Origin of the sequence: Arthrobacter sp. NPDC089319 (assembly GCF_040684925.1) — a bacterium.
Taxonomy (GTDB): domain Bacteria; phylum Actinomycetota; class Actinomycetes; order Actinomycetales; family Micrococcaceae; genus Crystallibacter.
Genome location: NZ_JBFBGZ010000005.1, coordinates 1 through 56159, shown reverse-complemented (window position 1 = coordinate 56159; position 56159 = coordinate 1). Strand labels below are relative to the sequence as shown.

Sequence of the window (56159 nt, the reverse complement as noted above, 5' to 3'; positions counted from 1 at the left end):
GCGCGACCAACGCGTCGTGGGCCTCGTTAGCATCCGTACCTGGCGGTATCCGGAGGTTGAGCCGAGCGGCCGCCCGCGGCACGATCGCGGCCGAAGAGCCCGTCACTGGAGGGCAGTCGATGCCCAGCACCGTCACGGCGGGCCGCGCCCACAGCATGTCCGAGACCGTTCCGTCGCCGAGCAGTTCCACCCCGTCGAGCACGCCGGCGTCGGTGCGGAACTGCTCGGACGGATATGGCTCGCCCTGCCATGAACGGGTCGCGTCGAGCCCCGCGATCGTCGTGTTGCCCTTCCTGTCGCGGAGGTCGGCGAGCATCTCGACGAGAGCGGCCAGCGCGTCGGGCGCCGGTCCGCCGAACATGCCCGAATGCACCTCGGAGGCGAGTGCCTGCACGGTGACGACGACGTTCGCCATGCCGCGCAGGCTGACGGTTGCCGCGGGTCGCCCGACCGCCGCATTTCCGGTGTCGCAAACCAGGATTGTGTCCGCGCGCAGGACATCGGGGTTGGCTTCCACGAACGATTCAAGGCCTCCGGTGCCCTGTTCCTCGGAACCTTCAACGACGAGTTTCAGGTTCACCGGTATGTCGTCTCCGAGCGCTCTCAGCGCCAGCAGGTGCATCACAATGTTGCCTTTGCAGTCTGCTGCCCCGCGTCCGTACCAGCGGCCGTCAACCTCGGTAAGCTCGAACGGCGGCGTGCGCCACGCGGACTCATCGAGCGGCGGTTGCACATCATAGTGCGCGTAGAGCAACACCGTCGGGGCGGCCGGGTCTGCGGCGATGCGCCGCCCGACGACGGCGTGGCTCCCGTCCGGGGTGAGTTCAAGACGCGCATCGGCGAAGCCGAGCGCGGTGAATCTGTCGCGCACCCACTCCGCCGTCCTCATGCATTCCTCGGGCGGGAACTGGCGCGGGTCGGCTACGGACTGCATGGCCACAAGCTCCGAGAGCTCCGCACGCACGGTTGCCATGAGTTCGCTGATCCGGACGCGCAGGTCCATGGTCATCCGTTCGCCGAGTCGGTCGTTTCGAGGCTGTCGACGAACTGCTGGAACTCCTTCAGTTCATCGGGGCAATAGACCTTGATGATCGCTAACTGCCCGCGGAAGAGGGCGTTGTCCACCAAGACCGGGCGGATCCCGGGCCCGCTTGCACCGTTCGTGAGCAGTGCGTAGAGCGTCGAGCGGCTGAGTGCCCGGTTGGGATTGGCACATACGGAGCCGCCGTCGTCGCCGAGCACACGGGCCACGACCTCCGGCGCGGGCGCAGCTGTCGCGCCGGCGTCTTTGAGTACCTGAACGAGTTCGGTGGCCTTCTCCTCGGCCCGCTGACTCTCGCGTGCGGCGCTGAACGCAACCACAGCCCACACGGCGAGGATGACAAGGACCACCGTCACCACCACGTAGATCACCGATCGTTGGCGTGGACTCTGCTGCTCGGTTACAGTACTCATGCCGCGGCCTCCTCCGACTCGCTGGCTGCGTCCGGCGACTTCCAGGACGGCTTCCGGAACCGGTAGAACAGCCACGGTATGAGCAGCCCTAGGCCAAGCGCGCCGCCGCCGACGATCACGAAGTAGATCCACGGGTTGCCGCCGCCGAACTGCGACGGCGGAATGAACCCGACGAGCAGCGCGGCGAGCGATGCCGCGAAGCCGACGCCGCACAAACCGACGAGCATCGGGGCGCGGTATCCGCGGGGGTGGTCCGGGTGGCTGCGCCGCAGTCGCACGGCCGCCACGAACATGAGCAGGTACATAATCAGGTAGACCTGCGTGGTGATCACGGAGAAGATCCAGTAGGCGCTCGATACGCTGGGGATGAGCGCGTAGCCAAGAGCGATCACCGTGGTCACGACCCCCTGCGTCACCAGCAGGTTCTGCTGCACGCCGTTCTTGTTCAGCTTCTGCAGGAACGGGGGAAGATACCCCTCCTGCCGAGAGATGAGCAGCAGGCCCTTCGAAGGCCCGGCAAGCCAGGTCAGCATACCGCCGAGCGAGGCAGCTACCAGCGCGATGCCGATGATCGGGGTGAGCCATTGCCAGCTGAACACGGCGAGCACCGCGTCGAACGCCTGCATGACGCCCGCGGTGAGCGAGAGCTGATCGGCCGGAACGATCCAGCTGATGGCCAGGGCCGGCAGGATGAAGATCAGCAGCACCAAGCCCATCGCCAGGAAGATCGCTTTCGGGAACTCCTTATCGGGCTGGCGCAGCGACGACACATGCACCGCGTTCATCTCCATGCCGCTGTAGGACAGGAAGTTGTTGACGATGAGCACCAGACTGGCGAGACCGGCCCACTCCGGGAAGAAGTTGGCGGCCGTCATGGGCGCCGCCGACGGGTTCCCTTGGCCGAGGAAGACGGCGCCGAGGAGCACCAGCAGGGTTCCGGGAATCAGCGTTCCGATGATCAGGCCAGCACCGGCAAGACCGGCGACGCCCTTGGTGCCCCGGGAGGATATGAGTACGCCCGACCAGTAGCAGACCATGATCACCAGCGCGGTCCAGGGGCCGCTGCTCGCGAGGTCGGGGTTGATCACGTAGGCGAGCGTCGAAGCGACGAACCCGAGAAGCGTCGGATAGTAGAAGATCGTCATGGCGAACTGACACCAAACGGCAAGGAAGCCCATGGGCTTCGAAATGCCTGTTGCCACCCAGTTGTACACGCCGCCCTTCCACCCCGACGCCAGTTCCGCCGAGACCAGCGAGGTCGGCAGCAGGAAGACGATCGCCGGCACAAGGTACAGGAAAACCGCAGCCAGCCCATACACCGCCATGGTCGGCGACGGCCTCAGACTCGCCACCGAAGCGGTGGTCATGAGTGCCAGCGCCACCCACGAGATATAGGCGACGGCGGGAGGGTTGGTGCCGCGCGTGCCCGAAGCGCCGGCACGGCCGGCGGAGGAGTCGGCGGTGCTCATCAAGACCTCCTCGGCCGGGGCATCGCTGTCCGCAGCCTTGCGATCGCGTGGGACGGTTTGTGCATGGCGTCCACCTCCGGGTAAACCACGTCGACGCTGCCCCACGCTCACTCGCCTGTACCAGCGGTGACGTCGAGGTACCGATCTGATGCTCTGGATCGTCCCAGAGCCTCCGCCTATCCGGCATCGCCCGAGCAGGGTGATCTCTGCTGCAAGGGAATACCGGCGGAAGGAGACATGGGCTTCGCTCCGGTTGGCCGCCGACCCCCTTAACTCGCCGATGTTGCCTTTTGGGCGGTCCTCGGCGGCGCCACGTCCGCGCTCCGCCCGCCACGGGTCAATGTAGCTGCTCACCCCACTGCGGGTTCTCACCCAATACGGATGATGCTCTACCGAGCGCTCGTGGTCGACTCATGGGGTCAACCCGTTCGGAAGCACCGGGGCGCAAGCTTCAGCCATGATGGGAGTGGCCACGGATGCGGAGGAACGGCAAAGTCAGAGATCGCGGCGCAGCAATGCGGTCATCTGGCTGGGACCGGGCAGTTTCCCCCCGTCTTCGGCCGGCAGATCGGTCGCCGCGCACCGGTCGGCCTGGTGGTCATGGCGCTGCTCACGATCTTTATGGTCATCGCGCTTGATCTGAACAGCATCGCCTCGCTCGGCGGCGCGGTGGCGCTCCTGATCTTCTCGACGATCACGGCAGCCCATTTCAAGACCTACCGGGAAACGCATGCGAGCTTGATTGTGCTCATCGTCGCGGTCGTTGCAGCGTTGGGCACCCTCGTGGTCTTCGCCCTGACCACCTTGGCTGACGAGCCGAAGACCGCGATCGCCTTTGTGGTCATCCTCGCCGCGGCGCTCCTGCTGGAATTCATCTGGAAGAGCGTCAGAAACCGCGGCAGACCGCGTTCCGCATCAAGCGGCCAGCCAGGGTCCCGCTAGTTCTCCGGCGTCGAGGCGCAAGGGCCGCGGTCAGGCCAGCTCGCCGAGTTTGGCCTTCCAGAAGGCCCGCCAGTGATCGAGCTGCTCGACCGACTCCAGCCGTTCGTGCTGTAGGCCGACGGAAGCCTTTCCTGCGGCCTTCTCGTAGATGTGCACATTGACCCGGGAGCCGTCCGCCAAGCCGCAGCGCCAGTAACGCCACTTTGCGGAGTCGCTCAACTCGGGTCCGCGGGTGACCGCTATGCCCGAGAATTCCTCCGCTCCGCCGATCACGGCAATCCACTGATCCCGCGCCTGGTCCATGCTGCCGCGTGCCGTCTTGCTCACCGAGGTCTGGAACTCGCCGTCGCAGTCCTGGCCGGGCTGGCGCCGGCCGATCTGCTGTTCGAAGGCAATGGTCGCCGATTGCGCCCACCAGCCCTCGGCCAAACCGGACTCGTTCAAGGCCAGGGCAATGTCCTTGTGGCTCAGCGTTGTGGCGCCGATGCCGGCCAGGAACTGCTCAACCGTGGACCAGCTGACGCCGATGCCGTTTTCGATCGCCTCGATGTTGATGTTGCGGACCACTGACCCTCCCTGACGTGAACGGTTGCCCGGCCGGTGCGCTCGGCTGAGCGCACCGGCCGGATCGGGCTGAACCTCTGACCGTCATTTCACCATGGGCAGGGGCGCAATACTATGGATGGCGGAATTCGTTGAAGTCAGTCGCCGGCGGCCAGCAGCAGGGCCCGCAGCTCGCGGCGCTCGCGCTGCTTCTCCGGATCGGGCAGTGGCACGGCCGCCAAGAGCCGCTGGGTGTACAGTTCCTGCGGGTTGCGCAGAATCTCGTCCCGGGTGCCCTGCTCAACGATCCGGCCGTGCCGCATGACGCAGATGCGGTCGGCCAGCACGTCGATGACGGCCAAGTCGTGCGTGACGAACAGGCAGGCGAAGCCCAGTTCCTGCTGCAGGTTCTGGAACAGCTCCAGCACCGTGGCCTGGACTGACACGTCCAGTGCGGACGTGGGTTCGTCCGCCACCATCAGCTTGGGCTCCAGCGACAGAGCCCGGGCGATGCCAACGCGCTGCTTCTGGCCGCCGGAGAGTTCGTGCGGATAGCGGTTGCGGTAGGCCCGCGGCAGCTCCACCTGGTCCAGCAGCGCCTCAATCCTCCGCTGCAGCGTGGCACCCTTGGCCACGCCGGCAAGGTACATGGGTTCGCCAATGCTTTCGCCAATCGGCAGCCGGGGGTTCAGCGAGGATGACGGGTCCTGGAACACCATGCCCACCTGACGGCGCAGCGCGTGCAGCTGCTTGGGCCGTGCACCGGCGATTTCCTGCCCGACCACGCGCAACGAGCCCTCCGCGACGGGCAGCAGCCCGACGGCGGCGCGCCCGATGGTGGTTTTGCCCGAGCCGGACTCCCCCACCAGACCAACAACCTGGCCCGGGTAGATGGACAGGTTGGCGCCTTCCACGGCGCGGAAAGCCGGAACGCGCCCTTGCTTGGGGTATTCGATCGCCACATCGGCCAGCTCAAGCACGGCTTCGCCCCTGGCCACGTCATGGAGCGACTGTGCCAGGGCTTCGGCATTCTCGCGTTCGCGCCGTTGCAGCTCGGTCTCGTTGATGCTGAGTGAGGCGCCGGTCGCCGCGGCCAGGGCCGCTGTGATGTCCACTTCGGCGTCGTTTTCCGAGCCTCCGCCCAGGTGCGGCACGGCGGCCAGCAGAGCCTGTGTGTATTCATGCTGCGGATTGTTGAAAATCTCCACGGCGGTTCCGGTCTCCACGATCCGGCCGCGCCGCATCACGGCGATCTTGTCCGCCAGGTCGGCCACCACACCCATGTCGTGCGTGATCAGCACAATGGCGCTGTCCAGCTTGTTGCGCAGGTTGCGCATCAGATCCAGGATTTCGGCCTGGACGGTGACGTCCAGCGCGGTGGTGGGCTCATCGGCGATCAGCAGCTTGGGATCGCAGGACAGCGACTGGGCGATCATGGCGCGCTGCCGCTGGCCACCGGAAAGCTGGTGCGGGTAGGACCGGAAGGCCTTTTCCGGGTCGGGCAGCTCGACCAGTTCCAGCATCCGCAGCGCCCGCTGTTTGGCGTCCTCCGGCGAGATGGCATTGTGCAGCCGCAGCGTTTCCACGATCTGGAACCCGATGGTGTACACGGGGTTCATCGCCGTCATGGGCTCCTGGAAAATCACTGCAACATCGTTGCCGCGGACTTGCCGGAGCTTGGCGCTGCTCAGGCCCAGGATTTCCCGACCGTTGAGCCTGACGCTCCCCGTCGCACGGCTGTTGGACGGCAACAGGCCCAGCAGCGCCATGGAACTGGCGCTCTTGCCGGAACCGGATTCGCCCACGATGGCGAGGACTTCGCCTGCCTTGACGTCGTAGGTGAGGTTGATCGCGGCAGGCACCCATTCCTTGTCCACGCCGAAATCGACGCTGAGGTTGGTCACCTCCAGGACGGGTGCTGAGCTGCGAGCCGTCTCCACGCTTCCTACCGGCAGAGTCGGATCGATGATTTCAGTCATAGCTGGTCTTTCCCTTCCAACCTGTCGCAGTTGGTTGATGCTAGTGGAGAACTGGTGGCCAGTCCTGAAACTATGGGGGCATGACAACGTCTGCTGCTGCCAGTTCCACGATCTTCCGTCCGCGCTCCGCAATCTGGTTCACCGGAGTCGTCTGGGCGATCGTGGCAATCAGCCTGGCGTCCTCGGTGCTGACGCACGGGACGGACAGCCTGCTCGGCGCCTGGCCGCTGCTGACGATCGCTTACGTGACGTGGTGGCTGGCCTGGTACCCCGCGGTGGTTATCGGCGACCACGGGGTGGTGCTGCGCAACCCGGTCCGGACCGTCTCCGTGCCCTGGAACGCCCTGGTGACCGTTGACACCAAGTACGCACTGACCCTGGTGACCCCTCGCGGCAAGTACAGCTCGTGGGCCGCACCCGCTCCCGGAATGTTCGGTGTCCACCGTGCCCGCACCGATCACGTCCAAGGGCTTCCGGAGACCACCTACGGCCCGGCGCAGTCGATCCGCCCGGGCGATCTGGCGAACTCGGATTCCGGCGCAGCAGCCTACCAGGTCCGGAAACGCTGGGCGGAGCTTCTGGCCGCGGACAGGATCAGCATCGGCGAGGCGGACCGCGTCCCGGTGAGCCGTAAGCCGAATTGGGTTTTGCTTGCCGCCGGAACCGCGCTGGTGGTTCTCAGTGCGGTGACGCTGGCCAACTGAGCCTGGCCGCGTCCGGCCGGGGAGACGTCGGGTACGCATCTTAGACGCCCGTCGTCTGGGTGGTTCCGGTCTCAGGGTGGGCGGAAACCGCCGCGGCCTTCGCTCTCTTGGCATTGAACTTCTTCTGCCGGGGGTCGAAGGCATCGCGCAGCCCATCGCCGATGAAGTTGATGCAGAGGCAGATCGCCACGATGAACAGGCCAGGCCACCAAAACAGCCACGGACGGGTTTGGAACGCTTCCTGGTTCTGGCTGATCAGCGAGCCCAGCGACACATCCGGCGCCTTAACCCCCATCCCGATGTAGGACAGGCTGGTCTCCAGCAGGATCGCCGCAGACATGCTCAGGGTCACCGAGACGATGATGACGCCCACGGCGTTCGGCAGGATGTGCTTGAAGATAATGCGGGCGTTGGACGCGCCAGCGATCCGTGCAGCGTCGACGAATTCCCGCTCACGCAGGGACAGGAATTCGGCGCGCACCAAGCGTGCCAGTCCGGTCCAGACCACGGCGCCCACGAACAGGCCGAGGAAGTATGGCTGGACATCCGCGCCTACGGCGCGACCAGCCACCTGGCCCATCACGGCCGCAATGATGATCAGCGGGATCACGATCACGACGTCGGTCAACCGCATCAGCACGGTCTCAATCCAGCCGCGGAAGTAGCCCGACATTGCACCGATCACAACACCGATGGCCCCGCCTACCAAGCCGATGAGGAACATGACCGCCACCGAGATCTGGACCCCGCGCATGGTCTGGGCAAAAGTGTCACGGCCCAACCGGTCCTGGCCGAACGGGTGCTCGCCCAGGCCCAAGGGGAACAGTTGCAGGGTGGGCCGGCCGCCATTGACCAAGTCGTTGACGCCGTTGTGCGTGTATTTCCACCATCCGGGCAGCCCGAACATTCCGCTCGATGAATAGGCGATCAGCAGGATCAGGGCGAAAACCACCAGGCTGATCACGGCGGCGGTGTTGCCGAGGAAGCGCCGACGGACAATCTGGCCCTGGCTGAGGCCTGCTTTGTTCTCGTCAGTTGCGGCAACGGGTTTCGTTGACGTGGTGCTCATGCCTTTACCCTCACTCGCGGATCAAGCGCGGAGTAGACCAGATCCGCGACTAGGTTGAACACCAAGGCAAGAATGCCGGTGATCAGGAAAACGCCCATCACAGGATTGGGATCGACTCGGTCCAAGGACTGAATGAACAGCTGGCCCATACCGGCAAACGCGAACACCTGCTCGGTAATCACGGCACCGCCAATCAAACCGCCGATGTCGAAAGCAACAATCGTGGCGATGGGGATCAATGCGTTGCGGAAGGCGTGGCGCATGACCACTGTCCTTTCGCTCAAGCCCTTGGCCCTGGCCGTACGGATGTAGTCCATGTTCATGATTTCCAGCATGGACGAGCGTGCGTAGCGGCTGTAGGACGCCAACGAGATGAGCAGCAGGGCAACGGTTGGCAGCAGCAGGTGGGTGAAGGTATCCAGCCCGTGGACCCAGAAGTCCCCCTGCAGGTTCGGCGTCTCGGACCCGATGGTGGCGATGGGCCGCCCGTTGATTCTGCCGTTGTTGAAGTACGCGGGCCAGGCCTGCATGTATCGGTCCAGCAGGATGAGGCCGCCGACCAGGAAAGCGGTCATGGCGGCGGCGTTCATGTTCTGCCGCCGGTCGTAGCCGCCCATCAGCCAGCCCACGGCCAAGCCGACCAGGACGGTGGCAAGGGCCAGCAGGAAGATCATCAGCCCAGTGGCTTGCGCCAAGAGTTGTTGGATGGGGAAGTAAATGACGGTGCCGATGCCCACGGTGATCAGCGCGGCATAAAGGGCCCTGCGGTTCTTCAGGCCGGCAGCCAGCAAAGTGATGCCGAAGGCGATCGCAACGCCGCAGATAACAATGACGACCAAGCCAAGGCCCGGTGTCTTGAACCATTGGGTCACCGACAGGCCCCATACGACCGCGGCGGCCAGCAGGAAGCCGATGCCTGCCATCCCGAGTTTCCTCAGGTAAGTTCCCTTGGCACAGACGAACCACACCGCGGCACTGGCTACTCCGATGATCAGAATCGACGAAACCGGGATACTCGGATCCCGGAGAAAATTGTTGAACCCGATGGCACCGAATTCCTTCAGCAGCACGGCAACCCAAAAGACCGGAAGCGAAAAGAAGAGGAACGCCATGAAAGTCACGCCGTAGTCCAGCCCGCTGTATTGGCGCAGCGCCGTGACAATACCGAGTGAAACGCCGATGACGATGGCGAGTACCGCCGCAGCAGTCACCAGCAGAATCGTCATTCCCATGGCGCGGCCCAGAGCTTCGGTGACCGGTTGGCCGTTCAGCGCATAACCCAAATCGCACTGGCCGACGAAGGGAACAACGCACTTGGCCGCGCCGGCCAGCCAGCCGAAGTACCGGATCGGGGCGGGCGTCCCGAGGTCCAAGAGCGCGATCCGCTGCTGGATCAACTGCTCTTTATTGGGCGAATTACTTTCGCGCAGGTCGTGGAGGGGGTCACCTGACAGGGCTGTCAATTGGTAGACCAGGAAGGAGGCACCCAGGAGAATAAGCACGGCGGTAAAAAGCCGCCGCACAATGTAGGTCACCATAGCGTTTTTCAACCTCGCTGATGTGGTTCTGGAAGTCTTGTTGATCCCTCGGTGTCACAAATGAGCGTAATGCAGTCGAAGGCTGACGACTATTGGGAAAACCCAACTACTTGTGGCAGGAAATGGATCATAAAAGCTGCAAGACGTCGGGACCGAGGTATTCAGGGTCCCGACGCCTTGCACGCTCTTGCCTAGGATCAGGCTTGAAGGTTACTTAACCTTCCACTCCCAGAAGTTCCAGAAGACGCCTGTCTGGTTCGGCTGGTACTTCACACCCTCGATGCGGTCGCTGTTGTAGGCATCAAGGCCCACGGACTGGAACAGCGGGAGTCCGTAGAAGGAATCCCAGACATGCTTGTCGATCTGGGTGACGAGCTTGTCCTGTTCGGCCGAGTCGGTGGTCACGATCAGCTCGTCCATCAGCTTGTCGGCTGCCGGTTCCGAGAAGCCGTTGAAGTTGGAGCCGGCATCGGTCTTGAAGATCTGCGGTACGCCGGATACACCCACGCCAGGCGAGGTCCAGCCGAAGATCGTCGCGTCGTAGGTTCCGTTGCCCAGCGCAGCACCCCAGTCGGAGGCGCCCAAGCCGCCGTCGACAATCTTGAAGCCTGCCTTCTCAGCGGACTCCTGGATCAGCGCGTAGGCGTCGGCACGGTTGGGGTTGTCCTTGTTGTACATGATCCGGACTTCCGGCGTGGCGCCGGCAAGGAGCTCCTTGGCACCCTCAACGTCCGCTTCCTTGTAGTCCCCGGAGCCGTTGCTGGCCGCGGAGGCCTCGTAGGCATCCTGGGCCGGCACGAAGAACTGCGAGTCCAGCGGCGCGGCGTCGGCCTTGAGCGGCTTCACAATCCGGTCAACAATTGCTTGGCGGGGAATGACCTTCATGAAGGCTTCGCGGACGTTGTCGTCCTTGAACACACCGGTGTAGTTCAGGTCGATGTGGTCGTAGGCGAGCTGGTCCTCGACATCTACGGTGACGCCCTCGATGCCTTGCAGCAGTTCAACGGTGTCGGCCGAAGGCTGCGGGGCAATAATGTCCACCTCGCCGTTCTTCAGGGCGCTGACCTGGTCCGGGGCAGCACCGATGAAGCGGATGGTCACTTCATCAACGGCCGGCTGCGGTCCGAAGGTGTAGGACTCGTTGCGGACCAGGGTGATCGACTGATCCGGAGTGATCGAATCGACGACGAACGGACCGCTGGAGAGGTACAGCGACTCATCGGTCGGCAGCGACTTCGTGTCGAAGCCCGTGTTCCAGAAATCGGCGACGGCCTTCAGGTCCTTGTTCTCCTTGGCCGGCTCATCGGGGTTTCCTCGCTTCAGGCCCTGGATGATGTCGACGAGCGCCTGCTCATCGGCCAAGCCGGCCTTTTCGGCCAGAACGTGGGCCGGCAGGCCGATGCCGCCGTCATTGAGCCCGCCGAAAGCGATCTCCCAGTCGGCGAACGGCTTGGAGTACGTCAGGGTGATCGAACGGCCGTCATCGCCGACCTCGGGAATCTCGGTCAGACCCAGCCCGCTGGTGTCGCCGGCGAAGTCGAAGTAGCTCGTTCCGCTGGTGACGTTGCCTTCCTCGTCCGTCTTGGCGTCATTGGCGTAGCCCGATTCGACCAGCCAGTTCAGCAGCAGGTCGCCGGCGTCAACGGCATTGCCGTCCGACCACTTAGCGCCTTCGTTCACGGTGTACTTCACCACGAGCGGGTCATCCGAGACCTTCTCGTAGGTGCCGAATTCTTCGTTCCGTACCACCTTGAGCTGATTGTCAACGTAGTAGAAACCGCCGTGCGTCATGTAGGCGATCTTGCCGTTAATGTCGACATTGCCAGTGGCGGAATCCGAGTTGAATGAGCTGAAAGCGTTGGTCTCAGCGACGCTGATTGAACCGCCGGCTGCGGCCGCGGTGGACTCGCCCGTGCCTTCAGGGGAATTTCCGCCGCCCGAAGTCGCGCAGGCGCTCAGGGCCAGGGCTGCAACAGCCGCGACACCAATAGCTTTGGAAGTACGTCCGAAACGCATTCCGCCTCCTTGTTTCTGTCTCTGAAAGGTCCCCGGCAGTGCTGCAGAGGACGGACATACACCCCGTCGCCTGAAGTTCAACGAGCTTCCCGCCGAACGTGGCATGTCTCACACGCATTAGAGCGTAAACCGGAACCACCCGGGTTGGGTATAAAAACTTCGCTTCAGATCCGGTTGTTACCGAGATGCAACCTTAAAGCCTCGGCCCGTCTCCGCGGGAAACATGGCCGTCATCGTGACGCAACGCCGGAAATAGCCCGGAAACACAGGGGAAGAGGGCGCTCCGGCCCGCGACGTGGGGCCGGGAAGACAGTTGCCTGAGACAAACTTTAGTTATCGGCTGCTAACTGAACGCACCGGCTGCGACGGCCTTCGACCGGTTGCCTGCCGCCTATCCCGGGGCTGGACGGACGAGGGCGCGGTGGCCGGAGTCGAGGCGCCGGGTCCATCCCAGTCCGTCGAGGTGTTCGAGCAGCGGGACGGCAACGCGCCTGGTGGTACCCAAGCGTTGGCGTGCCTCACTGGTGGTAAAGGGCTGCGGCAGGCGGGCCAATTCACGCATCGCCATGGCCGGTGCGTGCGGAAGCAGGACCACGCCGCCGGCCAGCCGCAGCAGGCGGCCGCTTCGCTCGGCTGCCGCCAGTTCCCGGTCGCCTAGTCCCAGATCCTTCAGGTCGTGAGCCTCCGGCGCGGCGAATGGATGCGTGCTCAGGCCTCTTTCCACCGCGCGCACGGCCGCCTCTGCCGGGCCGAGGTCGCCGCGGGGTCCCGGGAGGCGGATGAATCCGCCGTCGTGCTCCAGACCTGATTCCCGCACCACCGTGTCCAAAAGTGCTTCGCCTTCGGGGCCCAGCAGCTCCCGGGCAGCCCCGCGGGACAGGCCGGCCGACAGCGGGTCCTTCTGCGCGAGTTCCTGGACCGCGAGGCGCAGCTGCCGCTGCCAGGCTTCGAAGACGGGCTGATGTACCCACCAGTCACCAAACGCCTGCACCTGGTCGGGGACCTTTCCGAGGGAAGCAACACCCATGCGCTGCAAGTGGCTTACGCGGACCGCACCGCGGCGGGCGACTTCGATCAGCGCGTCTCCCTCTGGAGGCATGACCGCGAGGCGTTGCGCCCGCTGAGCGCTGTCGCCGCGGCGTTTGAGGGCCGGAGGATCGACGTCAAGGACTTGCACTCCCGCCAACACCGAACGGCTGTCCGTTGTCCGGAGCACCAGGCGATCCCCGAGCTCAAGCGGCAGTCGCCGATCGAAGGCGAGCCGGGCATGATCGCCGTCGAACGGACGCAGCCGGCACGGCACGGCGGCGGTGCCGATATGCGCGATCAGTTCCCGCGGAACCTCGCCGAACGGCGTCCCCATGCTCCGGCGCACATCGATCGTGTCCACCATCGGCCAGCTGTCTTCAGAGACCAAGACGTCGCCGCGGTGCACGGACTCAGCGGGCACACCGGAGCGCAGGTTGACGGCCACCCGGTTGGTTGGACCGATAGAGGGAACCGCTTGATTGCGGCTGTGCAGGGCCCGCACCGACACCGTCCTGACGTCCCGATGGCCGTACATCCGCAAACGGTCTCCCTGGTTCAAGGTGCCCGCCGCAAGGGTCCCGGTGACCACGGTCCCGGCGCCGCTGATGCTGAACGAACGGTCAATCCAGAGGCGCACCCGGGCCATCGGGTCGGGACGCGGCAGGGATTCCAACATCTCGTCCAGGACACGGCGCAGTTCTTCGAGTCCGGTCCCGGCAACCGCGGAGACGGTGACCGCCGGTGCGTCGGACAGCGCGGTGCCGGCCAGCTCAGCACGCACCCGCGCAAGAACCTCGTCGGACCGGTCCGGCGCGCGGTCGCCGCGGGTCAGCACCACCACCCCATGGCTGATGCCAAAGGCGGCGATGGCGTCGCGGTGGTCGCTGGATTGCGCCTGCCACCCCTCGTCGACGGCGACAACGAAACACACCGCCGGGACGGGCCCGAGGCCAGCCAGCATGTTTCCGAGGAACCGCTCGTGGCCGGGAACATCCACGAACGCCACGTCCCTGCCGGATGGAAGCCGCGTCCAGGCGAAACCGAGGTCAATGGTCAGGCCCCGGCGCCTTTCTTCGGCCCAACGGTCGGTCTCCATTCCGGTGAGAGCCCGCACGAGGGTGCTCTTACCGTGGTCGACGTGTCCGGCGGTGGCCACCACGAACATCTCAGGAGCCTGCGGCTCTCGGCCCGCCATCAACGTGGGCAAGGGCAGCGCGGACGGCGGCAGCCAGCCGCTCGTCGTCGGCCTCTGGGACGCAGCGCAGGTCGATCAGACAGGCACCGCCATGGACCCGTGGCAACACCACCGGGTCCCCCGTGCGCAGCGGCCGGGCGACACGTTCGGAGAGTTGGACTGCCCAGCCCGGCAGCGGAACCCCGGGCGCTCCGCCGCCCCCGACCCTGCCGTCATGCTCGACCGCCCGGCCCCCGGTGGCGGCCGCCAAGCGTTCCGCGCGCTCCCGGAGCCGGGTGGGGTCGGCGTGCAGCGCGGCCGTCACCGGCGTCGGTCCGCCGCAGATGGTCGCTTCCAATGCGGCCAGCGTGAGCTTGTCCGCCCGCACCGCCCGCGCCAATGGATGGCGGGTCAGCCGGGCCATCGCCTCGGAACGGCCCAAGGCCAGTCCTGCCTGGGGGCCGCCCAAAAGTTTGTCCCCGCTGGCGATGACGACGTCGGCACCTGCGGCCAGCGCGCCCGAGATGTCCGGTTCCCCGGGCAGCATCGGGTCCGGTGCGAGCAGGCCGCTGCCGAGATCCACCACCAGGGGAACCCGATGTTCGTCGGCCAGGGCGCGCAGTTGGCCAATGCCGACGCCAGAGGTGAACCCGCTGACCCGGAAATTGCTGGGGTGCACCTTGAGCAGGCAGCCGGTTTGCGGGCCGATCGCCGCAGCGTAATCCGCCAGGTGCGTCCGGTTGGTGGTCCCTACTTCGCGCAAGCGGGCACCGGTCGATTCAATCAGTTCGGGAAGCCTGAACCCGGCCCCGATCTCCACGAGCTCACCGCGGCTGATCACCACTTCGCCGGCGCCGGCGAGCGCGGTGGTGGCCAGTACCAGGGCCGCCGCGCCGTTGTTCACCACCAGGGCTTCTTCGGCAGCCGGACAGGCCTCCAGCAAAGCTTGCCTTGCGCCGTCCCCGCGCCGTGATCGCCCGCCGCTGGGCAAGTCCATTTCGACGTCCACATAACCTGCCGCCGAGAGAAGAGCCTGCCGGGCGGAACCGGAGAGCGGAGCGCGTCCCAGATTCGTATGCACGATGACCCCGGTGGCGTTGAGTACGGGCCTGAGCGAGGAGGCTGCGCGGGATGCTACCGCGGACAAGAGCCTCGCTTCTACGTCGCCCGGGGCAAGGTCGCCGCGGCGCGCCTGTTCCTGAACGTCGCGCACCGTAGAACGGATCACGTCGTCGCCGAGCCGGCTGCGTGCGAGGCGAAGTTCCGGATGGGCGAGCAGTTGGTCGGTGCGCGGAATCTGCCGGCGCGGGTCGTTCTGGCCCACGGCCCCTCCTTCCCCGCGTCACCAACAACTGCAGCAGCTGGCGGAAGCGGACGGGAATCGAACCCGCCAGACCGAGGTACTCGGTCTCACCGGTTTTGAAGACCGGGGGGCCCACCAGGACCCGGACGCCTCCAAGTGCATGCTAACACCGGCCACCGCTCCTATGCTGGACCCATGAACGCGATCACCGGCGCGATGGAAGAACCTGCGGAAGCCGTCCGGCTCACAACGTACGCGCACGGCGGAGGCTGTGCTTGCAAGATTCCGCCCGGTGAACTCGAGGACGTGGTCCGCGGCCTGACCGGCCAGACCGACCCTGGAGTCCTCGTCGGGCTGGACGATGGCGACGATGCATCCGCCGTGCAGGTGGGCAAGGATCTTGCGGTGCTTTCGACGGCGGACTTCTTCACTCCCGTGGTGGATGATGCCTATGACTGGGGCCGGATCGCGGCGGCGAACGCCCTCTCGGATATCTATGCCATGGGCGGGCGTCCGATCAGCGCGATCAACCTGGTCGGTTGGCCCCGCGGCGTCCTGCCGATGGAACTACTGACCGAAGTGCTGCGAGGCGGGCTGGATGTGGCCTCGGAGGCAGCGTGTCCGGTGACCGGCGGGCACTCGGTCGACGACCCGGAACCGAAGTACGGGATGGCGGTGACCGGAATCGCCGCACCCGGACAGCTCCTGCGCAACGACGCCGCCGAGCCCGGGCTGCCGATCACGCTGACCAAGCCGATCGGCCTGGGCCTGCTGAACAACCGGCACAAGCAGACCGGTGAGGTCTTCGACGAGGCGATCGCCGTGATGACCCAGCTGAACCGGGATGCCGCAGACGCGGCGCTGCGCAGTGGGGTCCGCGCGGCAACCGACGTCACCGGGTTCGGCCTGCTCGGCCACCTCTACAAGATGTGCCGCGCGTCAAGCGTGGGGGCGGTGATCGACCGCGCTGCGGTGCCCCTCGTCGCCGGGGCACGGGAAGCGCTCCGGGATGGCTACATCTCCGGAGGCACCCGGCGCAACCTCGACTGGGTGCGCCCGCATCTGCGCACGGGAGTAGGCATCACCGAAGAGGACCTGCTGATGCTGGCCGATGCACAGACCTCCGGCGGCCTGCTCGTGGTCGGCGAGCTGCCCGGGCACCCCGTCATCGGGCAGACCGTTGCCGGCTCGGGGATCGACGTACGGTAGCCGTCCCGGCTCATCAGGCGGTCGTGATCGAATCGCCGACGACGCCGGCTTTCCGCCGCTCCGCGAGCCGCCTCTTCTGTGGTTCGATCGTGTACCGGGGGTCCTCGGTCGAACGGATACCGGCACGCAGAACTCCGAACCGGGTCAGCGCCGAGGCGCTCAGCAGCGCCATGCCGCAGGCCGCCGCCGCCGGCCGGTGCCGGCCGGCAGCCAGGACGCCGATGCCACCGGCCACGGCCAACCGCTGACTCCACGCAAGCATTCGCCCGGGAGCACCCTCACGAAGGGGTTCTGCGGCCACCGGGTCCATCCGGCTCTCCATCACCCGGAAGGCGATCACATCAGCGGCTACGCCCAGGACCGCGAGCGCGCGGGCTGGCCCCGCTTCGCGGACGGGCGTGGTGACCATGGCAAGACCGGCCGCGGCAAGGCTGGCGGAACCCACGAAGACGAAGGGCAGATCTTCGCGCGCCGCGTTCCACGTCGGGTTGGCGGTGTCCGACAACAGGACGGCGGTGTACGCGGAAAGCGGGGTCGCAAACAACGCCGCCTCCAACCCCGCCGGCCCCTCCATCGCGCGCAGCAGCCTGCGCAGCGGGCCCAGCGGGAGCCGTGATCCGGTTAGGCGGTCGATTTCGGATGCCGCCGAGATTCCCACACCGGTGCTGAACGCCGCGAGGATCCAGGAGCCAAGGCTCATCGGAGACGTGGGCTTGATGGTGCGCAGCATGTTGAGGAAGCGTTCCGGCCGGCCCAAATCGGCTACCAACGCGGCAGCACCAATCCCCACGGACGCAAGGGCGGCCAGCCGGCTGTTGCGGCACAGCACCGGCCGGCCCGTGAGCTGCCCACCGAGTCCCAGCAGCGCCGAGCCGCCGGCCACTCCGCCCAGAAAGAGGTAGGCGCCGATCGGGTCGCCCCACGGCGGCGGTTTGACCACTGGCCGGCCGTAGTAGGAGGCGAACTCCGGCTCCGGCACCATCGGCATTTCGCCTGAGCCATCCCCTGTTCCAGCGCGCCGGCGCTTGCCTCCGCGCCTGGACCGGCGTGGCGGTTCGGGCGGCCGGTAGTTGTCGAAGTCGGAGACGGTCAAGAGCGGCCTCCAGCCACGAAGGCCGCAGCGGCCGCCGCCAGCATGCCGGCCGCAGCGAGTCCCGCCCGCTTGAACATCCGAGGCAAGTCCGCGGTGGGAACGCGCGGGTCTGGCGGCAGACCGTACACCTCCGGCTCATCCAGCAGCAGGAACACGGAACCAGTGCCACCGACTCCATCGGCGTCGTTGGCCCCGTAGAGGCGCGCCTCGGTCAGTCCCTGTGCATGCAGTTCGGCAACCCGCTGTTTCGCAGTGCTCACCATCTCCTCGCGCTCGCCGTACTTGATCGACGTCGTCGGGCATGCCTGGGCACACGCCGGCGTCTGGCCATCAACCATCCGGTCGTAGCACAGGGTGCATTTCTGGGCGACGCCTACGTTGCGGGTCGGTGCCTGCTCCCCCGGGGTGAAGTCGCGCTGCCCCTTTACGCCCGCGGTTCCATCGCTGCGCCGCTCGATGACGCCGAACGGGCACCCGGCCACGCAGGTGCCGCACCCGTTGCAGACATCGTCCTGCACCACAACAGTGCCGTGCTCGGTGCGGAACAGCGCACCGGTCGGGCACACGTCGAGGCACCCGGCGTTGGTGCAGTGCTTGCACACATCGGAGGACATCAGCCACCTGAAGTCGGGCGTATCGGGGTGCCTCGTGTCGGGCGGCGTCGCATCCGGGACGGACGGCTTCCCCGCGGCACCGGAGTTTCCCGGCGGTCCGAGGCCCGGCATGCCGAGGCTGACGAGCGCCCGTCCGGAGGCGCGCGCCTGTTCGATGTGCTCGCGGTCCTGCTCGATGAAGGCGACATGGCGCCAGGTGTCGGCTCCCAGCGCGCCGGTGTTGTCATAGGAGGACTCGAGGAGTTCGTACTCCGAATCGTGGGGGTTGCGGTTCCATTCCTTGCAGGCCACTTCGCACGCTTTGCAGCCGATGCAGATCGAGGTGTCGGTGAAGAAGCCCTTGCGCGGGTGTCCCGTGTGCGGAATGTGTCCGGGAGCTTCGGTCAGCTTGTTCATTTAGCCTTCCCTCGTCGAGTCGTCGCCCAACGCGCGGTTGGGGTCGGTGACCTTGTCGCTGCCGGTCTCGGTCGTTACCCCGGCGCGGGCTTGATAGTCCGCAACCAAGGAGAGCAGTTCCGGTCCCTGCGGCCGCCGGCCCGGACGGATGTCGCATGATCCGGCCTTGGACTCCTGGATCTGCACATTCGGATCCAAGGTCACCCCCAGCAGGTCGTTGGCAGCGTCGCCGCTGACGACGGCGTCACCGCCGACTCCCCAGTGGTAAGGAAGCCCGATCTGGTGCATCGTGCGACCGCCCACCACCAACGGCCGCATCCGCTCGGTGACCAACACCTTGGCCTCAATGGCGGCCCGGGGGGAGATGATGGTTGCCCATCCGTAGGGTTCCAATCCACGTTCGGCCGCCAATTCCGGCGACACCTCGCAGAACATCTCCGGCTGAAGCTCGGAGAGGTACGGCAGCCACCGGCTCATCCCGCCGGCTGTGTGGTGTTCGGTCAAGCGGTACGTGGTGAAGACGTACGGGTAGATGTCCCACCCGGGTGTGCCCGCGCTGGGCGCACTGAGGTTGTCTTCGCGCGGATAGATCAGTCGCGCGGGGTTCTGCTGCTGCCGGTAGAGCGGGTTCGCCACCGGGGACTCCTGCGGCTCATAGTGCGTCGGCAGCGGGCCGTCCACCATGCCCTTCGGCGCGAACAGCCATCCCTTACCGTCGGCCTGCATGATGAACGGGTCATCCCCGGCCAGCGCGGCCGCGCCGCCCAGGGATAGATCCGGACGGCTCCCCGGAGCGCGGTCCACGGGGAAATCGGGGACGTCCTCGCCGGTCCACCGGTTCTGCTCCTGATCCCACCAGATGTACTTCTTGCGTTCGCTCCAGGGCTTGCCCTCGGGGTCCGCCGAGGCACGGTTGTAAAGGATGCGCCGGTTGGCCGGCCAGGCCCAGCCCCATTCGGCGGCGACCGGCCCTTGTTCCTGACCCGGCTTCCGGTCCGCGGCGTGGTTGATGCCGTCCGCGTAGACGCCGGTGTAGATCCAGCATCCGCCCGACGTCGAGCCGTCGGGCCGCATCTCGGTGTACGACGAAAGGGGCTGGCCTGCTTTGGGACCTGTGAGATGCCGGCCGTTGATCTCGGCGAGCACCGCCTCGCCGTCAGGTTCGCCATTCTCATCGGTGGGATAGTCCCAGGTCAGATCCAGCAGCGGCCGGTCCCGTTCATCGGTCGAATCCGCCAGCTTGGCCCGGAGCCGCTTGCCCAGCTCGTAGAAGAACTGCAGTTCGCTCTGGCAGTCCCCCGGCGGCCGGACCGCCTGGTGCCGCCATTGCAGCAGCCGCTGGGTCTGCGTGAAGGAGCCGGCCTTTTCCACATGGGTCGCGGCCGGCAAGAAGAAGACCTCGGTGCCGATGTCCTCGGTGCGCAGCTCGCCCGAGGCGATCTCCGGACCGTCCTTCCACCAGGTGGCCGACTCGATCAGGTTGAGGTCGCGCACCACCAGCCATTTCAGGTGGGACATGCCCAGGCGCTGCATCCTGCCGTTGGCGGACCCGATGGCGGGATTCTGGCCAAAGATGAAGTAGCCCTCCACCTCGTCATCGAGCATGCTCATCACGGTCTGGTACGTCCCGTGCGGGCCATTGATCCGGGGCAGGTAGCCGTAGCCCCAGTCCGAGTCTTCGTTGGCCGCGTCGCCCCACCAGGCCTTGAGCAAGCTGATGGTGTAGGCGTCCGCGTCTGCCCAGAAGCCCTTCTGCTCCGGGGACGCGATGCCTTCGCAGTATTCGCGCAGCGTCTCAATGCCGGCCTTCGGCATCGGGAGGTATCCGGGTAGCAGGTTGAACAGCGTGGGGATGTCGGTGGAACCTTGGATGCTGGCATGGCCGCGCAGCGCCATGATTCCACCGCCTGGCCGCCCCACGTTGCCCAACAACAGCTGCAGGATCGCCGCGGTCCGGATGAACTGAGCGCCCACCGTGTGCTGGGTCCAGCCGACGGCATACGCAAAGCAGGTGGTCCGGTCGCGGCCGGAGTTCTCCGTGACGGCCCGCGCGAGGTAGTCGAAATCCTCGAGGGAGAAGCCGCAGGCGTCCCGGACCATTTCCGGGGTGTAGCGCGAGTAATGGCGTTTCAGGATCTGGAACACCGTGCGCGGATGCTCAAGGGTCAGATCCTGCTCGAAATCCGGGCGCCCCAGGGGCGGGCCGCCGCTGCCGTATTGATCGCCGGCGGCCCGGGCGGCGGTATCGGCGCCATGTTCGTGTCCGAGTTCTGCCGCTTCTTCTGCCTCTGGCTTCCGCTCGTAAGCCCAGGAAGCCAGGTTGTAGTGGCCCGTCTCCGGATCGAATCCGGAGAACAGCCCTTCCAAGTCCTCGGTGTCACGGAAGTCTTCGCCCACCAGCGTTGCCGCGTTCGTATAGGCAAGAACGTATTCCTTGAACCACAGATCATTGCTGATCACATGGTTGATCAGGGCACCCAGAAGGACGATGTCCGATCCGGCGCGGATCGGGACGTGTTTGTCGGCCACCGCACTGGTCCGGGTGAACCGCGGATCCACGTGGATGATCTTCGCGCCGCGCGCCTTGGCCTCCGTCACCCACTGGTAGCCGACGGGATGGCACTCGGCCATGTTAGAGCCCTGGATAACAATGCAGTCGGCATTGGCCATGTCCTGGAGCGATTGCGTCGCTCCCCCGCGCCCAAAGGAGGTTCCCAAACTGGGAACCGTGGCGGAGTGTCAAATGCGTGCTTGGTTTTCGAGCTGAATGGCCCCCGCTGCGGTGAAGAGCTTCTTGATCAGATAGTTCTCTTCGTTGTCCAGGGTTGCCCCGCCCAGGCCCGCGATGCCCATGGTCCGCCGGAGCGGCCGGCCGTGCTCATCGTTTTGCTGCCAGTGGTTCCGGCGTGCGGCGAGGAACCTCTCGGCCACCATCTCGACGGCGGTGTCCAGGTCAAGGTGCTGCCAATCCTTGGCATGGGGCGCCCGATACAGCACCTGCGTCTGCCTGCTCGGTGCATTGACCAACTGCTCGCTGGCGGATCCCTTGGGGCAGAGCCGGCCCCGGGAGATCGGCGAATCCGGGTCGCCTTCAATCTGGACAACCTTCTCGTCCTTGACGAAAACACGCTGGCCGCATCCCACCGCACAGTAGGGGCACACGCTTTGCACCACGCGGTCAGCGGTGGACGTCCGGGGAGCGATGTCGCGGGTTCGTGGCGACGTGACAGCCTCGCCCCGCCCGAGTGAATCACTCGACCGGAGCTGCCGTACAACGGGCCACTCCAAGTAGCTGAACCGCGACATGCGCCCACCCTAACCCAAACGATGCACGGACAACAGGGGTACGACGGCGGGAAGCCGACCGGCGTCGTAGACCCGTCAGCGGGTGCAGGATGAGACGTTCCGGGGAACCTCGGGACGCCGCCGTAAGCACTGCGTGCCTACATCCATAGGACACCGTCGTCCCGGAATTCCCGGATGCGGTAGGCAATCATTCGCCCGAGCAGTTCCGCGGGAACGGGTTGCTTGTAGGGAAGCTGAACCGACCCCTTCCCTGTTCGAAAATCGGTCAGTTCGTCCGCGAACGCCGCTCGGGTGCTCGGCGTGAAAACGAAGTTCGCGTGCTGCCGGTAACCGGCAAAAACAAACATGATGGTGCCGTCGAGAGAGTACGCCGGAGAACCCCATTTCAGGGCCTCTGAGGCTTCGGATACCTGCGTGCGGCTCAGCGCCCGCAGCTCGAGCAGAACCTCACGGGCGTCTTCGGGGAACGCGGCCAGGTATTCGTCTACGGTCTTCGGCTTGCCCACAGTTTGACGCTACCGCCGCCGTGTTCCGGATCCAAGCACGGTTCGGGACCTCCGGCGGGGCGCCGAAAATTTCCACCTGAGGACCGGCAAACTATTCCCTGCGGGCAGTGGGCGGTCCATACTCGAACACGTACAGGGCATCCGCACGGCGGAGCCGCCCCTTGCACAGGGTTCCGGCGGCAGATGCAGGCTCGAACATCGGAGTCCGGCATGTCCATCTGGAGCGGTTCCCAATCAATCCTCAGGCGCAAGCCGATCACAGAGATGGTGGAGGAGAGCGGGGAAAGCCATCTTTCCAAAAGCCTGGGCCTGTGGCAGCTGACCGCGATCGGCGTCGGCGGAATCATCGGCATCGGCATCTTCACACTGGCCGGGCTGGTGGCCAACGGCGGCCCCGACGCGCCGCCGGTCGGCCCGGCGGTGCTCATTTCTTTCCTCATCGCCGGCTTAGCCAGCGCGGCGGCCGCACTCTCATATGCAGAATTTGCGGGCATGATCCCGTTTGCCGGCTCCGCCTACACCTATGGCTATGTTGCCCTCGGGGAGCTCATCGGATGGTTTATCGGCTGGGATCTGTTGCTGGAATATACGGCCATCGTCGCCGTCGTCGCCATCGGCATCTCTGGCTATTTCAGCGCCTTTATGGAGGGCATCGGCGTCACCGTGCCGGCCTGGATGCAGGGCACCGGCGACACGGTCGAGGGCGGCGTGATCAACCTGCCGGCCATTGTGGTCTGCCTATTGATTGCCTGGATCCTCAGCCGCGGGACCCGCACCTTCGGCCGGTTCGAACTGATAGCGGTGGGGCTGAAGATCGCGCTGATCCTCTTCATCATCGGGCTGGGCTTCTTCTATGTGAACCCGGACAACTACACCCCGTTCATGCCCTCCGGATTCGGCCCGGTGCTGGCCGGGGCAGCCACCGTCTTCTTCGCCGTCTTCGGCTATGACGCGATGAGCACGGCGGCGGAGGAATCCGTCGACGGCAAGAAGTACATGCCCAAGGCGATCCTGCTGTCGCTGGGCATCGCGATGACCCTCTATGTGCTGGCCACCCTGGTGCTGACCGGCATGCAGAACTATTCGGATATCAGTCCCACCGCGGGGTTTGCGTCGGCCTTCGAGTCGGTCGGGCTGCCGGCCGTGGCCACGATCATTTCCGCCTTCGCCGTGATCTCGATCCTGACCGTAATGCTCACCTTCCTGCTGGGCGTGACCCGGGTGTGGTTCTCGATGAGCCGCGACGGGCTGCTGCCGTCCTGGTTCGCGGCGACGGACCGGCACGGCACGCCGCAGCGGGTGACCTGGATCGCCGGCATCGCGGCAGCGCTGCTGGCAGGAGTGTTCCCCATCCGGGCCGTGGCGGACCTGACCAACATCGGCATCCTGGCCGCCTTCGTGGTGGTCAGCATCGCCGTGATCGTGCTGCGGCGCACCCGGCCGGACGTGCCGCGGACCTTCCGGCTGCCGCTGATGCCGGTGGTTCCTGCCTTCGGCGTCTTCGCCTCCTTGTTCCTGATGTTCCAACTGCACTGGGAAACCTGGCTGCGCTTTGTGGTCTGGCTGATCATCGGCCTGATTATCTACATGTTCTACAGCCGCAAGCACTCGCTGATGAACCCGGACAGCCCGCGCCACCGGGCCGTGCAGTGAGCCGGTTGCCCGGAACTGCCCTTTGGCTGTGGCTGCCCGGCAGTTCGGCCCATTTGGCCGATCGGTACGGGTAGGGGTCAAAGCCCTCCGTAGTGGACAACGATGGTGCGCTGTTGCGTGTCTCCGTCGGAGTACAGGAGCGTGCTGACCGGAACGCCGTACAGCGCGGAGAGTTCCCTGTCGGTGAGCAACTCTTCCGCCGTCCCGGTTGTCGGCCCGGATCCGCCCATCAGGACGACCCGATCCGCCAGATACAGCGCGTGGTCGGGGTGGTGCGTGCTCAGCAGTACGGTCATGCCGTCGGAGCACAGTTCGCGCAGCAGCGTCAGGATGCGGGCCTGATTCTTCAGGTCCAGCCCGGTGGCGGGCTCGTCGAGGATCAGGACGGGGCAGCCGGTGGCGATGGCGCGGGCGAGCAGGACCAGTTGCTGCTCGCCGCCGCTCAGGGTGGGAAACAGCCGGTCCTGCAGTTCAGCGATGCCGATCCGGTCCATCGCTTCCAGCGCCGCCGCTCGGTCCGCCGGTCCGGGTGAGCGGAAAAAGCGGACCTGCCGGGCCCGCCCCATCAGCACCATTTCCAGTGCGGGGTAGGCGAAAGCGCTCCCATGCGCCTGCGGCACGTAGCCGGCGTCTCCGTCCCGGCGGACGGCGCCCTCCACCGGAGACAGCAAGCCGGCAGCGCAGCGCACCAGTGTCGTCTTTCCGCTGCCGTTAGGCCCCAGCACCGCCGTCGCGGTGCCGGCGTTGACTTGGAAGCTGACGCCGCGGAATGTCCATTCCCGCGGGCTGTAGCCGAACCCTACGCCGTCGAGCTCAAGCACTGTCCCAGATCCTGTCCCGGTTTTGGCGCAGGAGGAGGAAGAACACCGGCGCGCCGATCAGGGCGGTGAGCACTCCGAGCGGAATCTCCCCGGCCGTCAGCGTCCGGGCGATGGTGTCGATCACGATGAGGTAGGTTCCGCCGAGCAGGAACGACACCGGCAGCAGCACCCGGTGGTCGGGCCCCACCCACATCCTGGCCACATGCGGGATCACCAGACCCACCCAACTGACCGCCCCACTGACGGCGACGGCGCCTGCCACCATCAGCGCGACGGCCACCAGCACCACCCAGCGCAGGGTCGCGGGTCGCAGCCCCAGCGCGGCAGCGTCGTCGTCGCCCAGGGAGAGCACGTTGATCCGCCAGCGCAGCACCAACAGCACGGTGGTGCCGAGCAGGACAGGGATCGCCGCCACCAGGACCTTCGCGAAGGTCGCGGATGCAACGCTGCCGAGCAGCCAGAAGACAATCGCGGGCAGTGTGGTGTTCGGATCCGCGATGTAGGTGATGAAGGCGACGAGCGCGGAGAAGAAGGAGCCGATGACTACCCCGCCAAGCACGATCATCAGCAGCGGCGTCCCGCCGCGCCCGGAGGTGATCAGGAAGAGCATGACGAGGGCCAATAGACCAAAGACGAACGCGCCGCTGACAAGCAGCAGTGACCCCAAACCGAGAAGCAGGGCCAGAGCGCCGCCAAAGGATGCGCCGGACGACACCCCGATGATCTCGGGACTGACCAGCGGGTTACGGAAGATAGCCTGGAGGGCAGCGCCGCCGATGGACAGCCCGGCCCCCACCAACAGCGCGAGCAGGACCCGCGGCAGCCGCACCAAGACAACCACGCTTTCTTCCGTGGCGCTGACGTCGGGGCCGGCGGGGAAAAATTGGGCGGCCAGAATCTGCGCCACATGCCAGAGCGGGACGTTGTAGCGGCCCACCGCCAGCGCCACCAGGCAGACGACCGTCAGCAGGCCGGCGGAGACGGCGATCGGGGTGAAGATGGACGGGCCGCCGGGGCGCTCACGCCGGTCCCGGCGGAGCGGGGAACGGCGAGCCGCCTTTCGCCGTTTTTTCGACCGTGGATGGGCCGCCTCATCCAGCATTGAACTGCTGATAGTCGGCGGATTGGCGGTTCTGCTCGGTCCAGAGGATCCGATCGAGGTCCGCGTTGGTGGGCCGGTAGTTGTAGAGCATCCGGTAGTAGTCGGCTACTTTGCCGCGCAAGCCGGACTGCTCCTGCGGGAAGGCGATGCCGCTCAGCCAGTGCCACATGAGCGGCGATTCCTGGCCTGGTGGATCCCAGCGATAGCCGCCGAGCGGTACCTTGTAGACCCGCCGGGACTGGACCGCTGCGACGTTCTTCCAGACCGGATCGTTGTAGACGTCCTGCGGCATGGCGCCGTCGAAATTACCCAGCAGGATGACCTCCGGGTCCCAGCTCAGGACCTGTTCCACGTCCAGTCCCACCATCCCGGTACCAGGCAGGGCGTCCTCGCCGGTGGCGGGATTGCTGCCGCCTACCAGCTTGATGTAGAAGTCGTTGTAGGTCTTGGCGGCCGCGGCTTTGAGTCCGCCCTCAAACCGGTTGAAGTACAGGATGCTGGGGCCGGGGCCGCTGCGCCCGGCCGCGAGTTCCTTGACCTCGGCGAGTTCCCGGTCGCTGTGCTCCTTGATCTCTGTGGCCCGTTCGGGCTTCCCGAGCATGGCGGAAAACATGGCGATCCACGCGTCCACGTCCTCCTGCGTGCCGTTGTTGACCAAACCGACCACTTTCAACCCTGCGTTTTCCAAGGGGGCCACCAGCTGGGCATCGCTCCATTGGATGACGACGTCGGGGTCCAGCGCCCGTACGCTCTCGACGTTGGGCGTGAAATCCTGTGTGGCGATCTCATGTGGAAGCTGAAGGGCCTGGGGGAACATCGTGCCGAGGATGCCGTCGCGCATGGCGACCCAGGATGCGTTGTGCATGGCGGCCAGATGGTCTGCGCCGCCGTCCACCGCCACCAGCAGTGAGGCGGCCGGCATGGGGATGGTCACCACACGGGTGACCGGCCGGTCGAAAGAGATGGTCCGGCCCTGTTGGTCACGGAAGCTGATGCCTGCAGACGTACTGCCTTCGGTCTGTGCCGGTGCCGTGCGGCCGGCACCGCAGCCGGCTAGAAAGGCGACGCCGCCGCCCAGTCCGATGACCTGCAGGATTGACCGGCGGTTGATTTCAGCGTTCATGGGTACGCTCCCCGGATGCTGTCGCCTTGCGCCGTTGCGGGCATCAGGGATGCTGAGGCCGCGGCGCTTCAGTGTAAACAGCATCGCCCTCGGGATCAGGCCTGTCAACGACTCGACGGGGCCCGTCCATGTTCCTTGCCGGTGTGTCAACCCCGGTGCTACCGTCAAAACACGCATCAGCGGAAGGTGGCACATCATGGTCATCGACGGCGCCCAGTTGTTTGTCCGTTACGCTTACCCGCCCAATTCCCGGGGCAGCTGCGGTCCACCGGACAGCGACGCGCTTCTCCACTACGGACAGACGGGTGTGACCGATCAGGGGCTCCGGGAACTCGCGAAAGGTTTCGCCGGCGCCTACCCGTACCTGGAGCTGATCGCCGGAGCGAACGGCATCCCGGATCCATTGGACCGCCGCGTTGTCGAGGCCTATTGGGTGGGCAATGACCTGTTGGATTCCGTGGGGATTCGGAACATGGGCAATTCCATGGAGGACCGCTTCCGCGCTCGGACCGGCCAACAGTTCCCGCACTTGGTGGAAGGGGTCCTCGCCGGCGGCGTTCCCCACCACAGCTTCCATGTCCTCGAGATTTACCCGTGGCTGGGCCTGCTGCGTGACGAGCGGCGGTACGCCACCGCGCTCACCGTGCTGGACCGCTGCCGGATCCGCTGGGGACAGGTCCGCGGCCTTGCGGGCGACGAGGCCGTGGTCAGCTCGCCTCAGCTGGTCTGGAACGGTACGTTTCTCTCCGTCGGCGAACCGGTGGTCGAGACCGCGAAATACGCCGTGGCGGGGACGGGTTTCGTGGAGACGCTCAACGTCGGCGATGTCGTCTCCCTCCATTGGGACTGGGTGTGTGATGTCCTGACCCCGCGAGGTCTGCGGCAACTGCAGCACTTCACCGCCCGGCACCTGGACATCGCCAACAAGGGCGTCGAGCATCGGGGCGCGGCGATCGCGCTCGAACATTAGCTCCCGGGAGCCTTAGCCTCGGGAACGTTGCCCCGGGCGGGCAACCAAGGACTACGGCGCCTGTGGCGCGGCCTCCCCCGAGGCCTCATCGGTGTCGACCCCGCTGGAATCGCGGGGCGTTGACGTGCCCGTCGGGCGTCCGGATGCACCCTGGGTCCCGGTGTCTTCCCGGCCCGGCTCTTTGCCGTCCTGCCCGGCCACTTCTTCGCCGCCGCGGGTCATGCTCGTGCCGACTCCTTCCGGAGCCATCCTGGCGTCGTCGGGAGTCTCCTCCTGGCCGGGTTGCTCCGGTTCTTTCGCCGGAGGTTCGCTACCCCAGGCGCGGGCTGCGCCCTTGTTGTCGTTGCCCTGCCGGTCGGTCTCGTGTTCCCGCTGTTCACCGGTCTCGGACGGGTGGTCCTCTGACATGGTCTCCTCCTCAAATAGTCGGTGCTGGAATGAACAGTGCTGTTCGAATTCCAGCAATCGCGGTCTAGGGCAATCTGCCGCCGGGATCCCGCTCTTGCCCCATCAATTCGAGGCCGTTCATCGCCTCCTCCGCGCCCTCTGCATCCACCCGTTCCAAGGCGAAGCCCATGTGGATCAGGATCCAGCTGCCGACTTCGGGTGGGCCGTCGTCCAGCAGCCCAATGTTGATTTTCCGCTCCGCGCCGGCAACATCCACGAGGGCGAGCTGGCCTCCGTAACCTTCAATGAGCCCGATGACCCGCCCCGGTATTCCTAGGCACATGGCGGTACCTCCTTAGCTGGGATGGGGAACGTTGTCTTCGAGGAGCGTGACGACGACGGCCATCGCCTTCGGCACAGCGGCAGCGACCGCCGGCGAGAGCCCGATGCCTTCCGTCGTATCGGCCGGCACGCAGCCGACGACGTAAGTTGGCGGCAGTGTGCCGCCAAGTGAACGCAGCCGGTTCAACACCGCGGCGGGATCCATGCCATGAGGATCCAGCGGCCCTGCTTCCGCGAGGTCTTCGGCACCGACGCGAAGGACCCGGATGCTTCCCGGTTGTGCATCGTGCGCATCGGGAGGGACGGTATCCACCAGGACCAGCGCGTCCACCCCGGCCAGCAGGTCGTAGGCCAGATGCATCCCCCGGATTCCATAGTCGACCACTTGCACTCCGGGCCGCTGACCGGCCGCGGCTGCGCTCAGGCGCCGGGCGACCTCCGGACCGAAGCCGTCGTCGCGCAGGAACATGTTGCCGACGCCGGCCACCAGGGTCCGTCCGGTGAGGTCCGCGGCGGTGCCGCCGACGGCTGGGCGCGGTTGGAACCGGGTCTTCACATCCGGCTCACCTTCAGGTAGCGCCGGATGTCCGGGAGCGACCGCAGCCCGACGTAGACGAGGCCGAGCGCGACGGCGGATAGCAGGCCCGTGGCCACCATGCCTACAGCTCTCATGATTGGTTGTCCCTTCCGTGCTGGGTTTCGGTCAGTCCGCCGGACGGGGCCGGATCAAGAGGCTCCAGTTCGTCCGGCGCGTAGTAGAAGGAACGGCCGTAGCCCTCGTGCAGGTCGGCTGCGGGGTCCTCTTCGAAGACCAGGCCGACATGAGTGCTGCCGTCGACGTCAAAATGGACGCTGGTGACCCTCGCCGACTGGCCGGCGAAGAAGAGATCCTGCGCATCTGCCCGCCGGCCCGGTTTCACCCGCACCCGGCTGCCGCGGGCGACCGGAACGCTTCCGATCAGCACGGCGTCCTCGTCGGGATGGACGCTGGCGTCCGCCGCGGGATCCCACCACGGGAGGCTCCCGGGTCCGCTGTTGTGCGCGGATCCGGCCGCCGGTTCTTCGGTGAGCGTCGGGAAGGCCGGGGCGTGGGGATCGCGCAGGACGCCGTGCAGCTGCTGCAGTTCCTCGGGCGACATCGCGGCGCAGCGATCGATCACCGCTGCCGCCCGCGGATCGGTGGCGCGGGCCTCTGCCTTTTCCTCGTCCGTCAAGGTCAGCACCCGCAGGGTGAGAATCTCGTCGATCTCCGTCGAGTCATACAGTTCCACCGAGCTTTCCGGCGCGATGGCGGGGTGGTCGTAGAGGATGATGGGCGAGATGAGCAGCACGTCGGTCTGGCCTTCGGGTCCGGCGAGGACCGGCCAGCAGCGGTGCTGCGTGCAGGATTGCGCCGCGGCTGCTGCCGCTTCCGGCGGGTCGAGCAGGGAGAGGAAATCCCCGTCCTGCAGGGTCAGCAGGGCGTGGGTTCCGATGAAGGAGGAGGCGATCGCATCCTGTTTGTCTGCGCCTCCGGGCATGTCCGTAGCAGGACCGAGGTTTTCCGCGGTGACGCGCAGCCGAACGATTCCGTCGCCGTGTGGCGTAGCGGTCAGCCTGACCTCTCCACGGAGCCGACGACGGCGCCGCTCCAGCCGCCCGGCGATCTGCCCCACGCTGTCGGTGAGCAGCTCTGTGTCCCGGCCGGCCGGCACGTCGACCGGCAGCGCCAGCCCGCCTCCCTGCGGGCCGGCCAGATCCGCCAACGTGAACGGGCCCAAGGCAATTTCCTGCTCCACGGCTTCATCCCAGGTCAGCCACTGGGTGGCACCCAGGATGAGCTGTCCGACGGCCCTGAACGCGCCGTCGTCGCACTTTTCCTCCACGGTACGGGTCTGCAGCTGGAGGAAGCGCAAGTGCACCTCCAGCGCTGCGTTCCGGCCGGCCGTGAGCAGGCAGTCCGCGGACAGGTACGGTTCCTCACCGACCCCCGCCGCCGCGGCGCCGGGCGGGCCGAGGATACCGAACTGCCAGCGTGCCTGGTTCTTCCGGGACGATGCGCGGTACGGGTAGAGCAGGTACCCCTCGTAGAGGACTGCATCGGCGACGGCGCGGGCCAGGCTCAGTCCCATGTTCATCGCGGCGGCTCACCCATAACGTCTGCGGTGGCGCCGGCCAGCAGTGCCTGAATGGTTGCCTCCCACGAGGTAAGGCCCCGGACTGCCTTGAAATGGGCCAACGATGCGAGCACCTCGCGGTCCAGCCGGAGCCAGCCGGTGTTGGGGAAGTGCAGGTCCATGAGCCGGCGCCAGGCCTCCACCGGCAGCTGGTGGGAGGCCTCGAGGTCCCACGGAACCTGTTCCACCGTGAACCCGGTTTGGCCCTTGGTGAAGACGGTGCCGGAGAACAGCAATTCCAGCGGGATCATGCCCTCCTGCAGGGCGTTCAGGTATTTGGACGCCGCGACCTCGAAATCGAAGGTGCAAGGAAGCGGCAGCTCAACCTCGGTGCTGTCGGTAAAGCCCTGCACGAGGGCGCTGCACTGCAGCCACAGGAAAGACTTAAGCGTCGAGGGCCAGCGGCCGCGCTCGCCGAAGAGATCCAGCAGCCCCGGTTCCTCGCCCGGGCCGTAGCCGCGCCGCTGCGGCAGAATGCGGACCTGGCAGCGCAGCGCGATCGCATGGACGACGGCGCCGCTGGACTCGGTGACCCGCAGCCGGGCCGTCAGCTGGGGTGCCGCCGAGTAGGGCTCGGGCTGGATATCGAGGACCGTGAAGGACAAGTCGGTCACGGCAACTCCCCCGGCCCGGCGCCGCCCCGGTCCTCCTCGCGCACCGGCCGGCACCGGCTCTGGACCTGCTCGAAGAACATCCTGAGCTGCTCTCGGGACTGCTGGCCGCCGTCGAACCCGCGCCACACACGGCGCAGCTGGCCCACCAGTTCGTAGCAGGCGTCCACCGGAACCAGATAGCACTCCGCCTGTGCCCGCTCGGGTCCCGGACCGCGGATCAGCAGCGCCTCCGTATCAGCGGCCGCGACGGACAGGTGCGGATTGCGCGCTAACACCGCTCCCCATGCCTCCAGCGAAAGTTCTGATTCGGTGGCTCCCGCGGGGCCCGGATAGAACGCGACCGTGCGCTCCAACTTGGAACTGTGGAAGAAGAAGGCCAGACCCACCGGGATTTCGAGCTCCTCCCACTGGCCGGGGCCGAGCTCGAAGTCGGGGAAGGAAAGGTAGCGGTCGGGGACGGCGCGGTAGCGGAGCCAGGCGGAGGCGTCAGTGAAGAGCAGGTAGCACGGGCGGCAGGTGCACAGCATGCCGCGGCTTTCCACATCGACCACATGCTGGTGTTGCTCCGCGATGGGCTCGCCGCACATTTCGCAGCGCGCACCGGGCTCGGTCCGTTTGGTGGCCGCGATCTTGCGCAGCAGCGCAATATCCATCTCAGCCCCCGTGACCGGCGGACACCGGGACGGCCACGCACATCACGCCGCCGCGGCTCAGCAGCGGCAGCGGATCCAGATGCATGGCCTTGTCCTCCAGACAGGCGCCGGCCTGCCGCACGTCGAAGTGGCTGCGGCAGGACGGGCAGCGCAGCAGGCCGCCGCCGACCGGTGCCGCGAGTGCCCGCTGCAGCGTAGCGCCTTCCAGCGAGCGGGTGCAGCGCGGGCAGTAGTCGCGGTAGGCGTACACGTCCTGCCCGGTCCGGCAGGCCAGCAGGGAATAGCCGCCGATCTGGAAGCCCGCCACCTCCCCGGGTTCAAGCTCGGCCAGTTGGGGCAACGGTTCCCAGGAGCCCGCCGGCTGGTCGCCGGAACCATCGGGTTCCCGGTTCAGCCGGACCAGCAGTGCGTCCACGGGGATCACGGCCGGCGAGGCGGCGGCCCTTTCGGCCTCGACCACCTCGATCGCGGCCACTTCCGGGGCGGCGGCTTCAATCGCGTCCTCCACCGCGTACTTGAGGGTAACGGACGACGACGGGCAGCCCTGGCAGGTGCCCAGCAGGCGCAGCCGCACCACGCCGTCGTCGTTGATTTCCAGCAGTTCCACGTCGCCGCCGTGTGAGCCGAGGTAGGGCCGGACGCTGTCCAATGCGGCGGCAACCCGGGTCTGCAGATCCTGCGGGTGCAGCCCGTGGATGAGCAGCACAGCGGACACCAGCTCATCCGCGGTCAGCGCCTGCATGGTGGCGGGATCAAGCACGCCGCGCTCCCTGAGGATTTCCAGCAGCCGTTCCAGCCCCGCCCCGTACAGGTCAGCCACCTCGCGGACCAGATCCTCCGCGCGCCCGCGGGCGACGGCGCCGCCGGCCCCGAGCGCGTCCAGCAGAGTCCCGATGCGGTCACCGATCTGGCGTGTCTCCCCGGCTGGCATGGCGGGTCACTCGCCGGTCATCGTCTGGGTTGGCGAGTGCAGTTTGTCCAGGGTCTGTCCCTTGCCCAGGTACATGTGGACACCGCAGGGCAGGCACGGGTCGAAGCTACGCACCGTGCGCATGATGTCGATCCCCTTGAAATGCTCGCGGTCGTTCTCCTCGAAGATGGGCTGCCCCTGGACCGCGTCCTCGTACGGCCCGGAAATGCCCTGGGAATCCGTGGGGCTCGCGTTCCACGGGGTCGGCGGGTACGGGTGGTAGTTGGCGATCTTGCCGTCGCGGATCACCATGTGGTGCGACAGCACGCCGCGCACGGCCTCGGTGAAGCCGCAACTGAAGGCCTCGTCCGGGACTTCGAAGGTTTCCCAGGTCTTGGTCCTGCCGGCGCGGATCTCTTCGAGCGCCTGCTCGGCGAAATGCAGTGCGGCTGCGGCGGCGTAGGCCTGGAAGTATGTCCGGGCCCGGTTGCGCTCCAGCGTGTTGCTCCACTGCGGGGTGTGCCACTCGAAGGATACCGGCCCCTTCAGCGCGGTCTTGGGCAGGTTGATCTGCACGCTGTGGCCGGTGGCCTTGATGTAGCCGATGTCGACCAGCCCTGCGAGCGCCGTCGACCAGAGCCGGGCCAGCGGGCCGCCGCCGGTGTCCAGGGCGAGGTTGTCCGTGCCGTCGAACCAGCGCGGGGACATGACCCAGCTGTACTTCTCCGACAGGTCGCGCTTCTGCGGCTTCGGGTTGGTGTGCTGGTTCCATGGGTGCCGGCGGTCCACCGGGTTTCCCAGCGGATCCCGCGTCACGAACATCTCCTGGCCCTCCCAGTCCTCGTAGTACGAGGAACCGAGCATGATCCGTATTCCGAGGTTGATCCGCACGAGATCGGTGGTTACCAGATTTCCGTCCACCACGACGCCGGGAGTCACGAACATCTTCCGGCCCCAGTCGGTCATGTCCTTGTACTCGAAATTGCAGACCTCCGGGTCCTGGAAGGCACCCCAGCAGCCGAGCAGGGTGCGCCGCAGGCCCACCTGCTCGTAGCCCGGCAGGGCCTCGTAGAAGAAGTCGAAGAGGTCGTCATGCATCGGCACAACCTTCTTCATGAACTCGACGTAGCGCATCAGCCGGGTGATGTAGTCGGTCATGAGTTGGATGGTCGCCACCGTGCCGACGCCACCTGGGTACAGCGTCGACGGGTGGACGTGGCGTCCCTCCATCAGGCAGAACATTTCACGCGTGAGCCGGCTGACCTGCAGGGCCTCCCGGTAGAACTCGCCGGTGAACGGGTTCAAGGAGCGCATGATGTCCGCGATCGTCCGGTAGCCATGGTCGGCTTCGTGCGGGGCGCGGGTGTTCTCCGCCTTCGCCAGCACGCCGGGGTTGGTTTCGGAGACCATCTTTTCGCAGTAGTCCACGCCGACGAGGTTCTCCTGGAAGATGTTGTGGTCGAACATGTACTCGGCAGCTTCGCCGAGGTTCACGATCCACTCGCCCAGATTCGGAGGTTTGACCCCGTAGGCCATGTTCTGGGCATAGCAGGAGCAGGTGGCATGGTTGTCGCCGCAGATGCCGCAGATCCGGCTGGTGATGAAGTGGGCGTCGCGGGGATCCTTGCCTTTCATGAACAACGAGTAGCCGCGGAAGATCGAGGACGTGCTGCGGCACTCGACAACCTGGTTGTTCTCGAAATCAATCTTGGTGTAGATGCCGAGGCTGCCGACGATCCGGGTGATGGGGTCCCATGCCATCTCCACAAGGTTGTTGCCGCCGGTGCTGCTTGGGGAAGGCGTTGGAATTGTGGAGGTCATTGTGCTTCGCCTTGTCTGGAAGTAGCCGTTCGGTTACCAGGTGCGCCGGGCACCGGTCAGAAGTTCACGTCCGGGCCTGCGCCACTTGGGTTCCTTGTCCAGTGTGTTGGCCGTAATGCCGCGCAAGGCCTTGATCGCCGAACCGTACGGGCGGACGGCATTGGTTGACAGCTTGCCGCCGGGAGGTTCGTCCATGAACGGCATGAACTTGTCCGGGAATCCCGGCATCGTGCAGCCGATGCAGATACCGCCGACGTTGGGGCAGCCGCCGAGACCGTTCATCCAGCCCCGCTTCGGGACATTGCACTTGACCACTGGGCCCCAGCAGCCGAGCTTGACGATGCACTTCGGCGACCCGTACTCGGTGGCGAAATCGGCCTGCTCGTAGTAACCGGCGCGGTCGCAGCCTTCATGGACGGTCTTGCCGAACAGCCAGGTGGGGCGCAGCGACTCGTCCAGCGGAATCGGGGGTGCCTGCCCCGTGGCTTGGTAGAGCAGATACGTGATGGTTTCCGAAAGGTTGTCCGGCTGGATGGGACAACCCGGGACGCAAACGATCGGGATGCCTGCTTTGGAATTCCAGTCGTACCCCAGATAGTCGGGTACTCCCATGGCACCGGTCGGGTTGCCGGCCATCGCATGGATGCCGCCGTACGTGGCGCAGGTGCCGGCCGCAATGATCGCGGTGGCTTTCGGTGCCAGCCGGTCCAGCCATTCGCTGGTGGTGATCGGCTGTCCGGTCTCCAAGTCATTGCCGAAGCCGCACCAGTAGCCGCCCGGATCGTGGAGCTGCTCGTTCGGGATGGAGCCCTCGACCACCAGGACGAACGGCTCCAGTTCGCCGCGGTCCGCCTTCCGGAACCACTCGAGGAAGTCGTCGGCCCCTTCCTGGGGCCCGCACTCGAAGTCGATCAGCGGCCAGTGCATGGCGATCCTCGGCAACCCGGGCAGCGCCCCGAGCGCGATCTCCTCGACGCTGGGCTGGGTGGCCGCCGTCAGCGCGACCGAATCTCCGTCGCAACTGAGCCCCGCGTTGATCCACAGCACGTGGATGAGAGCTTCTTCGGCCTGCAAGGAAGTTTCGGTAGGCATCAGTGCCTCCTTCAGAGCCCTTGAAGGACTCAGTGAGCGTCGGTAGTCAGTGACCCGGTCAGGGTTTCCGGCTCGGGTGAGTCGCCTTCGAGCCACTCATACCAGCGGGGCAGCCCCTCGCCGGTGGTGGCCGAAACGACCATGAATTCTGTCCGCGGATTGAGCTGGCGGATGCGCTCCAGGCACGCACCGGTATCGAAATCCACGTAAGGCAACAAGTCCGACTTATTGACGATCACCAAGTCGGCCGCCATGAACATGTGCGGGTACTTCTGGGGTTTGTCATCACCTTCCGTCACCGAAATGATCACCACCTTGGCTGCTTCGCCTAGGTCGAAGAGCGCCGGACACACGAGGTTGCCGACGTTTTCGATGAACACCGTCGAATCCGTGGCCGGGTTTAGGGCATCGAGTCCTCGGCGGAGCATGTCGGCATCGAGGTGGCAACCGGCCCCCGTGTTGATCTGGATGACAGGCCGTCCCAGTGCACGGATGCGGTCGGCATCCAGCGACGTTTCCTGGTCGCCTTCGATAACGCCGGCCCGCAGCCGGTCGCCCAGTTCCTGCAGAGTCCTGACCAGCAGCGTGGTCTTGCCGGCGCCGGGCGAGCTCATCACGTTGAGGGCGCGGATGCTCCGGCCCTCCAGCCAGCCGCGGTTCCGGGCTGCGAGCAGGTCGTTTTTGGCGAGCAGGTCCTGCTCAAGCACAAGGGTTTGCGCGCCGTTGGGAGCATGCCCGTGGTCGTGTTCATGGGCATGCCCGTGGGCATGGGCATGGTCATGGGCATGGTCATGGGGATGACTGGGATCATGTGGATGGTCGTGGCCGGCCGGCGCAATCTCGAGGCCCGACACCCTCGTATTTTCGGCGTCTCCACAGCCACAGGTGGTACACATCTATGCCACCTCCACCGACGTCACCGTCAGTTCACGGCCGCCGAGGACTTCCACGTCGGCACTGCCGCAGGGGCACAGCAGAATCACGTCTTCCAACACGAAATCACGCTTGCAATTGCGACACCGGCCCAGGCCGCGGGGCTCATCGATATTCAGCTGCGCCCCGGCCAGCGCCGTCCCGGCGGAGGCGACTTCGAAGCAAAAGCGCATGGCATCCGGCAACACACCTGAGAGCGCCCCAATGCGAAGATTCACGAGGGTAACCTGCCGATCACCTGTTCTTTCCAGGACGGCGTCGATAAGGCTTTCCGTCAGTGAGAGCTCATGCATGGTCTGCCACCTCGTGAACTCCAAGATAGGCGTGTGCGGGACAATGCGCAACCATAAGCCTTGACGCATCGAAGGTTGCCGCGTATGGGCCCCAGCCTGTCATTCAGGCGCTCAGTCGTGAAGCGGACCAGCCGTCCAAGTCCAGCAGGAACTGTCGAGGAGCGAACCGTAGGTGCCGTCGAGATCGTGTCCCGGATGCCGCCAGCGCCGCGTGAAGCGATCGCGTTGTCCCGGGTGCTGCGCGGTGGCACCCGGTTTGGACAGTTAGTCGGGCAGTGAATAGCGGGCCTCGACTTTGCCCAGTTTCCAGTACGCGACCGCCGCCAGCCAGGTTGCGGCAAACAGCCCGCAGATCAAAAAGCCGAAGTTCTCCAGGTTCACGGAAGCCACCCAGGCAACGGGACCGCTATCTACCTGCATTCTCTCGGCCACCAGCCCCAACAGGCCTACTCCCCCGACGAGGAAAGCCACGATGACGGATGTGCCGGTCACCATGAGGTTGTAGTACACCTTCCGGACCGGGCGCGCGTAGGCCCACTGATAGGCCCGGTGCATGAAGACGCCGTCGAGTGTGTCGAACAACGTCATGCCCGCGGTGAACAAGATCGGTAGGACAAGAACCACATACCAGGGAGCGGTCAGGGCGGCGCTGCCGCCGATGACAAACAACCCAATCGTCGTTGCCGTATCGAACCCCAATCCGAACAGCACTCCGATGGGGTACATCTTCCACGGTCGGTCGATCTGTCGGGCCAGCGGTGCCAAGACCCGGTTAAGGACGCCGCGCTTTTGCAGCAGGTCCTCGATTTCAGCTTCGTTGTATTCGCCGCTCCTCAACTGGCGGAATACGCGGGCGATCCCGATAAGCGAATAGAGATTCAGTGAACCGATCAGGAGCAGGAACAGTCCCGAGACGATGACACCCCACACTCCGGTGAGGGAAGCCAGCAATGAATCGCCGTCGGAAATCTGGTCCGCCAACCTATTCAGCCCGGCGGCCAGCAGCGTGACAGCAACGATCACGACGGTCGAATGTCCCAGGGCGAACCAGAACCCCGCGGACACCGGCCGGCGACCCTCCCCCACCAGCTTGCGTGTTGTGTTGTCCACCGCCGCAATGTGGTCGGCGTCAAACGCGTGCCGCGCGCCCAGGATGAATGCCGTGAATGCCAGTCCCAGGCCGAACGGCGCCCGGTCGGCCACTTCGTACTGTCCCGGTAAGACGACGGCGAAGAACATGCCCCACCCGACGACCAAAAGGAACACAATCACCGAGGCCATGCCCAAGATACTGCGCCGGCTACTTGCCGCCCGTCGTTGGAGGTGACGTTTCACGGTTTCCTGCCACTCTGGCCGCATGACTGCTTCGCCTGTGGAATATCGATGGAGCACCTCCGCCCAGAATGCAGAGCACGCATCTGGCTGTCAAGAGTCCACGTTGGCTCATCAAAGATGCCGTCCGCCGAGCACTCCTCACACCTCAGCCGGCGCTTGAGGCGCTACGGATCGATGAGGTGGAAGAGGCACGATCCGTCAACCGGACTGTGGGTCCACGGAATACTCCTTGACGAGCTCGGCGCCTCCAGTATCGTGTTGGCAATCGGCAAGCACTCATGACTCGGAGTAACGATGGCTGTTCGCGTTGACCTCAACATCTCGCTCGACGGATTTGCGACGACAACGGATCAAACCCCGGAGAAACCCTTCGGCGAAGACTGGCCTCGCCTGGTTGGCGCATATGCCGCGACCCGGACCTTCCGCGAGCGCGTCCTACACGACACCTCGGGTGAGGGAACTACCGGAGTGGACGACGAGTATGCGAAGGCGTACTTCGCTGACACCGGAGCAGAGATCATGGGCGCGGGCATGTTCGGCCTGCACAACTTCCCCGACGATCCGGACTGGCGAGGATGGTGGGGCGACGAGCCCCCTTTTCGAATCCCGGTTTTCGTGCTCACGCACCGCGTCCCTCGGCCCTCGATCGAGATGAACGGCGGCACCACATTCCACTTCCTCTCCGCAACGCCGCGCGAGGCGCTCGATCGCGCGCGGGAAGCTGCCGGAGGCAAGGACATCCGTGTTGGCGGCGGAGCGAGCGTCGTCCGCGATTTCCTGAAGGCCGGGCTCGTCGACCAACTCCACGTGGCGATCGCTCCGATCATCCTGGGTAGCGGCACTCGTCTCTGGGACGGCCTGCGCGGCTTGGAGTCCGACTACGACATCACCGCCGAGACGGCCGAGACCGGCACGGTCCACCTGACATTCCGGCGCTAGGACTCAATCGGCCGCACCCCGTTCGTCGTCGGGAATGACGAAGCGTGCGCCACCCGGGCAGTGATCCGATGGCCGATCCTCTGCCGCTTCAGACGTCGGCTAGGGGGCTTCGGTCGGCGCCACGGCCAAGGCCCACATGCCCTGGGCCTCGGCACCTTCGACTGCAATCATGACCTTGCTGGCGGGCAACTCCATAGTGGTGGTCACTTCGGATCCGCAGTCCGTGCTGCCGGTGCCGAGTGCCTCGCCGCTGGCTGTGGCGGTTACAGTCATGGAGCTTGCGCCCTCGCACACCATCCCGATGCGGTACCAACCCGGCTTCGCCGGTGTGAACTCCAATCCTGTTTCGTCGCCAGGGCCGCCGATGCCGCCGCCTGCACGATAGACGCCGGGCGGCCCCCACTTCCCTCCGCTGAACTGCTGGTTCACCCACTCATCCGGGTCGCGCTGGACTTGGGTATTCGCTGTCTCCGGAGTCACGCCCAGGGGGCCACAAGCCGTCACGGAGAGGAGCAGGGCGGCGGCCAAGGCGCCGAAAACTGGACGCAACGTCATGCCCGCAGCCTACCCGAGGGGACGGGCCGCCACTGTCCGTTTTGCCCTGCTGCTGCCTCAGGGCTACCGCCTGCCCTCGCCGACCGTCGCTACCGCCAAGGCGGTCATGACCTGGACGGCGTCCCGATTAGAAAGCCCGTTGTCGAGGCAGAGCGACCGCCACGTCCAGAAGGAGACAGCATGGCCGACGACGGCGCGCAGCTGATCGCGCCTGCGGGAGACCGGAAACGGCTCGAGCAGGGCATCGCGGAAAAACGTGTTGCGCTCCTTGAGCTCTCTGCGGCGTTTGTCCGGGAGTGCTTCCCAATCCGCATAGATGCGCGCGAGCATCGACTCGCCACCGCGATAAAACCGGTAGAGATCCGTTAGTCCAGCGTGCAGGCGTTCCAGAGGATCCGGAAGCTCTGCCCAAGCAGCTGGATTCGGAAGCTGTTGCTGTGACAGCCAATGCGAGGAACAGGCAGCGAACAGCGCCTCGTCGTCGGAAAAATGCCGGTAGACCGTCAGACGGGTCACGCCGGCCCGCTCGGCGACGCCGGCGATCGTCGTGCGGGCTGGGCCTACCGAACCGTGCAGGGCCACCGCCGCGTCGACGATGCGCTGACGCGTGGTGTCCACCTGCTCGGCGCGCTTAACCATTTGATACGGCCGCGATGTGGTTGAACGTTGCTGTTCGCTCAAAGTATTGACGCCGATCCCTTTGCGGTTGGACAATTCGATATACACAAGTGTATATCGAATTAGAAGGGGTGGCCGGTCATGGGCGCTGAGGAGGCTCCGCGGCTCACCGTCGTGCAGCCAGGCGAAGGACGCCAAGGCAGTCTCGGGAGTATCGGGGTTGTCTTCAAACTGTTCGGCGAACACACCAACGAGCAGATCTCGATCGTGGAGCATCCGTTCCCGGTTGGGGCTTTGGTTCCGCCGCACCTGCACACCCGCGAGGACGAGTATTCGATCGTCCTTGAAGGCGAGATCGGGTTCCGCTCCGGCGAGCGCGAGGCGGTGCTGGGCGCCGGGGGTTACATCACGAAGCCGCGCGGCGAACTGCACACCATGTGGAACGCAGGCAAGACTCCCGCGAGGATGATCGAAGTGATCAGCCCCGCCGGTTTCGAGCACTTCTTCTGGGGTGTGGCCGATCAACTCGAAGCCGGGGAACCAACCGACCCCGAAGCCATCGCCAAGCTGGCAGCCGAGTACGGACTCCAGTTCGGCGAGGCCCCGTGGCTCCCGGACATCATCGCACGGTACGGCCTCACTCCTCCGATGGGCTGACGGGATATGGTTCGCGCCCCCGCCTGCATCCGGATGGGCAAATCGGCGGTCAGCTTTTCTTCAGTTCCTCAGCGAGCATCACGATGATGCCGCTGGGGCCGCGGACGTACGTGAGCCTGTAGACGTCCGCATAAGTCGCCACACCGCGAAGCGGACGGCAGCCGTGGGTCTCAGCAATCTCCAGGGCCTTGTCCAAATCATCGACCGAGAAAGCGACGCGGTGCATGCCGATCTCGTTGGGGCGGGTCGGCATCGACTCGATCGCTTCGGGGTGGATGTATTCGAAAAGCTCGAGCCGGCCGTGGCCGTCCGGGGTCTGCAGCATCGCGATCTTGGCGTGGTTGCCATCAAGTCCGACGGCGGTGTCCGTCCACTCACCACTGACCGTGTCACGGCCGATAACCGTCAGACCGAGGTCGGTGAAAAAGGCGATCGTTGCTTCGAGGTCGCGAACGGCGATGCCGACGTTCTCAAGTTTGATGGCCATGCGCCACATGCTAACGAGCTGAGAGTCCAGACAGAAGCCCTCTACCAGCCACCGGTGGCCGGCGACGCGCGAATGGCTGAAGGGGCCGGTCGTCACCCGCTGGCCGATGAGTGGTCAACCCGCGGCCTGACCCTCGCGGGCCACCTCCTCCAGAATCCTGGCTGTCGGCGATCCCGACATCAGTTGCCCTATCACCTCCGGTTTGTCCCACACCTGGCTGCGCAGCCGTTCCAAAAAGGCGGTCGCGGCGTCCCTGGTATCGAAGTCGAGGAGCACGGCCACGTTGTTTTGGTCGTCTGTGTCCCGGAATACCCGGACAGACCGGGCGCCCGAGGCGGCGCGGCCTGCGGGATCGCTGTCGAAAACTTTCTTCCATTCCGCGTAATCCCGGACCGGATAGCCAATCTGTAAGGTGAACATCCTCGTTCCTTTCCCTCCGCTTGGGTAAGGACAACGTTAGGCCAACGAGTATCCTCCGGGTAGGGCTCAAGGCTGGTGTTGATCCGGTGCTGCTTCCAGCAGGCCCTGATCGAGGCAACCGCTTCGGTGCTGCGGGACAATGATCCTGTGGACGACCTGCATGTGCCCCCGGGACCCGGCGCGCCCCGCGGCCTACGGGTCCCGGCGGGAGAACTGCTCGAGCAGTTCTCCCGAGCCTCCGGACCGGGCGGACAGAGCGTCAACACCGCCGACTCACGTGTACAACTCAGTCTCGATCTCGGCACGACAACCGCGCTGAGCGAGGTCCAGCGCGAACGCGCCCTCGAGCGGCTCTCGGCGAGGATTTCGGGCACGGTGCTCACCATCAGCGCTTCCGAGCACCGCTCCCAGCGGCTAAACAGGACTGCGGCCAGGCAACGCCTCGCCGCCGCCCTGAGAGACGCAGTGGCTCCAGCTGTCGTTCGGCGGCCTAGCCGGCCGACGAGTGGCTCGCGGCGTCGTCGGCTCGAAGGAAAACGGTTGCGCTCCGAAACCAAACGCAACCGACGACGCCCCAACCCCGAATGACCTGACTGCTAGCGCGATGGCCGGGCTCTCAGACTGCCGCCCGCTCGTTCAGTGGGCGGTCCAGCCGCTGTCCACTCGGTACACCGCGTCAAAAGCTGAGGCTTCGAGAGGCCCTCGTCATCCCGCCCGATGCTTCCACACACGCTTTGCCACTGCCGGATCCCACCGCTGCGCGGATTCTCGCCGGTGGGGCCCCTTTTTTACTGCAAGGCCAGAATCTGCCGGCTCAGTGCATATTCAAAGGTGACGACCAGCCGGCATCACGTCCGGTGCTCAGCGGTTGCGCTCGGGTTCGACCAGAACCAGGATCGTGTCGGGGCGTACGCCGTCGAATTTCATGGCATCGGCCGCGGCTTCGGACTCCATCATCCGCTGGAACGTGGCCGTGTCCGGGACTTCGACGATCAGCCCGACGCGGTTGGTTTTCTCCTGGTCTACAAAGGTCCGAACAGTCATGCCCAGCGGACCGAAGAGTTCTTGACGCCGCCGCGAGCTGAGCCAGTGGTCAACGTCGTCGACCTCGTGAAAGATCAATAGGGTTGCCATCGTCGCCTCTGCTTTCGAAAGGCGGTATTAGGAGCCGAATCGGGAGGCAATCGCGTGAGGACTCCTAACCCATGCAGCAATTACCACAGCCGCGTTATTTTCGATAGGCAGTCAAAAGACCGTCCAGATCGACCAGGGTGACCTGTCATCGTCAGCCTTGTTTAGGGGTGGCTAAGAGTGTGCGCGTGCCCGGTCCACGGCTCGCTTGCTTGCCCCGTCATCAGTGAAGTCAGGTGCTGACCACCCCGGGGCCCCGGTTGGGCTCGTCGTCGTCGCCTTCTTCGGGCAGCAGTCCGCGCTGGTCGAGCACGTACAACAAGATGAAGGCCGGGACGATCAACAGCACAGCGAGACCGGCCGCGACCAACACGGCCGTGATCGTGCCTGACGGCGCTGCGGCCGCCGAGACCGTGAGGGTTTCGGGCAGCAGGTAGTTCCACTGCGCGACCCCCCAGGCCAGCACGAGGGCGCCGGCCGCGGCGACCGCAGCCAGCCGCCCTCCGCGGTGGGGTCGGCCTCGGAGCAGGAAAAGCGCGCCGAGGCCGGCGACCGCCGAGATGATCACCAGCGGCAGGGCGCGTGAGGTGAGTCCCTCGAAGACGTAGCTGGCTTCGCTGCGCACAACAAAGAGCCCGACCAGCGCGACGGCTCCGGCCACAGCCCCAGCCGCCACGGCGCGGACGCGGAAGTAGCCGACCATGGCCTCGTCGGAGAGACGATGGGCATCCCAGGTGAGCAGTACCGCGGCGACGTAGGCCGTCACGAATACGGCCAGCAGACCCATGACGACCGATGTCGGGTTGACCCAGCTGTGCAGCGGATCGCCTGCCCGGCCGCCGGCCGGGACCTGGCCGGATGCGATGCCTCCGGCGATCGCGCCGAAGCAGTAGGGCACCAGCACCGAGGAGACGGCGAAGATGGCGCCGAAGCTGCGGCGGGCTCGCTGCCGAAACACCGCCTTCCCGAAGGCGAAGCTGGCGCCGCGCAGGACGATGCCGAGGGCCGCCAGGGTGAGGGGCACGAACATGGTCAAGGTGATCGACGCGTAGGCCTCGGGGAAACACGTCCAGAGCACCACGAAGATGAAAATCAGCCACACGTGGTTTGCTTCCCACACGGGCCCGATCGAGTGATCGATCACCTCGCGCGGCCGCTGCCCACGCTGCGCGCCACCGGCGGTCAGGTCCCAGAAGCCGGCACCGAAGTCAGCGCCGCCGAAAATCGCGTAGATGGTGATGGCAGCGAACAAGAGCAGGGCTGCGGCGGTAACCATGGGGACCCCTAGGTCTCTTCCACCGGCTTGCGCGGGCCGTATGGGGAGTCTGTCTCCTCGAATTGTCGTGCCTCCCGGTAGCGCCGACTCATCCCGCGCAGGACGAGGATTGTGGTGATGCCCAGCCCTATATAGAGGAGCGTGACCGCGATGAAGGTGATCCACACTCCGGTGTTGGTGGTCGCGGCGTCCTCGACCCGCATCTTGTTGTAGACGATCCATGGCTGACGGCCGACCTCGCTCACGGTCCAGCCCGCCTCCAACGTCAGGACGGCGAGGGGTCCGGCGGCGACGGCGCAGCGCAGGAACCACTTGCTGCGGGGCATGTCTCGTCGGAAGATCCACGATGCCCAGTACCACAGCGTCAGCAGGAACAGGGCAGTGCCGACGCCGACCATGATGTCCCAAGCGAGATGGACGACGTTCACCTGGCGGTTCGTCGGTCGCTCGTCGGCGGGTACTGTGTCGAGTCCCTGCACCACGGTCGCCCGGCCGGTACTGGGGTCCGACAACCACGAGGCGAGCCCGGGGATGGGGACGCCGCCCACCACTTCTCCCTCTGAGTTGAGATGGCCGAGCAGCGTCTCGGGCACGTCGCTGCCGGTCGTCGGCACCATCTCGATGGCGGCGAACTTGACGGGCTGGTTGTTATAGACCCAGCGAGCTAGACCGTCACCGACCCCCATCTGCACCGGGACCGCGCTGGCGGCCACAGTGAAGGCGATTAGAAAGCCAAGCCTGTGGTAGTGGTCCCGCCGCCCGCGCAGCATCGCCGTCGCGTAGACCATGGCCACCAGGAAGCCGCCGACCAGGTAGGCGGCAATCACCATGTGCGCCGCCATCAGCGGCATCGCCCGGTTGAAGATGACCCCGAGCGGGTCTACCGCCACGACGTTCCCGGCCGTGTCCAGAGTGACCCCTTCCGGGGAGTTCATCCACGCGTTGGCGGCCACCACTGAAACACTGCCGAAGATGCCTGCGACGGCGATCGGGGCCCCTGTCCAGAAGTGTGTCCAGGGCTTGAGCCGCCGCCAGCCGAAGATGTAGATCGAGATGAAAACAGCCTCAAGAAAGAAGAAGAGACCCTCAAACGCGAAGGGCACGCCGAACGCCTCGCCCCATTGACCCATGAACTGGGGCCACAGCAGGCCGAACTCGAAGGAAAGAACAGTTCCGGTGACGGCGCCGACTGCGAAGGTGACCGCCATGTACTTCGACCAGCGCTGCGCGAGCCGGATGGCGTCAGCATCGGCCCGCCTGATGCCTCGATAGTTGGCGATCAGCGCCATCACTGACCAGGACACGCCCAGTGGCACCAAGACGATGTGGAAGGCCAGCGTGAACGCCATCTGTGCTCGAGCCCACGGAACCGGGTTCACCTCCATCATGGGGATCAGGACGTCCGCGAACGCCATGTCGCACCCCTTCCGGCTAGATTGACGGCTGCCATGGCGACCCGGGGACTAGCCAAGGCGTTCGGCGAGGTGATCTCCCACCCGCAGGGCATTGGCGATCACGGTCAGGGACGGGTTCACGGCGCCGATGCTGGGGAAGAAGCTGGTGTCGACGACGTACAGGTTGTCCAGGTGCGCGCTGGCATGACCTTCGCTCGGGTCCTCGCCGTGCTGACCGTGCACCAGGTAGAGATGTTCGGCTTGAGTGTAGTAGGGCTCCAAGTCGTCGTAGGAGATCGGCCAGGCCGGTGAGATTCCGCCATGGTGGCGCAGCTCGCCAAAGTCCTCCGGACGGAGGCGGAACAGTGCGGCGCCATAGAACTTGGTGTTGCCGCCGACGTAATAGTTGACCTCGGGCTGGAACTCGCGGCCGTGCCGGTCGTACCACAGCTCTTTCGCAAGGTACTTTCCGCGGACGAACACCTCCTCGGTCTGCCAGTTGTCGCGCTCGCGCGGCAGGAACGGACCTCGCTCCAGCCAGAGCACCTTCGCCCCGTTCGTAGCAAGCCGGTGGCCGAGCGTCCCGCCCCCGGCTCCGGTCCCGATGATGACAACGTCATAGTGCTGGTTGTCTGTCACGCCGAAGCCTCCTGGAGCGGGTAATCGGATCTACCGATGCTGCCTCTAGGCACTGATCCTGTCCCCCGGGCCGGACGGCGTCATCACCCAAAATGGGTGATGACGGGGACAGGAAGGCGGTGGTTGGCTCTGATAGGAGCCGGCCTGCGTCAATTCCGGCACGGAGGCCACCGGCAGGTTCCTTTAGCCGGTTGAAGCCCGATCACGTCGAGGAGATGCCATGACAGCGAGGACGGATAGCCCAAACGCGGCCGGTCGCGGCCAGCCGGCTGGCGCAGGTCAATGTTCCGCCGATGCGTTCGTGGTCTTCGGGATCACCGGAGACCTGGCCAAGGTGATGACGTTCAGATCGTTGTACCGGCTGGAGCAGCGGGGTCTGTTGCAGTGTCCGATCGTCGGGGTGGCCGTCGATGATTGGACGGTTGACCAGTTGGTGGAACGGGCCAGGGTGTCCATCGAGGGCACTGGGGAGGTGATCGATGCCGCCGTCTTCGGCCGCTTCGCAGCCCGGCTGTCCTATGTGCAGGGCGATTTCGGCGACGCAGCGACCTATGGCCGGGTCGCCGAGTCGATTAAGGGTGCCGACAGTCCTGTGTTCTACCTCGAAATACCGCCCTTCCTGTTCGGCACAGTCGTCAAGGGCTTAGCCGGGGCCGGGCTGACCGCGACGGCGCGGGTAGTGGTGGAAAAGCCGTTCGGGAGGGACCGAGCCTCGGCTCGCGCCCTGGCCGAAGAGTTGCACCAGTTCCTCGACGAGTCGCAGTTGTACCGGATCGACCACTACCTGGGGAAGATGGGCCTGGAGGAGATCATCTATCTGCGGTTCGCCAACACGATGCTTGAACCGATCTGGAACCGAAACTACGTCGAATGCGTGCAGATTACGATGGCCGAGGACTTCGGCGTCGAGGACCGCGGCCACTTCTACGATCCCGTCGGTGCGCTGCGCGACGTGGTGGTCAACCACCTCATGCAGGTAGTGTCCGCGGCTGCAATGGAGCCACCGTCCGGGGGTGATCCGCAGACGCTCAAGGACTCGCAGGTCGCTCTCTTCCGCGCGGTCTCGGAGGCCGATCCTGTCCACTACGTCCGCGGCCAGTACGAGGGTTACCAGAGCATCAACGGCGTGGCCCCGGAGTCGACGACGGAGACGTACGCCGCGTTGCGGCTCGACATCGACAATTGGCGCTGGTCGGGGGTGCCGTTCTTCATCCGGACCGGCAAGATGCTTCCGGTCACTCAGACCGAGCTTCGGCTGGTGTTCAAGCAGCCGCCCCGGCTTGGCTTCAACTTCGGCTCCGATCGCCGGCCAGAGCCCAACCAGATCGTCATCAGGCTTGATCCGTCGACCGGCGCCAGGCTCAAGGTTGAGGCTCTGCGTGCGGACACGGTCGGTCCCGGCGCCATCGATCTCGACATGGAGTTCGCCGATGAAGGGGGCGAGGGGCCGACTCCGTATGAGGTGTTGCTCCATGCGGCAATGGTCGGAAAGAGTACGCGGTTCACCCGCCAGGACGGGGTCGAGGAGACGTGGCGGATCATGCAGCCACTCCTGGATGCGCCGCCACCGGTGCACAGTTACACGCCCGGGTCTTGGGGCCCGGCAGTTGCAGACGCACTGACCGCCGACTACGCCGGTTGGCACCGGCCCTGGCTAGCGTCATGAGTCCCAACGCTGCTCGGCGGACCACCGAGCAGAGCGCTGCCGCGTCCTCCCTGGTCGCGGACTCCCAAACCGTTGAAATAACGCAGACGCACTCTTAATGTCGTTTATGGGGAAGGATGAGAGGGATCATGGGCGACCAGAGTCACGGCGACCCGAACACCCCGGTTACGGCTGCTACCGCTGGCCAGGGCCAAGTAGAGAAGTTCCAGGATCCTGGACTACCTCCCCACCGCCCGCGCCGTGCCGATAAGGATCCCGGGGCCGAAAAGCGTGCCGAGCGGCAGGTTGCAATTCTCTTCGTAATTTCCGTGATCGGTACCCTGCTGTTCTTCGTCGGCTACTTTGCCATCCCGTTGGGTGAATCCACGTCGATTTCCACGCTGCGCTTGCAGAACCTGCTGCTCGGCATGGGCATCGCCTTCGCGATGCTCGGCATCGGCGTCGGCATCGTGCACTGGGCGAAGACCCTGATGCCGGACCATGAGGTGGCCGAGGAGCGCCACGAGGTCCGCACCGAAGAGGACCGCCGGGACGCGGAGCAGATTATCGGCCAGGTCGTTGACGAGTCTGGCATCAAGCGCCGGCCGTTGATCCGCAACACCCTCATCGGTGCCGGGCTCCTGGCCATCCTGCCGGCCATCGGCATTTTCCGGGACTTGTCCAAGAACCTCGACCCGAAGGTCCTGGGACAGACGCTGTGGAGGGAGGGGACGCGCCTGGCACGGGACCCCGAGGGCACGCCGATCAAGGCCTCGGACGTGACCTTCGGCGCTATCTTTCATGTCATCCCCGAAGGCTTGAATGAACTGTCCGAAGGCAAGCTCGTCGAAAAAGCCAAGTCAGTGGTCCTGCTCGTCCGGCTGAACCCGGCGGATCTGCATCCCAGTCCCGGCCGGGAGGACTGGGCCTACAACGGCATCGTTGCCTATTCGAAGATCTGCACGCACGTCGGCTGCCCGGTGGCCCTGTACGAGCAGCATACCCACCATCTGCTCTGCCCTTGCCACCAGTCCACCTTCGACGTGACGCAGCAATGCAAGGTGATTTTTGGCCCGGCATTCCGACCGCTGCCGCAACTGCCGATCACCGTGAACAGCGAGGGCTACCTGATCGCCCGGAGCGACTTCCATGAACCAGTCGGCCCGAGCTTCTGGGAGCGAGCTCTGCTGGTCAAGGAATCCGGCCGCTAGATCTTCCTGGACGCTCCTTCATGTTCCGCGAAGTGACCGCTCGCAGCGTGGTCCCATGCTGAGCTTTTGAGGCAGTGGGCCGGGTTGCCTCTGGATGCGCGCCGCGGACGTACAGGCCGGGCAACATCCGGGATCATCCTCAAGCCCCGCGCGAGCCGGCACGCCGAAGGAGGAATCGCCCTCGTGCGGCAAGAGCCTGTATGCGGGGCGAGTGTCTCGGGCTGCATGAAGACTACTACTAGGCGAACACCTAGGGGCGTGCCTCAGCCCAGGACTTCGTCCACATAGCACCAGCGCCACGACTCACCCGGTTCGACGCTGCGCATGACTGCGTGTCCCGTGGTGCTGTGGTGCCGGGCCGCGTGCAGGCCCGGGGAAGAATCGCAGCACCCGACGTTGCCGCATTCCAGGCACAGGCGCAAGTGGACCGGAGTGGTTCCTTCGGTGTGACAGTCGCGGCACTGCGGGTCGACCGGAACCGGCCGGTCCGGTGCCTGGCCGAGGTGCCCGCAGCCGGCCGCCACCTCCTGCGGTACGGCCAAGAATGCCCCGTGGCGGGTGCCGCAGTCGCCGATCGCGGCGTCGAGCATCGATTCTTCGACATCCAACCGCTCCAGCACCTCATCCACTACCTCGGCAGGGTAGGCACCCGTTCCGCGAAGTTCCAGGACTTTGGCCCGTTCGGCGTCCAGCATGGCCACCCGCAGCTGCGCATAGCGGTGGCTGGGTGTGCGGATTTCGGTTTCCGGCCGGCCCAGCCGCTCCCAAGCTGCCAAGCTGCGCTCCTGGGTTCGGCGCTGCAGCATGGCCAGGACTTCCGGCGGATCCTCAGGCACAGTGGCCGTGCGCAACCTTTCCAGCCCTGCTGCCACCGTCTGCTGGAGCATCGAGGCCTGGGTCAGCGCGTCCTGTCTGGGGTCCGGACCATGCAGTCCCAGCCTGCGGACCAGCCAGGGCAGGCTAAATCCCTGCAACACCAAGGTTCCGCCCACTACGGCCAGGGCGGCGAGGACGAGAACCTGGCGGTGGGGTATGTCCTGCGGCAGGACCAGGGCCGCTGCCAGGGTCACCACGCCGCGCATCCCGGCCCACGAGACAACGGCGGGTACCTGCCAGCCCGGAGCCGCTTCCGATCGCCTGATCCGCGGGACCAGGCGCGGGAGGTACATGGCGGGAAATACCCAGACCGGGCGCAGAACCAGTACTGCCAGGAGCACCACCGCGCAGGTCCACCAGGCGCGTCCGATGCCGAGCGGGTCAGCATTCGCGGCATCGATGATCGACCGCACCTGCAGCCCGATCAGCAGGAAAACGGCATTTTCCAACAAGAACTGCACGGTGGCCCAGTTGCTGCGCTGGCTCAACCGGGATGCGCCGCCGGGCATGGCGGGACTTCTGGTGCCGATGATCAGTCCGGCGACGACGACCGCGAGAACACCGGAGGCATGGATTTTCTCGGCCGGGATGAACGCCACGAAGGGAGCGGCCAGCGACATTGAGGTATTGATGGCCACATTGCGGACCCTCCTGCGGATCTGCAGCAGCAACCAGGCAGCAGCCGCTCCGGCCGCTGCTCCGCCGGCCACCGCGAGCAGGAACTCCGATCCGACCTGCAGCAGGGTGAAGCTGCCGGTTATCGCGGCGATCGAGGCCCGGAGTAGGACCAGCGCTGTTGCATCGTTGACGAGCGACTCGCCCTCAAGGATGTTCACGATCCGCCGCGGCATGCCCACCCGCCGGGCGATGGACGTGGCGGCTACGGCGTCGGGTGGCGCGACCACGGCGCCGAGGGCAAACGCGGCCGGCAGCGGGACATCGGGCAACAGCCACCACACCAACAGTCCGATGGTGACGGTACCGAAGATCACGTAACCCACCGAGAGCAGTCCGATCGACCGCTTGTTGGCCTGGAACTCCACCACCGAGGTGCGCAGTGCCGCCGCATAGAGCAGCGGTGGCAGGATCCCGATCAGGACGATCTCCGGGATCAGTACCACCGGTGGAATGAAGGGCAGATAGGAACCCACAACGCCGGCCAGCACCAGCAGGAGCGGGACGGAGACTTTCAACCGGCGGCCGAGCGCGCTGACCGCGCAAACCACCACCACCAGGGCCAGCAGACTGACGGCGTAGTCCATGAATCTATTCTGGCCGCTTGACGGCGTCGAGCAACTGCGGCGGCAGCGGGTTCTTTTGGGATGGTACCGGTTCTTCCGGTTTTGCGACGCCGGACATGAGCTGGTCAATGCCTGGCAAGTCCGTCTGGGCGGCTTTAAATGCGGCGGCATGCTTGAAGGGTTCCGGCAGTGTTCCATCTGCTGTTCGACGCGCGACCCACTGCGGTTCGCACCGCCATCGAGCAGGTGGCTAGGCTGGGTGGATGGCGACAGTCATTCTCGTGCGGCACGGACGCACCACAGCCAACGCCACTGGACAGCTCGCAGGCCGGGCCGCCGGCGTCTGCCTGGACCAGATCGGGCGCGACCAGGCAGCCCTGACCGGAGACCGGCTCGCGGCCGTGCCCTTAGTCGGAGTGGTGTCGAGCCCTCTGGAGCGTTGTCGGGAGACTGCCCAGATCATCCTCGCTCGCCAGGCTGGCTCGCCGGACGCGCCGATCGATCGCGATCTCACCGAGTGCAATTACGGCGAGTGGCAGGGCCGCACGATCAGTGATCTCGAGACCGAGGATTTGTGGCCGGTTGTGCAGTCGCAACCGTCCGCCGTCGTCTTTCCCGGCGGTGAATCCCTGGCCGCGATGCAGGCCCGGTCGGTGGCAGCGATTCGACGCCACGACGCAGCCTTCGAGGCGGAGCACGGGCCAGGGGCCGTGTGGGTGGCGGTGAGTCACGGCGACATCATCAAATCAATCCTCGCCGACGCGCTGGGCATGCACCTTGACCTGTTCCAGCGCATCAATGTGGGCCCGGGGTCCGTATCGATCGTGAGTTACGGCGTTAGTCGACCAAGCGTCTACGCGACCAACACGGACGCCGGTGATCTGTCGTGGCTGTCGAACGGCATCCGCTCTGCCGATGCGCCGGTGGGCGGCGGTGCAGGGCAGCAGGCGCCCTGAACCTCCTGCGCCTAAAATACTGACATGCCTACACGTGTTCACGAGTTTGCCTGGCCTGATCGGGTCGTCATTGGCACCATTGGCCTTCCGGGGGCGCGTACCTTCTTTCTGCAGGTGCGCGCGGGGACGCAAATCGTGAGTATTGCCCTGGAAAAGCAGCAGTCGGCTCTGCTCGCGGAGAAGATCGACGAAATTCTCGACCAGCTCATAACCCTTGAGGGCAACCCCTTCAGCGTTCCCACGAGTACTCCGATTGAACTTGTCGACAACGACCAGCTCGAGGCAGTTCAGGAGCAGTTTCGCACCGGCTCCATGAGCTTAGGTTGGGACCCGACGACGGCGCAGGTCGTGATAGAGGCCTACGCCATCACCGATGTCGATGCCGACGACGACGAAGCGCTTGATGAGGGCGGGGCTAACGCGGCCGAAATGCTGCTGGTACGAATGCCGGTCGGCACCGCCCGCGCTTTCGCGAAGCGCACCCGTGAGATCGTGGGCGCCGGACGCCCTACCTGCCCGCTCTGCGGTTATCCCATAGACGCCGACGGGCACATCTGCACCCTTCCCGAGGCCTGATGGCAGCGCTGGACCTGGTGACCGCCGAGCTGACGCTCACCGGCCGCATTACGACGGCTTCCAACGCAACATTTCTGGGCAGCATCGGCGACGTGGTGGTCATCTATAAGCCGATAGCAGGCGAAAGACCGCTGTGGGATTTTCCCCACGAAACCCTGGCTCACCGGGAGGTGGCAGCCTACCTCGTCTCGCGGGCCTTCGGCTGGGACGTCGTGCCGCACACCTGGCTGCGCGATGGTCCGTTGGGCGAAGGAATGGTGCAGCTCTGGCAGGAGCAAGACCCCGCCCAAAGCGCCGTGAACCTGGTCGCGCCGGACCAGGTGCCGGAGACGGGCTGGAAACACGTTCTCGAGGGTCGAGATGAGAACGGACAGATGGTCGCCCTCGTTCACGAAGACTCGCCCGCGCTCAGACGCATGGCGGTGTTCGACATCATCGTCAACAACGCCGACCGCAAAGGCGACCATATTCTTGCCATGACGGACGGACACCGGCACGGCGTGGACCATGGGCTGACCTTTCACCGCGACCACAAGCTGCGCACGGTGCTGTGGGGATGGCTCGGAGACGCTCTAACCGCTGAGGAACGCGACGGCATAGACCGTGTCAGCGAAGGACTGCAGGGCGGGTTGGGCCGCAACCTGGCGGACCTGCTCAGCGCCGAAGAAATCGCATCGCTCGCCGCGCGCTGCGCCCGGCTGCGCGTGGCAGGGCGGTTTCCGGCTCCGAGCGGTGAGATGTCTGCGGTGCCCTGGCCGCTGTTCTAATTCCGGAAGAGACGGGGCGTAAAATCAAGCGTCCTAGGCATTTTGCAGTGGCCAGCGGGCTCAGCCCGCCCAGTCGCGCCTCAGCAAGCCATACACCCAGGAGTCAGACACGTCGCCATTGACGATGCAGTCCTCGCGCAATGTCCCCTCGCGTATGAAGCCGAGCTTCTCAAGTACACGAGCCGAGGCCACGTTGCGTGTATCAGTCTCGGACTGAACCCGGTTGAGATCAAGACTGTCGAAGGCCCAATGCAGCAGGACGCGCGCTGCCTCCGTCGCGTACCCGCGGCCCCAAGCCGCCTCCTTGAGGCAGTACCCGAAGGAGGCGCTGCGGAAGTCGGGATTCCACCCGTTGAAGGTGCACCAGCCCACGAAAGCGCCGTCAGACTTGCACGTGATAGCCACACGTGCTCCGCTGCCTTCGTCCGCCATCTGTCGGCATCCGTTCATGAAGCGCGCGATCTGCGATCGGTCGGTCCACGGCGGACTGTCCCAATAGCGCAGTACTCTGGCGTTGCTCTGCAACGCGAAGAGGTCGTCGGCGTCGGCATCGGTGAAGGGGCGCAGCAGCAGGCGCTCGGCGTGCAATGTCGGCGTCGGCAGAGACATGCGCGCCACTCTGCCACATGTCCCGGGAGATCCGAAACGGAGCCTGGACGAACAGGAGGTTGGTACTCAGGACTGAGAGCATCCTCGTACCAAGGGGACTTATCCGGAGTCGGCGGCTCGGCACCGAAACACGACAGAAGCAGCCCCGGTCTAGTCCTCCAGGTCGAAGTCCAGATCGAGGTCTTCGACGGCATTCAGTTTCCGCCACGTGGACCCGACGGGCGCAGTGCCGAGGGTCGCGGCGATCGGCATCCGGTCCACGGCTACCAACTGGTCCAGGTCCAGGCCGGTCAGCTCTGCGATGTCCCTGATGGGTGTTTGGAACGTCCGGAACGGGCCCAGCGGCGGGACGTCGTCGATGGCCCCTGGCCGCGGGACGTCGGGCAGTTCGCTTAGCTCAGGCGTCTGGTCCACCACGTATCCGACGGCAGCCAGCTCTCCCTGGTGGATGAACACGGCGACCTTGAAGAAGCGCAACGGGATCTCCACACCCCGATACATGGGATCGTGGCCGCTGAAAATCGGCCCGGTGAAGACGACGATCCTGTCGCGGTACTGGGCGGCATGCTCCTGCAGGTAAGACTCCAAGCCCAGCCACAGCTCGAGGCCCTGGTTGAACTTGGCCGCCTGGGGTGCGGCGTTGGTGTAGTGGAAGGTGTCTTCGTTGGCCAGCTTCGCCTCGGCGACCGTGTCGCCCCATACCGCCGAGGCCCGGCGGACCAGGTGGCCGCGGTCGATATCGTTCCGGGCATAGAGCCGCTCGCCCGTCTGCAGGTCGGAGGCCAGCCGGGGATCCAGCCGCCAGGGGATGCCGGCCCGGTCCAGGTCCATGAGCTTGCTGCCGTCCATACCCAGTGCTGTAACGGCGGCCAGGCGCTTATCCGGGCGCATCAGAACCGAGAAGTGTGTGTAGGGCAATGAGATTGTCTCCACGCCGGGGAGGGCGGGCAAAGGCACGGGCTGGCCCAGGAAGTTCTCATCGAAGCCTGCACGGCCGGCAAGGTCTTTGGCGGTTTGGGGCGGGGCTACGAGCAGTTCGTCATCCATGACGGGACACTACCAGCGCACCTTGCACCTTGGGATGAACGACGAATAAAACGCTGAATCGGGTCAGGTAGAAGCAATATTCAGACCTGCGCGGCGGGAACATGTCACAGGATCACCCGACGGATTCGGAGGCCGCCGCCTTCCATCTGCAGCAGCTTCCCTCGCCCTCACCGGTCGGCCCGAAGCCATCGCGGCAGCCACGGCCGCTGCGAACGGTCTCAGGGAGGTCAGGAACTATACGTTGAGCGGAATTCCACCACGTTCCGTAGCCGAATAACCTCTGACGCAACAGCTGCCCCAAGGCCTTCCCGTTCGTCGTCGGAGGCGACGACTAACCGCCACGAATGCTACTGCTCAGGGGGTGATAGCCGCATCAGTGCGCGGTACATCTGTGGCTTGGTGGGTGGGTCCGGCAGGGGTTTGGCCGCCGCCGCGGCGAAGGACTGCAGGAGGTAGCCCAGGAGCCGGCACCAGGCTTCCGGGGCTGCATCGCGGGTGGCGGTGACCACGCCCGCGTTGGCCATGAGGATGAGCGGCACGTCCTGGTGGGCGAAGTCCCGCCGCA

Annotated in this window: 53 protein-coding genes, 1 tRNA gene and 1 pseudogene (1 of these 55 running past the window's edge); 13 read left to right on the top strand and 42 right to left on the bottom strand. The window is 65.6% G+C overall.

What is annotated here, in order from left to right:
- The 3 genes in view from AB0N75_RS08730 to AB0N75_RS08720 are tightly spaced (at most 2 nt apart) and all read right to left on the bottom strand, a layout consistent with a single transcriptional unit that may run on beyond the window.
- A protein-coding gene (locus AB0N75_RS08730; protein ID WP_364648079.1) for a dipeptidase crosses the window boundary here: on the bottom strand, positions 1-1003 show its 5' portion. Its footprint begins 335 nt before the window's first position; the window shows 1003 of its 1338 coding nt (coding positions 1-1003); its start codon is at positions 1001-1003; the stop codon falls past the left edge of the window.
- Positions 1004-1005: 2 nt separating this feature from the next.
- Positions 1006-1455, bottom strand: a complete 450-nt coding sequence (locus AB0N75_RS08725; RefSeq protein WP_364648076.1) for a hypothetical protein — start codon at positions 1453-1455, stop codon at positions 1006-1008.
- Positions 1452-2924: an APC family permease gene (locus AB0N75_RS08720; protein ID WP_364648074.1), complete on the bottom strand. Its 1473-nt coding sequence runs from the start codon at positions 2922-2924 to the stop codon at positions 1452-1454. The genes AB0N75_RS08725 and AB0N75_RS08720 overlap by 4 nt, the downstream gene beginning before the upstream one ends.
- Positions 2925-3305: 381 nt before the next feature.
- On the opposite strand from AB0N75_RS08720, the gene AB0N75_RS08715 reads away from it, so the two are divergent.
- Complete coding sequence (locus AB0N75_RS08715; RefSeq protein ID WP_364648071.1) at positions 3306-3866, top strand: hypothetical protein; 561 nt, start codon at positions 3306-3308, stop codon at positions 3864-3866.
- A 30-nt stretch (positions 3867-3896) separates the two neighbouring features.
- On the opposite strand, the gene AB0N75_RS08710 is transcribed toward AB0N75_RS08715, so the two are convergent.
- Together AB0N75_RS08710 and AB0N75_RS08705 are read right to left on the bottom strand one after the other, a co-directional pair.
- Positions 3897-4433, bottom strand: coding sequence for a hypothetical protein (locus AB0N75_RS08710; protein ID WP_364648068.1), 537 nt, complete (start codon positions 4431-4433; stop codon positions 3897-3899).
- Positions 4434-4567: 134 nt separating this feature from the next.
- Positions 4568-6388, bottom strand: coding sequence for an ABC transporter ATP-binding protein (locus tag AB0N75_RS08705; protein WP_364648065.1), 1821 nt, complete (start codon positions 6386-6388; stop codon positions 4568-4570).
- A gap of 80 nt (positions 6389-6468) precedes the next feature.
- On the opposite strand from AB0N75_RS08705, the gene AB0N75_RS08700 reads away from it, so the two are divergent.
- On the top strand, positions 6469-7092 hold the full coding sequence (locus AB0N75_RS08700) for a PH domain-containing protein (protein WP_364648063.1): 624 nt from the start codon (positions 6469-6471) through the stop codon (positions 7090-7092).
- Between the two features lie 40 nt (positions 7093-7132).
- Here the strand turns inward: AB0N75_RS08700 and AB0N75_RS08695 are convergent, their stop codons facing one another.
- The 6 genes from AB0N75_RS08695 to AB0N75_RS08670 form a co-directional block, all read right to left on the bottom strand.
- Positions 7133-8161, bottom strand: a complete 1029-nt coding sequence (locus tag AB0N75_RS08695; RefSeq protein ID WP_364648060.1) for an ABC transporter permease — start codon at positions 8159-8161, stop codon at positions 7133-7135.
- On the bottom strand, positions 8158-9699 hold the full coding sequence (locus AB0N75_RS08690) for an ABC transporter permease (protein WP_364648057.1): 1542 nt from the start codon (positions 9697-9699) through the stop codon (positions 8158-8160). The genes AB0N75_RS08695 and AB0N75_RS08690 overlap by 4 nt, the downstream gene beginning before the upstream one ends.
- A gap of 210 nt (positions 9700-9909) precedes the next feature.
- Complete coding sequence (locus AB0N75_RS08685) at positions 9910-11715, bottom strand: ABC transporter family substrate-binding protein (RefSeq protein WP_364648054.1); 1806 nt, start codon at positions 11713-11715, stop codon at positions 9910-9912.
- Positions 11716-12106: 391 nt separating this feature from the next.
- Entirely contained in the window at positions 12107-13909 is a 1803-nt protein-coding gene (selB, locus tag AB0N75_RS08680) for a selenocysteine-specific translation elongation factor (RefSeq protein WP_364648051.1), read from the bottom strand.
- 1 nt (position 13910) lies between these two features.
- Positions 13911-15242, bottom strand: coding sequence for an L-seryl-tRNA(Sec) selenium transferase (selA, locus tag AB0N75_RS08675; RefSeq protein WP_364648048.1), 1332 nt, complete (start codon positions 15240-15242; stop codon positions 13911-13913).
- 38 nt (positions 15243-15280) lie between these two features.
- A tRNA-Sec gene (locus AB0N75_RS08670) sits at positions 15281-15375 on the bottom strand.
- A gap of 41 nt (positions 15376-15416) precedes the next feature.
- Between AB0N75_RS08670 and selD the strand changes: the two genes are divergently transcribed.
- Positions 15417-16430 (top strand): selenide, water dikinase SelD, encoded by a 1014-nt coding sequence (selD, locus tag AB0N75_RS08665; protein WP_364648045.1) that lies wholly within the window; start codon positions 15417-15419, stop codon positions 16428-16430.
- 13 nt (positions 16431-16443) lie between these two features.
- Here selD and nrfD read toward each other — a convergent pair whose 3' ends face one another.
- From nrfD to AB0N75_RS08645, 4 genes are all read right to left on the bottom strand, one after another.
- Positions 16444-17523, bottom strand: a complete 1080-nt coding sequence (gene nrfD, locus AB0N75_RS08660; protein ID WP_364648042.1) for an NrfD/PsrC family molybdoenzyme membrane anchor subunit — start codon at positions 17521-17523, stop codon at positions 16444-16446.
- Positions 17520-18533, bottom strand: coding sequence for a 4Fe-4S dicluster domain-containing protein (locus AB0N75_RS08655; protein WP_364648039.1), 1014 nt, complete (start codon positions 18531-18533; stop codon positions 17520-17522). Before AB0N75_RS08655 ends, nrfD begins: the two co-directional genes overlap by 4 nt.
- Positions 18534-21839, bottom strand: a complete 3306-nt coding sequence (gene fdh / locus AB0N75_RS08650) for a formate dehydrogenase (RefSeq protein WP_364648036.1) — start codon at positions 21837-21839, stop codon at positions 18534-18536.
- Between the two features lie 137 nt (positions 21840-21976).
- A complete protein-coding gene (locus AB0N75_RS08645) occupies positions 21977-22345 on the bottom strand; it encodes a DUF1801 domain-containing protein (RefSeq protein ID WP_364648033.1) in 369 nt (122 codons plus the stop codon).
- A gap of 210 nt (positions 22346-22555) precedes the next feature.
- Between AB0N75_RS08645 and AB0N75_RS08640 the strand changes: the two genes are divergently transcribed.
- Entirely contained in the window at positions 22556-23998 is a 1443-nt protein-coding gene (locus AB0N75_RS08640) for an amino acid permease (RefSeq protein ID WP_364648030.1), read from the top strand.
- Positions 23999-24075: 77 nt separating this feature from the next.
- Here AB0N75_RS08640 and AB0N75_RS08635 read toward each other — a convergent pair whose 3' ends face one another.
- Genes AB0N75_RS08635 through AB0N75_RS08625 form a run of 3 tightly spaced genes read right to left on the bottom strand, consistent with a single transcriptional unit; the run spans position 24076 to position 27044 of the window.
- A complete protein-coding gene (locus AB0N75_RS08635; protein WP_364648027.1) occupies positions 24076-24819 on the bottom strand; it encodes an ABC transporter ATP-binding protein in 744 nt (247 codons plus the stop codon).
- Positions 24812-25921, bottom strand: a complete 1110-nt coding sequence (locus AB0N75_RS08630; RefSeq protein ID WP_364648024.1) for an iron ABC transporter permease — start codon at positions 25919-25921, stop codon at positions 24812-24814. The genes AB0N75_RS08635 and AB0N75_RS08630 overlap by 8 nt, the downstream gene beginning before the upstream one ends.
- On the bottom strand, positions 25911-27044 hold the full coding sequence (locus AB0N75_RS08625; protein ID WP_364648021.1) for an ABC transporter substrate-binding protein: 1134 nt from the start codon (positions 27042-27044) through the stop codon (positions 25911-25913). The genes AB0N75_RS08630 and AB0N75_RS08625 overlap by 11 nt, the downstream gene beginning before the upstream one ends.
- Before the next feature lie 196 nt (positions 27045-27240).
- On the opposite strand from AB0N75_RS08625, the gene AB0N75_RS08620 reads away from it, so the two are divergent.
- Positions 27241-28014, top strand: coding sequence for a DUF6390 family protein (locus AB0N75_RS08620; protein WP_364648018.1), 774 nt, complete (start codon positions 27241-27243; stop codon positions 28012-28014).
- A 51-nt stretch (positions 28015-28065) separates the two neighbouring features.
- Here the strand turns inward: AB0N75_RS08620 and AB0N75_RS08615 are convergent, their stop codons facing one another.
- The 12 genes from AB0N75_RS08615 to AB0N75_RS08560 all read right to left on the bottom strand — a co-directional run bounded on the left by AB0N75_RS08615 (position 28066) and on the right by AB0N75_RS08560 (position 38496).
- Positions 28066-28422, bottom strand: a complete 357-nt coding sequence (locus AB0N75_RS08615; protein ID WP_364648015.1) for a hypothetical protein — start codon at positions 28420-28422, stop codon at positions 28066-28068.
- Positions 28423-28486: 64 nt separating this feature from the next.
- A complete protein-coding gene (locus AB0N75_RS08610; protein ID WP_364648013.1) occupies positions 28487-28744 on the bottom strand; it encodes a HypC/HybG/HupF family hydrogenase formation chaperone in 258 nt (85 codons plus the stop codon).
- Positions 28745-28756: 12 nt separating this feature from the next.
- Positions 28757-29299 (bottom strand): hydrogenase maturation protease, encoded by a 543-nt coding sequence (locus AB0N75_RS08605; protein WP_364648010.1) that lies wholly within the window; start codon positions 29297-29299, stop codon positions 28757-28759.
- A gap of 112 nt (positions 29300-29411) precedes the next feature.
- The gene (locus AB0N75_RS08600) at positions 29412-30860 is read right to left on the bottom strand and encodes a hypothetical protein (protein ID WP_364648007.1); all 1449 of its coding nucleotides are present in this window, start codon (positions 30858-30860) and stop codon (positions 29412-29414) included.
- A complete protein-coding gene (locus AB0N75_RS08595) occupies positions 30857-31513 on the bottom strand; it encodes a DUF6084 family protein (RefSeq protein ID WP_364648004.1) in 657 nt (218 codons plus the stop codon). The genes AB0N75_RS08600 and AB0N75_RS08595 overlap by 4 nt, the downstream gene beginning before the upstream one ends.
- Entirely contained in the window at positions 31510-32166 is a 657-nt protein-coding gene (locus AB0N75_RS08590; RefSeq protein ID WP_364648001.1) for a DUF5947 family protein, read from the bottom strand. The genes AB0N75_RS08595 and AB0N75_RS08590 overlap by 4 nt, the downstream gene beginning before the upstream one ends.
- A gap of 1 nt (position 32167) precedes the next feature.
- The gene (locus AB0N75_RS08585) at positions 32168-33097 is read right to left on the bottom strand and encodes a NifU family protein (RefSeq protein ID WP_364647999.1); all 930 of its coding nucleotides are present in this window, start codon (positions 33095-33097) and stop codon (positions 32168-32170) included.
- Positions 33098-33103: 6 nt separating this feature from the next.
- Positions 33104-34837, bottom strand: a complete 1734-nt coding sequence (locus AB0N75_RS08580) for a nickel-dependent hydrogenase large subunit (protein ID WP_364647996.1) — start codon at positions 34835-34837, stop codon at positions 33104-33106.
- 93 nt (positions 34838-34930) lie between these two features.
- Positions 34931-35989, bottom strand: coding sequence for a hydrogenase expression protein HypE (locus tag AB0N75_RS08575; RefSeq protein ID WP_364647993.1), 1059 nt, complete (start codon positions 35987-35989; stop codon positions 34931-34933).
- 29 nt (positions 35990-36018) lie between these two features.
- The gene (gene hypB, locus AB0N75_RS08570; RefSeq protein WP_364647990.1) at positions 36019-36843 is read right to left on the bottom strand and encodes a hydrogenase nickel incorporation protein HypB; all 825 of its coding nucleotides are present in this window, start codon (positions 36841-36843) and stop codon (positions 36019-36021) included.
- 42 nt (positions 36844-36885) lie between these two features.
- Positions 36886-37215: a hydrogenase maturation nickel metallochaperone HypA gene (locus tag AB0N75_RS08565; protein ID WP_364647987.1), complete on the bottom strand. Its 330-nt coding sequence runs from the start codon at positions 37213-37215 to the stop codon at positions 36886-36888.
- Positions 37216-37479: 264 nt separating this feature from the next.
- Entirely contained in the window at positions 37480-38496 is a 1017-nt protein-coding gene (locus AB0N75_RS08560) for a HoxN/HupN/NixA family nickel/cobalt transporter (RefSeq protein ID WP_364647984.1), read from the bottom strand.
- A gap of 348 nt (positions 38497-38844) precedes the next feature.
- Here AB0N75_RS08560 and AB0N75_RS08555 point away from each other — a divergent pair, with 348 nt between their 5' ends.
- Positions 38845-39489, top strand: coding sequence for a dihydrofolate reductase family protein (locus tag AB0N75_RS08555; RefSeq protein WP_364647981.1), 645 nt, complete (start codon positions 38845-38847; stop codon positions 39487-39489).
- Between the two features lie 99 nt (positions 39490-39588).
- Here the strand turns inward: AB0N75_RS08555 and AB0N75_RS08550 are convergent, their stop codons facing one another.
- Positions 39589-40044 (bottom strand): hypothetical protein, encoded by a 456-nt coding sequence (locus AB0N75_RS08550; protein ID WP_364647979.1) that lies wholly within the window; start codon positions 40042-40044, stop codon positions 39589-39591.
- Between the two features lie 63 nt (positions 40045-40107).
- Positions 40108-40770, bottom strand: a complete 663-nt coding sequence (locus AB0N75_RS08545) for a TetR/AcrR family transcriptional regulator (protein ID WP_364647976.1) — start codon at positions 40768-40770, stop codon at positions 40108-40110.
- 33 nt (positions 40771-40803) lie between these two features.
- Between AB0N75_RS08545 and AB0N75_RS08540 the strand changes: the two genes are divergently transcribed.
- Positions 40804-41319 carry a cupin domain-containing protein gene (locus AB0N75_RS08540; RefSeq protein ID WP_364647973.1) on the top strand — a complete coding sequence of 172 codons (516 nt, stop codon included), beginning with the start codon at positions 40804-40806 and terminating at the stop codon, positions 41317-41319.
- 49 nt (positions 41320-41368) lie between these two features.
- On the opposite strand, the gene AB0N75_RS08535 is transcribed toward AB0N75_RS08540, so the two are convergent.
- Positions 41369-41806: a VOC family protein gene (locus tag AB0N75_RS08535; protein ID WP_364647970.1), complete on the bottom strand. Its 438-nt coding sequence runs from the start codon at positions 41804-41806 to the stop codon at positions 41369-41371.
- Positions 41807-41920: 114 nt separating this feature from the next.
- Entirely contained in the window at positions 41921-42226 is a 306-nt protein-coding gene (locus AB0N75_RS08530) for a hypothetical protein (protein WP_364647967.1), read from the bottom strand.
- Between the two features lie 147 nt (positions 42227-42373).
- Between AB0N75_RS08530 and arfB the strand changes: the two genes are divergently transcribed.
- On the top strand, positions 42374-42814 hold the full coding sequence (arfB, locus tag AB0N75_RS08525) for an alternative ribosome rescue aminoacyl-tRNA hydrolase ArfB (RefSeq protein ID WP_364647964.1): 441 nt from the start codon (positions 42374-42376) through the stop codon (positions 42812-42814).
- 273 nt (positions 42815-43087) lie between these two features.
- Here arfB and AB0N75_RS08520 read toward each other — a convergent pair whose 3' ends face one another.
- The 4 genes from AB0N75_RS08520 to AB0N75_RS08505 form a co-directional block, all read right to left on the bottom strand.
- A complete protein-coding gene (locus AB0N75_RS08520; protein ID WP_364647961.1) occupies positions 43088-43360 on the bottom strand; it encodes a hypothetical protein in 273 nt (90 codons plus the stop codon).
- 229 nt (positions 43361-43589) lie between these two features.
- Entirely contained in the window at positions 43590-44633 is a 1044-nt protein-coding gene (locus AB0N75_RS08515) for a cytochrome d ubiquinol oxidase subunit II (protein ID WP_364647959.1), read from the bottom strand.
- An 8-nt stretch (positions 44634-44641) separates the two neighbouring features.
- A complete protein-coding gene (locus tag AB0N75_RS08510) occupies positions 44642-46048 on the bottom strand; it encodes a cytochrome ubiquinol oxidase subunit I (protein WP_364647956.1) in 1407 nt (468 codons plus the stop codon).
- 48 nt (positions 46049-46096) lie between these two features.
- A complete protein-coding gene (locus AB0N75_RS08505) occupies positions 46097-46666 on the bottom strand; it encodes a GMC oxidoreductase (protein ID WP_364647953.1) in 570 nt (189 codons plus the stop codon).
- A gap of 220 nt (positions 46667-46886) precedes the next feature.
- Between AB0N75_RS08505 and zwf the strand changes: the two genes are divergently transcribed.
- Both zwf and AB0N75_RS08495 read left to right on the top strand, forming a co-directional pair.
- A complete protein-coding gene (gene zwf / locus AB0N75_RS08500) occupies positions 46887-48332 on the top strand; it encodes a glucose-6-phosphate dehydrogenase (protein WP_364647950.1) in 1446 nt (481 codons plus the stop codon).
- 128 nt (positions 48333-48460) lie between these two features.
- Positions 48461-49522 carry a Rieske 2Fe-2S domain-containing protein gene (locus tag AB0N75_RS08495; RefSeq protein WP_364647947.1) on the top strand — a complete coding sequence of 354 codons (1062 nt, stop codon included), beginning with the start codon at positions 48461-48463 and terminating at the stop codon, positions 49520-49522.
- Positions 49523-49785: 263 nt separating this feature from the next.
- On the opposite strand, the gene AB0N75_RS08490 is transcribed toward AB0N75_RS08495, so the two are convergent.
- Positions 49786-51660 (bottom strand): Na+/H+ antiporter, encoded by a 1875-nt coding sequence (locus tag AB0N75_RS08490; protein WP_364647944.1) that lies wholly within the window; start codon positions 51658-51660, stop codon positions 49786-49788.
- A gap of 242 nt (positions 51661-51902) precedes the next feature.
- Here AB0N75_RS08490 and AB0N75_RS08485 point away from each other — a divergent pair, with 242 nt between their 5' ends.
- The 3 genes from AB0N75_RS08485 to AB0N75_RS08475 are packed head-to-tail and all read left to right on the top strand — an operon-like array spanning position 51903 to position 53938.
- On the top strand, positions 51903-52595 hold the full coding sequence (locus tag AB0N75_RS08485) for a histidine phosphatase family protein (RefSeq protein ID WP_364647941.1): 693 nt from the start codon (positions 51903-51905) through the stop codon (positions 52593-52595).
- A gap of 24 nt (positions 52596-52619) precedes the next feature.
- Positions 52620-53171, top strand: a complete 552-nt coding sequence (locus tag AB0N75_RS08480; protein ID WP_364647938.1) for a DUF3090 domain-containing protein — start codon at positions 52620-52622, stop codon at positions 53169-53171.
- Complete coding sequence (locus tag AB0N75_RS08475; protein WP_364647935.1) at positions 53171-53938, top strand: SCO1664 family protein; 768 nt, start codon at positions 53171-53173, stop codon at positions 53936-53938. Before AB0N75_RS08480 ends, AB0N75_RS08475 begins: the two co-directional genes overlap by 1 nt.
- 60 nt (positions 53939-53998) lie before the next feature.
- Here the strand turns inward: AB0N75_RS08475 and AB0N75_RS08470 are convergent, their stop codons facing one another.
- The 3 genes and pseudogenes from AB0N75_RS08470 to AB0N75_RS08460 all read right to left on the bottom strand — a co-directional run.
- Entirely contained in the window at positions 53999-54547 is a 549-nt protein-coding gene (locus AB0N75_RS08470) for a GNAT family N-acetyltransferase (protein ID WP_364647933.1), read from the bottom strand.
- A 150-nt stretch (positions 54548-54697) separates the two neighbouring features.
- A complete protein-coding gene (locus tag AB0N75_RS08465) occupies positions 54698-55594 on the bottom strand; it encodes a DNA/RNA non-specific endonuclease (RefSeq protein WP_364647930.1) in 897 nt (298 codons plus the stop codon).
- Positions 55595-55941: 347 nt separating this feature from the next.
- Positions 55942-56159 (bottom strand): annotated as a pseudogene (locus tag AB0N75_RS08460) (hypothetical protein); the annotation flags it as partial.

Coding starts and splice junctions, on each gene's coding strand:
- AB0N75_RS08490 (WP_364647944.1), bottom strand. CDS start 51,660: ATGGACTACGCCGTCAGTCTGCTGGCCCTGGTGGTGGTGGTTTGCGCG.
- AB0N75_RS08715 (WP_364648071.1), top strand. CDS start 3,306: ATGATGCTCTACCGAGCGCTCGTGGTCGACTCATGGGGTCAACCCGTT.
- AB0N75_RS08470 (WP_364647933.1), bottom strand. CDS start 54,547: ATGTCTCTGCCGACGCCGACATTGCACGCCGAGCGCCTGCTGCTGCGC.
- AB0N75_RS08555 (WP_364647981.1), top strand. CDS start 38,845: ATGGCTGTTCGCGTTGACCTCAACATCTCGCTCGACGGATTTGCGACG.
- AB0N75_RS08720 (WP_364648074.1), bottom strand. CDS start 2,924: ATGAGCACCGCCGACTCCTCCGCCGGCCGTGCCGGCGCTTCGGGCACG.
- AB0N75_RS08465 (WP_364647930.1), bottom strand. CDS start 55,594: ATGGATGACGAACTGCTCGTAGCCCCGCCCCAAACCGCCAAAGACCTT.
- AB0N75_RS08560 (WP_364647984.1), bottom strand. CDS start 38,496: ATGGCCTCGGTGATTGTGTTCCTTTTGGTCGTCGGGTGGGGCATGTTC.
- AB0N75_RS08550 (WP_364647979.1), bottom strand. CDS start 40,044: ATGACGTTGCGTCCAGTTTTCGGCGCCTTGGCCGCCGCCCTGCTCCTC.
- AB0N75_RS08480 (WP_364647938.1), top strand. CDS start 52,620: ATGCCTACACGTGTTCACGAGTTTGCCTGGCCTGATCGGGTCGTCATT.
- AB0N75_RS08510 (WP_364647956.1), bottom strand. CDS start 46,048: ATGGCGTTCGCGGACGTCCTGATCCCCATGATGGAGGTGAACCCGGTT.
- AB0N75_RS08540 (WP_364647973.1), top strand. CDS start 40,804: ATGGGCGCTGAGGAGGCTCCGCGGCTCACCGTCGTGCAGCCAGGCGAA.
- AB0N75_RS08515 (WP_364647959.1), bottom strand. CDS start 44,633: ATGGTTACCGCCGCAGCCCTGCTCTTGTTCGCTGCCATCACCATCTAC.
- selB (WP_364648051.1), bottom strand. CDS start 13,909: ATGTTCGTGGTGGCCACCGCCGGACACGTCGACCACGGTAAGAGCACC.
- AB0N75_RS08600 (WP_364648007.1), bottom strand. CDS start 30,860: ATGAACATGGGACTGAGCCTGGCCCGCGCCGTCGCCGATGCAGTCCTC.
- AB0N75_RS08585 (WP_364647999.1), bottom strand. CDS start 33,097: ATGCCAGCCGGGGAGACACGCCAGATCGGTGACCGCATCGGGACTCTG.
- AB0N75_RS08725 (WP_364648076.1), bottom strand. CDS start 1,455: ATGAGTACTGTAACCGAGCAGCAGAGTCCACGCCAACGATCGGTGATC.
- AB0N75_RS08685 (WP_364648054.1), bottom strand. CDS start 11,715: ATGCGTTTCGGACGTACTTCCAAAGCTATTGGTGTCGCGGCTGTTGCA.
- AB0N75_RS08565 (WP_364647987.1), bottom strand. CDS start 37,215: ATGCATGAGCTCTCACTGACGGAAAGCCTTATCGACGCCGTCCTGGAA.
- AB0N75_RS08530 (WP_364647967.1), bottom strand. CDS start 42,226: ATGTTCACCTTACAGATTGGCTATCCGGTCCGGGATTACGCGGAATGG.
- AB0N75_RS08630 (WP_364648024.1), bottom strand. CDS start 25,921: ATGCTGGATGAGGCGGCCCATCCACGGTCGAAAAAACGGCGAAAGGCG.
- AB0N75_RS08615 (WP_364648015.1), bottom strand. CDS start 28,422: ATGTCAGAGGACCACCCGTCCGAGACCGGTGAACAGCGGGAACACGAG.
- selD (WP_364648045.1), top strand. CDS start 15,417: ATGAACGCGATCACCGGCGCGATGGAAGAACCTGCGGAAGCCGTCCGG.
- AB0N75_RS08625 (WP_364648021.1), bottom strand. CDS start 27,044: ATGAACGCTGAAATCAACCGCCGGTCAATCCTGCAGGTCATCGGACTG.
- AB0N75_RS08520 (WP_364647961.1), bottom strand. CDS start 43,360: ATGGCAACCCTATTGATCTTTCACGAGGTCGACGACGTTGACCACTGG.
- AB0N75_RS08655 (WP_364648039.1), bottom strand. CDS start 18,533: ATGAACAAGCTGACCGAAGCTCCCGGACACATTCCGCACACGGGACAC.
- AB0N75_RS08705 (WP_364648065.1), bottom strand. CDS start 6,388: ATGACTGAAATCATCGATCCGACTCTGCCGGTAGGAAGCGTGGAGACG.
- AB0N75_RS08610 (WP_364648013.1), bottom strand. CDS start 28,744: ATGTGCCTAGGAATACCGGGGCGGGTCATCGGGCTCATTGAAGGTTAC.
- AB0N75_RS08620 (WP_364648018.1), top strand. CDS start 27,241: ATGGTCATCGACGGCGCCCAGTTGTTTGTCCGTTACGCTTACCCGCCC.
- AB0N75_RS08485 (WP_364647941.1), top strand. CDS start 51,903: ATGGCGACAGTCATTCTCGTGCGGCACGGACGCACCACAGCCAACGCC.
- AB0N75_RS08475 (WP_364647935.1), top strand. CDS start 53,171: ATGGCAGCGCTGGACCTGGTGACCGCCGAGCTGACGCTCACCGGCCGC.
- AB0N75_RS08700 (WP_364648063.1), top strand. CDS start 6,469: ATGACAACGTCTGCTGCTGCCAGTTCCACGATCTTCCGTCCGCGCTCC.
- AB0N75_RS08535 (WP_364647970.1), bottom strand. CDS start 41,806: ATGGCCATCAAACTTGAGAACGTCGGCATCGCCGTTCGCGACCTCGAA.
- AB0N75_RS08590 (WP_364648001.1), bottom strand. CDS start 32,166: ATGGATATTGCGCTGCTGCGCAAGATCGCGGCCACCAAACGGACCGAG.
- AB0N75_RS08690 (WP_364648057.1), bottom strand. CDS start 9,699: ATGGTGACCTACATTGTGCGGCGGCTTTTTACCGCCGTGCTTATTCTC.
- AB0N75_RS08575 (WP_364647993.1), bottom strand. CDS start 35,989: ATGCCTACCGAAACTTCCTTGCAGGCCGAAGAAGCTCTCATCCACGTG.
- AB0N75_RS08695 (WP_364648060.1), bottom strand. CDS start 8,161: ATGAGCACCACGTCAACGAAACCCGTTGCCGCAACTGACGAGAACAAA.
- AB0N75_RS08495 (WP_364647947.1), top strand. CDS start 48,461: ATGGGCGACCAGAGTCACGGCGACCCGAACACCCCGGTTACGGCTGCT.
- AB0N75_RS08640 (WP_364648030.1), top strand. CDS start 22,556: ATGTCCATCTGGAGCGGTTCCCAATCAATCCTCAGGCGCAAGCCGATC.
- AB0N75_RS08580 (WP_364647996.1), bottom strand. CDS start 34,837: ATGGCATGGGACCCCATCACCCGGATCGTCGGCAGCCTCGGCATCTAC.
- zwf (WP_364647950.1), top strand. CDS start 46,887: ATGACAGCGAGGACGGATAGCCCAAACGCGGCCGGTCGCGGCCAGCCG.